Annotated in this window: 37 protein-coding genes and 8 tRNA genes (1 of these 45 only partly in view); 24 read left to right on the forward strand and 21 right to left on the reverse strand. The window is 49.0% G+C overall.

Translation table 11 applies throughout. The features are described 5' to 3' along the window. Positions 1–206 precede the first annotated feature (206 nt). Complete coding sequence (locus tag BGO59_RS00185; protein ID WP_293678943.1) at positions 207–980, forward strand: hypothetical protein; 774 nt, start codon at positions 207–209, stop codon at positions 978–980. 139 nt (positions 981–1119) lie between these two features. Here BGO59_RS00185 and BGO59_RS00190 read toward each other — a convergent pair whose 3' ends face one another. Continuing rightward, a complete protein-coding gene (locus BGO59_RS00190; protein ID WP_293678945.1) occupies positions 1120–2082 on the reverse strand; it encodes an alpha-E domain-containing protein in 963 nt (320 codons plus the stop codon). A gap of 810 nt (positions 2083–2892) precedes the next feature. On the opposite strand from BGO59_RS00190, the gene BGO59_RS00195 reads away from it, so the two are divergent. The 8 genes from BGO59_RS00195 to BGO59_RS00230 all read left to right on the forward strand — a co-directional run bounded on the left by BGO59_RS00195 (position 2893) and on the right by BGO59_RS00230 (position 4921). Then, positions 2893–2967 (forward strand) — tRNA-Arg (locus BGO59_RS00195). Between the two features lie 1387 nt (positions 2968–4354). Further along, a tRNA-Asp gene (locus tag BGO59_RS00200) sits at positions 4355–4433 on the forward strand. A 3-nt stretch (positions 4434–4436) separates the two neighbouring features. Then, positions 4437–4518 (forward strand) — tRNA-Tyr (locus BGO59_RS00205). Between the two features lie 6 nt (positions 4519–4524). Further along, positions 4525–4598: transfer RNA gene (locus BGO59_RS00210), tRNA-Ile, on the forward strand. 8 nt (positions 4599–4606) lie between these two features. Then, positions 4607–4680, forward strand: a tRNA-Ile gene (locus tag BGO59_RS00215). Between the two features lie 4 nt (positions 4681–4684). Then, positions 4685–4755: transfer RNA gene (locus BGO59_RS00220), tRNA-Lys, on the forward strand. A 10-nt stretch (positions 4756–4765) separates the two neighbouring features. Next, positions 4766–4839: transfer RNA gene (locus BGO59_RS00225), tRNA-Cys, on the forward strand. A gap of 9 nt (positions 4840–4848) precedes the next feature. Continuing rightward, positions 4849–4921 (forward strand) — tRNA-Phe (locus BGO59_RS00230). 180 nt (positions 4922–5101) lie between these two features. Here BGO59_RS00230 and BGO59_RS00235 read toward each other — a convergent pair. From BGO59_RS00235 to BGO59_RS00255, 5 genes are all read right to left on the reverse strand, one after another. After that, the gene (locus tag BGO59_RS00235) at positions 5102–7579 is read right to left on the reverse strand and encodes an outer membrane beta-barrel family protein (protein ID WP_293678947.1); all 2478 of its coding nucleotides are present in this window, start codon (positions 7577–7579) and stop codon (positions 5102–5104) included. A gap of 303 nt (positions 7580–7882) precedes the next feature. Beyond that, complete coding sequence (locus BGO59_RS00240) at positions 7883–8587, reverse strand: outer membrane beta-barrel protein (RefSeq protein ID WP_293678949.1); 705 nt, start codon at positions 8585–8587, stop codon at positions 7883–7885. A 362-nt stretch (positions 8588–8949) separates the two neighbouring features. Continuing rightward, entirely contained in the window at positions 8950–12480 is a 3531-nt protein-coding gene (locus tag BGO59_RS00245; protein WP_293678951.1) for a PAS domain S-box protein, read from the reverse strand. Positions 12481–12684: 204 nt separating this feature from the next. Continuing rightward, positions 12685–13041, reverse strand: a complete 357-nt coding sequence (locus BGO59_RS00250) for a VOC family protein (protein WP_293678953.1) — start codon at positions 13039–13041, stop codon at positions 12685–12687. A gap of 96 nt (positions 13042–13137) precedes the next feature. After that, complete coding sequence (locus BGO59_RS00255; RefSeq protein WP_293678955.1) at positions 13138–14175, reverse strand: aldo/keto reductase; 1038 nt, start codon at positions 14173–14175, stop codon at positions 13138–13140. A gap of 544 nt (positions 14176–14719) precedes the next feature. Between BGO59_RS00255 and BGO59_RS00260 the strand changes: the two genes are divergently transcribed. The 3 genes from BGO59_RS00260 to BGO59_RS00270 all read left to right on the forward strand — a co-directional run bounded on the left by BGO59_RS00260 (position 14720) and on the right by BGO59_RS00270 (position 16138). Then, entirely contained in the window at positions 14720–14896 is a 177-nt protein-coding gene (locus BGO59_RS00260) for a hypothetical protein (protein ID WP_293678957.1), read from the forward strand. 295 nt (positions 14897–15191) lie between these two features. Continuing rightward, positions 15192–15500: a hypothetical protein gene (locus BGO59_RS00265; protein ID WP_293678959.1), complete on the forward strand. Its 309-nt coding sequence runs from the start codon at positions 15192–15194 to the stop codon at positions 15498–15500. Between the two features lie 29 nt (positions 15501–15529). Beyond that, a complete protein-coding gene (locus tag BGO59_RS00270) occupies positions 15530–16138 on the forward strand; it encodes a hypothetical protein (protein ID WP_293678961.1) in 609 nt (202 codons plus the stop codon). A gap of 350 nt (positions 16139–16488) precedes the next feature. On the opposite strand, the gene BGO59_RS00275 is transcribed toward BGO59_RS00270, so the two are convergent. From BGO59_RS00275 to BGO59_RS00305, 7 genes are all read right to left on the reverse strand, one after another. Continuing rightward, the gene (locus tag BGO59_RS00275; protein WP_293678963.1) at positions 16489–17394 is read right to left on the reverse strand and encodes a carbohydrate kinase; all 906 of its coding nucleotides are present in this window, start codon (positions 17392–17394) and stop codon (positions 16489–16491) included. 12 nt (positions 17395–17406) lie between these two features. Next, a complete protein-coding gene (locus tag BGO59_RS00280; RefSeq protein WP_293678965.1) occupies positions 17407–18732 on the reverse strand; it encodes a sugar porter family MFS transporter in 1326 nt (441 codons plus the stop codon). Between the two features lie 234 nt (positions 18733–18966). Next, positions 18967–19869, reverse strand: a complete 903-nt coding sequence (locus BGO59_RS00285; protein WP_293678967.1) for a helix-turn-helix domain-containing protein — start codon at positions 19867–19869, stop codon at positions 18967–18969. A 77-nt stretch (positions 19870–19946) separates the two neighbouring features. Then, on the reverse strand, positions 19947–20396 hold the full coding sequence (locus BGO59_RS00290; protein ID WP_293678969.1) for a hypothetical protein: 450 nt from the start codon (positions 20394–20396) through the stop codon (positions 19947–19949). A 21-nt stretch (positions 20397–20417) separates the two neighbouring features. Beyond that, complete coding sequence (locus BGO59_RS00295; protein ID WP_293678971.1) at positions 20418–20822, reverse strand: hypothetical protein; 405 nt, start codon at positions 20820–20822, stop codon at positions 20418–20420. Positions 20823–21049: 227 nt separating this feature from the next. Next, entirely contained in the window at positions 21050–21442 is a 393-nt protein-coding gene (locus tag BGO59_RS00300; RefSeq protein ID WP_293678973.1) for a DUF983 domain-containing protein, read from the reverse strand. A gap of 128 nt (positions 21443–21570) precedes the next feature. Further along, positions 21571–22440 (reverse strand): AraC family transcriptional regulator, encoded by an 870-nt coding sequence (locus tag BGO59_RS00305; RefSeq protein WP_293678975.1) that lies wholly within the window; start codon positions 22438–22440, stop codon positions 21571–21573. Positions 22441–22604: 164 nt separating this feature from the next. Here BGO59_RS00305 and BGO59_RS00310 point away from each other — a divergent pair, with 164 nt between their 5' ends. Next, complete coding sequence (locus BGO59_RS00310) at positions 22605–26717, forward strand: two-component regulator propeller domain-containing protein (RefSeq protein WP_293680238.1); 4113 nt, start codon at positions 22605–22607, stop codon at positions 26715–26717. A 61-nt stretch (positions 26718–26778) separates the two neighbouring features. On the opposite strand, the gene BGO59_RS00315 is transcribed toward BGO59_RS00310, so the two are convergent. Together BGO59_RS00315 and BGO59_RS00320 are read right to left on the reverse strand one after the other, a co-directional pair. Next, a complete protein-coding gene (locus tag BGO59_RS00315; RefSeq protein WP_293678977.1) occupies positions 26779–27984 on the reverse strand; it encodes a glycoside hydrolase family 88 protein in 1206 nt (401 codons plus the stop codon). Then, positions 27984–29162: an alginate lyase family protein gene (locus BGO59_RS00320; RefSeq protein ID WP_293678979.1), complete on the reverse strand. Its 1179-nt coding sequence runs from the start codon at positions 29160–29162 to the stop codon at positions 27984–27986. The genes BGO59_RS00315 and BGO59_RS00320 overlap by 1 nt, the downstream gene beginning before the upstream one ends. Before the next feature lie 348 nt (positions 29163–29510). On the opposite strand from BGO59_RS00320, the gene BGO59_RS00325 reads away from it, so the two are divergent. The 7 genes from BGO59_RS00325 (at position 29511) to BGO59_RS00355 (ending at position 39464) form a co-directional block, all read left to right on the forward strand. Then, on the forward strand, positions 29511–32624 hold the full coding sequence (locus tag BGO59_RS00325; RefSeq protein WP_293678981.1) for a TonB-dependent receptor: 3114 nt from the start codon (positions 29511–29513) through the stop codon (positions 32622–32624). 9 nt (positions 32625–32633) lie between these two features. After that, on the forward strand, positions 32634–34361 hold the full coding sequence (locus BGO59_RS00330; protein ID WP_293678983.1) for a RagB/SusD family nutrient uptake outer membrane protein: 1728 nt from the start codon (positions 32634–32636) through the stop codon (positions 34359–34361). A 28-nt stretch (positions 34362–34389) separates the two neighbouring features. Next, positions 34390–34785, forward strand: coding sequence for a hypothetical protein (locus BGO59_RS00335; RefSeq protein WP_293678985.1), 396 nt, complete (start codon positions 34390–34392; stop codon positions 34783–34785). A gap of 17 nt (positions 34786–34802) precedes the next feature. Next, a complete protein-coding gene (locus BGO59_RS00340) occupies positions 34803–35798 on the forward strand; it encodes a DUF4466 family protein (RefSeq protein ID WP_293678987.1) in 996 nt (331 codons plus the stop codon). Between the two features lie 171 nt (positions 35799–35969). Further along, entirely contained in the window at positions 35970–37178 is a 1209-nt protein-coding gene (locus BGO59_RS00345) for an alginate lyase family protein (protein ID WP_293678989.1), read from the forward strand. Positions 37179–37190: 12 nt separating this feature from the next. Next, the gene (locus BGO59_RS00350; RefSeq protein ID WP_293678991.1) at positions 37191–39140 is read left to right on the forward strand and encodes a heparinase II/III family protein; all 1950 of its coding nucleotides are present in this window, start codon (positions 37191–37193) and stop codon (positions 39138–39140) included. Between the two features lie 24 nt (positions 39141–39164). Further along, a complete protein-coding gene (locus tag BGO59_RS00355) occupies positions 39165–39464 on the forward strand; it encodes a hypothetical protein (RefSeq protein ID WP_293678993.1) in 300 nt (99 codons plus the stop codon). 88 nt (positions 39465–39552) lie between these two features. Here the strand turns inward: BGO59_RS00355 and BGO59_RS00360 are convergent, their stop codons facing one another. After that, positions 39553–40293 (reverse strand): SDR family oxidoreductase, encoded by a 741-nt coding sequence (locus BGO59_RS00360; RefSeq protein ID WP_293678995.1) that lies wholly within the window; start codon positions 40291–40293, stop codon positions 39553–39555. Positions 40294–40359: 66 nt separating this feature from the next. Continuing rightward, entirely contained in the window at positions 40360–40962 is a 603-nt protein-coding gene (locus BGO59_RS00365; RefSeq protein WP_293678997.1) for a TetR/AcrR family transcriptional regulator, read from the reverse strand. A gap of 117 nt (positions 40963–41079) precedes the next feature. Between BGO59_RS00365 and fabF the strand changes: the two genes are divergently transcribed. Beyond that, entirely contained in the window at positions 41080–42324 is a 1245-nt protein-coding gene (gene fabF, locus BGO59_RS00370; protein ID WP_293678999.1) for a beta-ketoacyl-ACP synthase II, read from the forward strand. A 241-nt stretch (positions 42325–42565) separates the two neighbouring features. Next, positions 42566–43831: an Hsp70 family protein gene (locus tag BGO59_RS00375; RefSeq protein WP_293679001.1), complete on the forward strand. Its 1266-nt coding sequence runs from the start codon at positions 42566–42568 to the stop codon at positions 43829–43831. Positions 43832–43884: 53 nt separating this feature from the next. On the opposite strand, the gene BGO59_RS00380 is transcribed toward BGO59_RS00375, so the two are convergent. Further along, positions 43885–46215: a T9SS type A sorting domain-containing protein gene (locus BGO59_RS00380; RefSeq protein WP_293679003.1), complete on the reverse strand. Its 2331-nt coding sequence runs from the start codon at positions 46213–46215 to the stop codon at positions 43885–43887. A 335-nt stretch (positions 46216–46550) separates the two neighbouring features. Here BGO59_RS00380 and BGO59_RS00385 point away from each other — a divergent pair, with 335 nt between their 5' ends. Further along, a complete protein-coding gene (locus BGO59_RS00385; protein ID WP_293679005.1) occupies positions 46551–48599 on the forward strand; it encodes an alpha/beta hydrolase domain-containing protein in 2049 nt (682 codons plus the stop codon). A 7-nt stretch (positions 48600–48606) separates the two neighbouring features. Here BGO59_RS00385 and BGO59_RS00390 read toward each other — a convergent pair whose 3' ends face one another. Then, entirely contained in the window at positions 48607–51405 is a 2799-nt protein-coding gene (locus BGO59_RS00390; protein ID WP_293679007.1) for a substrate-binding domain-containing protein, read from the reverse strand. A 287-nt stretch (positions 51406–51692) separates the two neighbouring features. On the opposite strand from BGO59_RS00390, the gene BGO59_RS00395 reads away from it, so the two are divergent. Beyond that, positions 51693–53972, forward strand: coding sequence for an NADP-dependent malic enzyme (locus BGO59_RS00395; protein WP_293679009.1), 2280 nt, complete (start codon positions 51693–51695; stop codon positions 53970–53972). Positions 53973–54065: 93 nt separating this feature from the next. Here BGO59_RS00395 and BGO59_RS00400 read toward each other — a convergent pair whose 3' ends face one another. Beyond that, entirely contained in the window at positions 54066–54704 is a 639-nt protein-coding gene (locus tag BGO59_RS00400; protein ID WP_293679011.1) for a response regulator transcription factor, read from the reverse strand. A gap of 12 nt (positions 54705–54716) precedes the next feature. Then, positions 54717–57671, reverse strand: partial view of a two-component regulator propeller domain-containing protein gene (locus tag BGO59_RS00405; RefSeq protein ID WP_293679013.1) — the 3' portion only. Its footprint extends 189 nt past the window's final position; the window shows 2955 of its 3144 coding nt (coding positions 190–3144); the start codon falls outside the window, past its right edge; the stop codon is at positions 54717–54719.

The raw sequence follows: 57671 nt of genomic DNA on the forward strand, positions 1-57671 counted from the left end.
CCCTACTTCCCAATAAAGCGGATTTTATTCGCTCGTTTGCTCAAACGATATACGCGAAAAAACAACAGAGCCTTAAGTCGGGTTAATAAAAAACTACCGTTTGCCGTTACCGTATGGTATGTTTAGGAAGACCCGGACACGATCAGATTACCTGATAACGGCGAATCCATCTAACTTTGCCTGCTCGAACAGCCTGATTTGTCTGCATGAAGAAAGTTCTGATTCCGCTTTTACTGCTTATTTCTACCTATAGCTTCGCCCAATCGCCTGTAGCCGCTCGTCTGAGTAGCGGCTACGATGTGGGAATGGCTTACTCCACTAGTCATTACAATCCATCCATTGCCTACTACCAAATGCTTAATGTAGGCGAACGAAAACTGTTTTCGCTGGGCTGGAACCTGCGACTGGGTGCATTTTACGGTGATAACCTTGACTACTACACAGCCCCGGCCCGACTAACCCGCGAAAAAACAGGCTTTGCGGCATTGGGTGCTCCGCTTGTCGTTAAAAATATCGATACCATCCGGTACGACTATGTGACCATGACCTCGCTCAATGTGGGCGTTCGGGCGCAAATTAATCTGGGGAAAGTCGAAATAGGGGCCAGTGCCGATCTGTTGGGGTTGACAATCGGGAAATCACGTACAGGTCGTTACAAATCCTCGACGGGTCAATTTACGCTTCACTCGGCTTCGGGTGCCGACTCTGTAAACGTATACTTTCAGGGAAACAATGTTTTTCAAAAAGCATCGCCCAGTCGTTTCAATGTCCGGTTGTTAGGCGATAATGACATTGGCACACTTGCTACCGAAGTTTATGCCCGTCTTCATCTTACCCAGCGTTTAGCCGTCAAGGCAGGCTATCAATGGCTTGTTACCGAAACAAAAACATCCAATCGCGATGTCGTTGCCGACAATAACCGTTTTCGCCACCGGGCTGGCATGGCCTATCTGGCTTTAACGTTCCCCATATTTTATTAGAGGTCCTGGTTAACCCGTCGCGGACCCCAAATAAGCGGTTCTGTCATTCTGGCAAAGGAAGAATCTTAACGTAGCCCTGCTTGTGAGCTAGGGTATGGATAAGATTCTTCCTTATAGAACAATCACAAACGCGCTCGCTCTATACTTCAATCGGTTTTAAATCAAAATAGGTCTGAAAGATAGCGTCGCCGACGGTGTTGGTACGGGTCTGAAAGTTATCGAGATATTGGTGTAACCCTGTCTTAAAAATATCGGCCGTTTCGGTAAACTCAATATCGGTTCTTAGCTTAGACAGCATGCGTTCGGCAGAGTTCCCAAAACCTTGTGTAATGTTATTCCCCGAAATTTCGTAGAGCGATAACTCAGCCTGCCGAATACAATGAGCCACAGCACGGGGGAACATCTTATCTAAAATCAGAAATTCGACAATACTGGCTGGTGTCAGCGACCGATATTGCTGACGATGCATGTTATACGCGCTAACCGATTTAAGAACCGCTGACCAGATCATCAAATCGATGGTTGATCCAACCAGCTCTATTTCGGGCAGAAGTGTAAAATATTTCACATCCAGAAACCGGGATGTTTTATCGGCCCGCTCCAAAAAACGCCCCAGTCGGCCAAAGTGCCAGGCTTCATTGCGGGTAATCGTTGCGTCAATGATTCCGTAAAAAAGCTGTATACTGTTCCGAATTTCCGTGAAAAAGTTTTGCGTCTGGGTCTGCTCCCACTGTTGCTTGGGTGAGGTGTCGCGTACCATCAGGTAGAAGGTGTTTAGGTGCTCCCACATTTCCTTGGAGATTACCTCCCGAATGGTCCGGGCATTTTCGCGGGCATCGCTCAGGCACGACACGATTGAATTAGGATTCCGCTTATCGAATGTCATGAAATGAATAACATTCTCACGCGTAGGCTCCGAGTAATATTTCTTAAAGCTGTCTTTATCAGCTGTCGCCGTCAATAATGGCTCCCACTGCTGATCAACATTGGGTGGCAAATCGAGGGCCAGGTTGAAATTCACACTCATGAAACGGGCATAATTCTCGGCCCGTTCAATATAGCGGTGCATCCAATAAACTGAGTTAGCAACGCGACTTAGCATAACATATAAAGTTGGGGTAAAACCGGGTATTGCCAACAAAAATAGGGACCCTAACCGATTAATCAAGACACTGTTACCAATATACGACAATTTCGCCAAATTATCATCTATAAGTGGCAAACTTAAATTGGTTTGCACTTGAGTGTTTGATTAAGCCAGGCCAGAAAGTATGTTGCCCGATACTACCTACCGCAATCCATTAATTCATTGGCAAGTAGAAGTGTTTTGATTGGAATGAGTAGATATAGATTATGGATATGAGCTGCCGCCAAAAGGCCGCCAGAAACCAATGCATGGCCAGATTTGGCTTGTGTACGCGCTTAAAACTCGAAATTAAGGCCTGATGCTTTACTGGATTGGCCTGTTTTACGACGAAAGTCAGGCAAAAGTAAATAGCCTCTAATTCTGTCCGACTAAACTCGTTTTCAAAGTGCCGTGGAGTAATCCCTGGGAAAATAGCCTCTGGGGCTATTAACGTCTGAATGTACTGTTTAAGTAGATCAACGTTGGGTTGAGTAGCCATCTTACATTACCGAAACAGGGTGAGGTAAAAAGTAAAGATAACAGGCTTTACCTACACATACCAATTTGTTAGTATCCTGTAAATCAACTTATTTTCTTTTTGGCATCTTAGAGATATACTATGTTTATGTTTGCATACAAAGGAGTAAAAAGCTATTTTTTTAATGTAGATTAAAACAGAATGAAAGGTATTGGAACTACCCAGCTTATTTATTTTTCTAGTAAAATGGTAAACCCATAAAGGCTATATTTTTACATTTCCGCAGAAAAGCGTAGTTTTGTGCGCTTGGCTTTATGGTGTAATGGATAGCATCACAGTCTTCGGAACTGTTGGTTGGGGTTCGAGTCCCTATAAAGCCACCAAGCATTGATCTAATCCGCGTCTACAAGTTGTATACGCGGATTTTTCATTTCAACATCGCTTCAACATTGGCCCATTCGGTATTAAAGCGATCATTGCATCTCAAAGGGAATACGTTTCAACGTTACGTTTTAGAATTGAATTCTTCAGTATCTGCTTTATCTTCTACAAGAAATATAATACAAAACCGAATAGGTTCGTCTCCATTTTTACATAGAATACATTTATTGGATCAAATAAACGATGAGGAAATAAAGCGGGTAAAAAAGTAATAGAACAGTTGTTTGATGATTTCGAAGACTTTGAGACAGTCAATAAATCCAAAAATACAATTTCATTTAAATCCATAAAAACATACATAGGGACACTTTTCAAAATTGATTGGTAAATGAGAACTGCGGTCCTGTGATACTAGAAAGAACTATGATGTAACATAATGATCCAGATTTTGGCCGGACACTGCCTTTGTACTTTTCAAAAATGGCTCTTACTCCACTTGCTTTTGCAAAACCCTAACGTTTCTTAGAAATTTTTCTTAACATAAAACCGATTATCAATTTCTAGTTGGAAATTTCAAAACCATTCTATTATCTTTGAGGCATGAATAATTACTGTAAATACGGATCGATAGATTTTATCTGCTTACGGCAGGGGTCGGTTCCTATTGACTAAGTATTCAAGGCTTTAATCAATATACTAACCCCTTCCGAGCAGGTAGGGGTTTTTTATTGAGCTATCAGGCTGTCTTTAAAAGGCTTGCTGATCATATTCCTGCTATACTTCAGGGATAGAATTAGTATTATATCCATTAAGACGCAGGTTGATAGGTTATGGACATTCTAAGGCCTTCTTTAAAAAGCGTGATTATTATCACAAAAAAACGATTAACTAAAAATCAAAAAATTGATCACTGATTTTAGTTAGTTTATTGGCTTTGTTTCTACCGAAATACACAAAAAAATGACTGTATTTGGGCTGGGTGAATTATATATTTCCCAAAAAAATGGAAAAATATTTTACAGAATTTTCAAAAAAATATTATTATTTTATTTGGAAAATAAATAACCCTCGTCTAATATTGCAGCATCAAACAAGCAAGGATTTATAATCCTAAAAACTTAATAAAGGCAAACGTCAACAAGAAATCATGTTACTGAACATTAAAAATATCTCCAAGAAATTTATCTGCTATATAGATTGGCAGACAGGGGGATATTTGGACCATTCAGTAAGCTAGGCTTATAAAAGTTTTCAAAGTTTCCACCCCTGTCAGAATCAAATCCGGCAGGGGTTTTTCTTTTACTGTTGCTCAGTCTGTAGAGTAGGTAACTGTTAAATACTGGGTAGAATTTGAACAGTCGGCGCTCGAATTCGACCAACAATGCCAATGGCCTATTAGGGGAGTCTGGTCGTCCCTGCCTCACTGTCTATGAGGAGATCCTCGGTTCGAATCCGTGATAGGCCGCCATATTGAAGCGTAAACCGTAACTGGTAGCGGGCCGGATTGTAGCTCCGGTGCGAAAGCTCTGGGGGTTCGAGTCCCTCCGCTTCAACCCTATAGCCATATAGCTCAGCAGGTTAGAGCATCTCTCTGATACGGAGAAGGTCTCTGGTTCGAATCCAGATATGGCTACAAAATAGATGACAGTAGCTCAGGCGGTTAGAGCAGAACTCTTATAAGGTTCAGGTCGGCGGTCCGAACCCGTCCTGTCATACGCTGAGGTTATAGCTCAATGGTAGAGCTATCCCCTTTTAAGGGATAGACCAGGGTTCGATTCCCTGTAGCCTCACTAATACGTTGCTCCCTTAGCTAAGTGGTCTAAGGCACCAGTCTGCAAAACTGGCATTCCCCAGTTCGAATCTGGGAGGGAGCTCAATTAATTGGTACTGTGGCCGAGTTGGTCAAGGCACCGGACTGAAAATCCGGCTATGTCAGTTCGAATCTGACTGGTACCACTACTTCTATAGCGTATGCCTTCTAAGCAGCTAGTAGACACACAAAAAAGCCAGCCCTCAACGTGGGGCTGGCTTTCGCGTTTTCTTAACCTAAACTAAGTCCGTAATTATGTAGGATGTATGAGATAGGATGTGTCTACTGATCAACTACTGCATACATCGTATATCCTATATTCTCTATCAGTTCTGCCCGCCTACCCGGTTTTGTTCGGACGAGGTAGCGGAGTTGCGTTGACGAGCGTTTTTAACGTTTTGATTGCCGAAGCGGTACGAGAATGTCAGCATAATGCGACGGCTTTCCCAACGGGACAATACCCGGAAGTTAATGTCCTGAACGACCGCCCGACCATTGAACTGGTTGAGCCAGAACGGATCGCTCACGTTCAACTTCAAACTACCCTTGCCATCCATCATTTTCTTCTGCACGCCCACATTGAAAGCACCCATGGGTTGTGCCCGGTAGAAGCCATACTGCGATGCCGAGTTGTACCAGCCCGACACTTCGGCCGACACACTTTTGCTCAGGGTAAAGTTTTGCGAGGTATAGATATTGTAGGCCCCGATTTTCACTTCGTAAGGAGCGCCCGAATAGTAGGTCTGGTAGTGCTGGTAATAGGCATTGATGTTATTCTGCATCCGCCACCATCTCGTTACTGTCACAGGGAAGCTCAAATTAAGGCTCAGGTTGTCCATATTACCCAGGTTTTCGGGCGTTACGAACGTAATGTTCTCCGAAGCAATCTGCCGGGGCGTTTCGCGGTTGATGAAATCCGAGGTGCGGCTGAAGCTTACCGAGGTCGTAAAGGCGTTTTTGTATACGTGTGTTAGTTCAACGGCATTGGTGTACTGTGGCCGCAGGAACGGATTACCCTGCTGGTAGGTATACGGGTCCAGATAGAACACAAACGGGTTCAGATTCTGGTAATCGGGACGGTCGATCCGGCGGCTGTACGAAAAGTTCAGTACGTTGTTGGTGTCCAGTTGGCGCGACAGAAACAGGGTTGGAAACAGATTCAGGTAGTTCCGGTCAACGGTTTGATTCAGCGTTACCGACGTACCAATCGAGTGCGTATGTTCGGCCCGTAACCCTGCCTGCACCTTCGTTTTGCCTAGTTGGCCAGCGTAGTTAATATAACCAGCATTGATGTTTTCATCGTACTTAAACTGGTTTGAGCGACTGGCATCGGGTAACCATTTCTTGGTTTCCTGCTGCAACGTATCGTAAATACTGTTGTTGTCGGCCTGTACGTAGCTGCTTTTCAGCCCCATTTCCCATTTACCTATTTTCGTTGGCAGCACATAATCCGTTTTAAAAGCCATGATATTGATGGTCGATGGCATGTTGTTCCGAACATCCTGATTCAACCGAGTGGGCAGGTTAGCTGCGTTAGTATAGGCAGTGCTCAGGTTGTTGGTATTCATACCGCCATAATGCACATAATCAGCGTCGATAGTCCACTCACGACCTTTACCCATATCGTATTTATAGTTAAGGTTCGTGGTAATGTTCGACATTTTGTTGCCCATACTGGTTTGGGTAATGGCTTTGCTGGTCAACAGGCGGTTATCATCGCTGATCATGGTGTTATTCTGCCCAGCCGATTCCCAGTCGTTCGAGAAACCATTGACCAATACCCCAACAGTACTTTTCTGATTGATGAAATAGTCCATCCCTGCCTTATACGAATGCCCTTCAAACTGGTTCGGCCGAAACGATATCTGGTCGAAGTACGTATTCTTGCCTTCAAAGGGAATTACCCGGTTCAATTCGTTGCTTTGCGAACTTTGGCGATTTGTATAGCTATAGTTACCAAACAGGTTGACTTTTCCCTCGCGGTGGTTCAGATTGATCGAGGTATTGAATTTCGGCAGATCATCGCGGGCTCCGCTAAGGTTTTTCACCCAGCCATAACCCGTGCCTACGATCACGTTCCCATTGGTGCCGAAGTTCTTATTTTTCTTCATCTTGATGTTGATGATCCCTGAGTTACCGGCCGCATCGTATTTAGAACCAGGGTTCGTGATAATCTCAATCGACGCGATGTTGTCGCTGGGTGTATTTTTCAGCAGATTCGATACTTCCTGCTGAGAGAGATACGTCTGTTTGCCATCGATATAGACAATAACACCTGCCTTCCCTTTCAACTGAATCTGGTCATTCTGACGGTCGATGGTTACGCCGGGAGCTTTTTCCAGCACTTCCAGGGCGGTGTTGCCGCTGGCCACGATGCTGTTTTCAACGTTCATCACCGTCCGGTCGACCTGCTGTTCAATGAAAGGCTTTTGAGCCACCACTTTCACCTCGGTTAGATTTTTAGTTTCGTCAATCATGGTCAGCATCGGCAATTCGAGTGCTGGCGTAGCCTCATTGATTTCGAACGGTACACTATACGTTTTTCGATAACCGATCTGTTGAGCAGCTACTAGATACCGCCCAGCACCTACATTCTGGAAGGCATATTTCCCATCAACGTCACTGATCGATCCTTTTACCAGGGTAGAATCTTTCGCTTTCAGCAGCATCAGGGTTGTAAATTCGAGGGCTTTTCCAGCCGATGTACTCACCTGGCCATTGACGGTACCTCGCGTTAAGGCCTGCCCAAAGGTTGTTGCCAAGGTCAGAAGGCTAAGTAAGAGGAAGGAAAATATCGTTTTCATAGTATGTGTTGTTAGAAGGTCGCCTGTTTCTTGTGCTTCAGTACATTGCAAAGGTAGGTAGTGGGCATCACAAAGTACCTGTTCTTACACAAGCGGTCTTAACAGCAGGATGAGTGGAATTTTATTGGGGGTCGGTGTCTTGAAGAACGATATTCGGTGAAAAGACACCCGTAGGGAGGGAAAGTTGCACACTAGGAGCAGAATTTAACCGACTTATGAATTAATCTTGCTTTGTCCCTATTTTCTCTTGGAATAGGATTAAACTAATTCGTAAGTCGGTCAAATTTCTGTAGCAGAAACAGATTAGAATTTCAGGCCGACCGTCCAGACGCTGGCGTCAGGGCCTTCACCTGCTTTGAAAGGGCTGTTTGGCTCATAGCGGCCAAATAGTTTCGCATGTCCTCGATAGCCCAACTCGGCAGTCCATCCCCAACGAACCGGGTTCAGATTAAATGAATTGTGCGTACGTACGGATGAGCCACCTACGGGTCTCACTTTCGTATAGCTGTCGAGCCGAAGCCCTGCATACGCACCTGCGGCAATCGAAAAGCCCGATTTGAAGGACAGATTGAGCATCATCGGCAGATTGAGCTGGGTGGTTACCAGTTTCGAGCGGTGTAAATCAACATCCGACTGCTCGATAGCCAACTGATTGTTTTGCTTAACCAGCATATTCCGGCCTTCAAACATAAAGTTGTTCCAGGCTACCTCCGGGCCAGTTACCAGACGAAGCTTTGTCGCTCCTCCCACCGCCACCGGAATCCGCATCTGCCAGCCCAGGGCTATAAAGCGTGAACCAATCGGCCGGAATTCGTAGCCTGCAGGCAGTGTACCACCCAGGCCATTCAGACCAACATAGATACGCAAATCGGAACGCACCCGTTCGTAAGAGCGGTACGAGGTCGATTTGATAGTAGGTGTGTTTACAACTGTTGAATCGGTTTGTGCAAACGAGGCCGTTGACGTAGCGATCAGGGCAGTAGCGAGGAGGTGTTTGAACGTGTTCATAGTGGTTGTATTGTTAAAGGTTCAGGGTTTAGGAACAGAATTTGATTAAGGGTTCAGGCGGTGGTCCGCAGTTGGTTGTATTCGTTTTGTGGTATTTGACTGGTAGATGTAAGAAACCCGAAGGCAGGTTGCATGAGGCTCGAAAAATTTTAGAATTATTTTTCCACCCGGCCAATTTATCAATATAAAATACTGATAGTCAGATACTTAAATTGCATTATAAATTAAAGAGAATAAATGGGCTGGCTAACTTGATTGGTAAGACCAGCCAAATGCGCACACTTACCCAGCAAAAAAAGCCACCCGCTGCGTTGAGGCAAGGGGTGGCTTTTTCGGGCAAAACAAACTGTGCAATGTCTCGATCAAGGATGTTCCATTGGAACAATTGGCAGATAGATAATAAATGTGGCCCCCTGCCCAGGCTTACTGGTGGCCGTGATGGCTCCTCCGTGATTAGCGACAACTTTCTCACAAATTGCTAATCCGATACCAGTGCCTGCAAATTCATTCCGGGTGTGTAATCGCTGGAATACCTGGAAAATTCGGTCGATGTATTTCTCGTCAAAGCCAATTCCATTATCCGATACCTTAATTTGGTGGTAATTGGCAACCACGCGTCCTGGCCGAACCGATGCAGGCAATTCCTGCGCCTTCACTTGTCCAGCCTGAACCTGTATAACAGGAACCATCTCGGAGCGTTTGAATTTCAGCGAATTACTGAGCAGATTCTGAAAGAGTTGCCGTAACTGCGATTCGTCGCCCGGCACCTTGGGCAGTGTAGCCACCTGTATCTGCGCACCCGACTGCTCTACAGCGACTTCAAGTGTATCGAGCACTTCGGCAATTACATGGTTCAGATTGACCGACGCTGTCATTTCCTGACGAGTCGATATTCGCGAAAATGTCAGCAGGTCTTTTATCAGTAGCGACATACGGGCGGCAGCTGTCTGCATCCGTTCCAGATAATCGACCCCATCGCCCAGTTCATCGGCATACTGCGCCTTAAGAATATCCCCAAACGATTGTATTTTTCGAAGCGGCTCCTGCAGGTCATGACTAGCTATGTAGGCAAATTTCTCCAGGTTCTCGTTGGATCGGCGTAAGTCGTAATTGGACGCCATCAGTTGTTCGGTTCGAGCCTCTATTTGCTCTTCAAGACTAACAGCCAGTTGCTTCTGCTCATGAATGTCAGTAGCCGTCCCTACCCACAACAGTACATTTCCCTCTTCATCATGAATGGGGAGGGCGCGATTCAAATGCCAGCGATACATGCCATCGGCACCACGTCGATAGCGATTTTCAACCGCGAATATTGCGCCCGTAGCCAGTGACTGCCGAAACGTAGACTGGGTCAGTCCCCAATCGTCGGGATGTACAGCAGCCTGCCACCCATGGCTTTTAGACTGATCAAAATTGAGCCCCGTATACTCATACCATCGCTGGTTGAAAAAGGTAAACTCACCTTCGGATGTGTTGGTCCAGGTCATCTGCGAAATGGCCTCCAGGAGCGTTCTAAAGCGCAGTTCATTCGCTTCAATGAGCCGACGGGCCTCCACCTGCTCACTAACGTCGATAGCCATATCCATAATCGCATAGATTTCTCCGGCGGCATTACGTATGGGCTTATACGTAAAGTTGAAATAATAGGTACCCAACTTACCATCAACCAGCAACTCAGCTTTAGCTTCCTGGGAGCTGTATTCAACCCCTGTTGTATACACGTTATCCAGAATCTCCAGAAAAGGCTGTCCTTTCAGCTCCGGTAACGCTTCAGCCAGAGGCATACCTGTCACATCACCTTTTCCCCAGAACTTCAACATGGCTTCGTTGGGCATGTCGATAACCATATCTGGCCCAACAAATAAGCTGATGGCTACCGGAGCCTGAGCGATCAGATTACGAAAACGTTGCTCACTTTCCTGTAACGCAATCTTTGCTTTAACCTGCTCGGTTACCTCCGTGGCAACAACCATAATACCACCCACATCTCCCTCCGACTTATAGATAGGGGCATATACGAAATTGAAGTAGCCCTGTTCCATCTTGCCTTTTCGATGGAGTAAGGCCAACGTTTCTGTTCCGTAATGCGCAACGCCTGAATCGTACACCTCTTCGAGCAGTTCGATAAACCCCTGCCCTTCCAGCTCGGGAAGCGCCTTTATAAGCGGCAAACCAATAATACTATCATCTTTGCCCCAAATTTCAAGCATGGATTTGTTGGCCGTTTCAACAACCATTGTACGGTCATTCAAGATACCGATAGCGACTGGGGCATGCGTAATGATGTTCCGAATACGCGCTTCACTGGCCCGCAATTTCGCTTCGGCTTCTACGCGTTCGTTGATGTCGTGGGCAATAATGATAATACTCTGGGTTTCGTCCTGAGCATCGGCTACCCGTGTTACGTTCAATTGCACCCAGCGTATCGACGAATCTTTGTGAAAATACCGCTTCACCAGATTGAAATAAGGTCGTTTGCCCTGCACCACTTCTTCAAAAAGCTGACGATTCCAGGGCCGATCTTCGGGATGGGTAAGCTCAAAACTATTCAGCGCACATAACTCCTCGGCCGAATAGCCCAACAGCCTGGTATAGGCTTCATTGACCAGCGTAAAATTGGCCTGCGTATCCACGAAAGCAATGCCGGTGGAGGTATTGTTGAACGCGATTGAAAAGCGCTCTTCGGCTTCCCGGAGGGCTCTGGCCTTCTCGGTCTGTTCCGTAACATCGAGTATGATACCCGTAACAGCTGTTGGCTTCCGGTTTGTATCGAACTGATACTGACCAATGATTTTCACCCAATGAATAGACTTGTCGGTCCAGATGAAGCGGGCTTCGTAATTAATCGTTCCGGTCCGGAGCGCTAGTTGGTGCGCTTTGTCACGAATAGGCTTATCCTCAGGATGGATATGCTCGACAAAAACATTCCAGCGAATATTTTCGCTTTCATCACCCAACAGAATACGGGCAAAAGCCGGTGAGTAGCGAATCTCACTCGTCAGCAGGTTGACCATAAACGATCCAGAGCCCGACCCTTCCAGTGCAATCCGGGCCTGTTGCTCAGAAAGAGCCGCCTTTTCTTTTGCCAGCACTTCCTCAGTAATATCTTCGGCAACGCCCGAAAATCGATGCGGCTGACCTGCATCGGAGAAGTGGGTTTGTCCAATAAAACGTACCCATCGCAGTTTTTTGTCCTGAACCCCAATCGTCCGAAAGCTCATATCGTAACTTCCACCCGACTCCGGATTTAAAGCCCACTGCACTGCCTTTTCAACCCGTTCCCGATCGGCAGGATGAATGAAGTCCAGCGTTCGGTCGTAGCCAATAGCATTTTCGTCGGTAAGGCCACAAAGCTCCTGGCATCGGCGGTCCCACTTGACCACGCCCGTCTGAGGGTCTAGTTCCCAGGTACCCAACTGAGCCGATTGCAAGGCAAAACGAAGTCGTTCCTCACTTTCAATGCGTGCCTGCTGCAACATGACCTGCTCGGTCACGTCCTGCATAGAGCCCACCATGCGTATGGCTTTACCATCTCGCCAGAGTATATAGCCCCGATCAAGCACAATGGCATGTGAACCGTCGGCCCGCTGGAATCGGTATTCTGCCGACCAGTTTTTACCTCCCTGGTCAATGACCTGTTGAATACCCGATACAACGCCTTCCTTATCGTCAGGATGAACATGTTTCGACCAGGACTCAAACCCATCCGCATCTTCCCCTTTCAGATCATACCCGAATAGTTGCGTATAACCTTCATTCCACCAAATCGAGTTGGTTTCAAGGTCCCAGTGCCAGACAGCATCACGTGTGGCTTTAGTTAGTAGTTCGAACAGCTCACTGGTCGTTACTAAGTCGGTATTTAATGGTAAATTTCCCTCTAGCTTATTAAGCATCCCCGTACTAACTAATTAGCCAAACAGACTATCTGGCACGTTTATAGAGTTGAAATCGTAGTCAGACTTTGTTCATAGACAACCTTCTCATCCAAACAATTTCATTCTACCTAGTCAACCCAAAAGTCACTGCTTGTGTTCTCTCTACCTTATTGGTACATTATCTGTACTACGAGTGAATCTAACCGCAAACACGCAAATTACTCAACCGATAAATTGAAGCAGTTCAAATCGATTACCAAAGGGGTCACGGAAGAAAAACCGGTCTCGACCATCAATATCGGATGAATATTCGATCGCCAACCCTTTCTGCTGAAGTATTTCTTTCGCTTCACTGAGATTGCCAACTTCAAAAGCCGGATGTCGTTTGGAAAAGCTGGTTCCTGCTTCTTCACGAACATGTAGCTCGATGTCGCCCATCTGAAACCAGATAGCCCCGCCCGGATGGTTGCCCGGAATTTCGGCAAGCCCTAAACTATCTGTATAAAACGCGCGGGCTTCGGCCGTAGCGCCCTCTGGAATACAAACCAGTATGTGATCTAGTCGTTTAAATTGAATCATGGCTGTACGTAATTTATTGAGTGATTGAGCGAATGAGTGATTGAGTGAATTGCTAACGCAATCAATAATCATTCAATCACTCAATCACTCAATCGCTCAATAAAACTTGGGAAGCGGATTTAAGGTAAGATTTTGTCGCTGATGCCAGTATGGGTAAATGGGTGGCGTTTCGCTGGCTTTATCCAGTTTTTTCAGCTGCTCAACGGTCAGGTGCCAGCCAACCGCAGCAAGATTCTGTTTGAGCTGTTCTTCGTTTCGAGCCCCAATAATAATGCTCGATACCGTAGGGCGCTGCAATACCCAATTAATGGCTACCTGAGCTATTGACTTGCCGGTTTCGGCAGCAACCTCTTCCAACGCATCGGTTATCGTATAAAATGTCTCTTCCGGCACGACGGCCTGTGGTACTGGACTACCTCCTTCCACAACCCGACCTTCAGTTGGTTTGGGTTTGCTACGTCCATATTTACCACCTAAGCGGCCACCCGCCAGCGGGCTCCAAACCAGCGCACCAACCTGTTGGTTGATACCTAGCGGCATCAGCTCCCACTCATACTCGCGATTCACCAGCGAATAATATACCTGATGGGCCACATAGCGATTCCAGCCGTATTTCTCCGAAACGGCGAGTGATTTCATCAGATGCCACCCCGAAAAATTAGAGCAGGCAATGTACCGCACTTTTCCACTTTGAACGAGGTCGTCCAGGGTTCGTAGCGTTTCTTCAACGGGCGTGTTCCCATCGAATCCATGCATATGATAGATGTCGATATAGTCGGTTTTGAGCCGCCTGAGGCTACTTTCACACTGCCGGAGTAAATGGAAACGCGAGGATCCCTGGTTGTTTGGGCCCTTACCAAACGTGAAGGTTGCTTTACTCGAAATCAGCACTTTATCGCGCTGGCCGACGAGGGCTTCTCCTAAAATTTCTTCGGAAAGCCCCTGCGAATACACATCGGCTGTGTCGAACAGGTTTACGCCTGCATCCAGACAAAGACCGACCAATCGTTTGGCTTCATCAACCTGCGTACTTCCCCAGGCTTTAAAAAATTCGGTACCTCCGCCAAAGGTAGCCGTTCCGAAACTTAATACCGGCACATTCAGGCCCGATGCTCCTAATTGTCTGAATTCCATAGCTAGTGACTAAACTACGTTTGATTACTTATTCACTCTATTCGTACCCGCAAGTTGCAAACTGCTTATTGTTTATAAAGAGAAAGGTATTAAAATTTAACACATGGTTTTTTACAGCTAGCCTACTATACCATTTGCACTTTCTTTTTTGTGAACCTGGTACTATGCTTTTGATAGAGCTACAAGACAAATTAGTATTATTTCTATATACTTTTTCAATAGAATACTGATTATCAGACCGCTATCTCACATAACTATTTAAAGAATTGCTTACACAATTCACTTTTTCACTGCAAAAAGAAAGGCACTTTTTGTACTTTACCAATATTAGAAAACTATCTCAGGGTTTACTTTAGTTATTTAGCATAGAAACCAGATGCATTTTACGAGTCGAGTTTACTTTGCTTACCAATTAGTTTTAAGTCTTCATCTGTTTCGGGCAGCTCCTTTAGATTCTACTGGCTGTCAATTACTTACTCCGTACCTCAGGCTATTACAGGCCCATAGAGGCATCCTGACTACACGGACTTAACATACAGAAACCATGAAATCCCTATATACATCAGCCCATTCCAATACAACGACTTCATTCTTGACCAACCGCTGGATTGCCATCCGTTCGGTTCTCATTCGTTTTATTGATCGGTATGCGCCAACGTTTGTGGGCTTATCCCGCAGCGCTACACCTTTTGGCGGGAACTGGCTCACGACCAATCGTTAAACGTTCTTCAGCCTGAACAAGCCGTTTGTTAAAACTGCCTGTTCAGGCATAGCCAGAGCAAGCCAGAGGTTCGAAGGAATCGTCAATAGCCTTCCGGAACCAATATAGTTAACGACTTTAGCTTCCCGCTGTGGTATCCAAGGCGAACGTATAGCATCTGTGCTACGCTTGTCACTTTACCATTACCATGTGCTTAAGAGAGCGTACTTATTGGCTATTAAGTCGATACAAGTGCTCAGGTAGCCTTGGCCCGAGTAGACCCGAACGGCTACTCTCCCATTAAACTTCACAACACATGAATCGTTTTTCAGTCATTTATCTGCTTAAAAAGCAGTACCATCATATTGATTGCGTCACCCATGCCGAAGCCGATGCGTTATTAGCCCAGTTGCTTACGCAGGATGGCTACCGCCCTATTGGTATATACGACGCCAAAACCGAACTTTTTTTCTGGGAACCTACCCGCCAGCATCAGTACGACAAAGCCAGTATTGAGAAGCAGGGTAAACAGGGAAACCAGATGATTCGAATTGCTCAGACGCTGCGCCAGCGCACTGAAGCCCAGGAGCAACATCCTAATTCGATCCCCCAGTTACAGATATAGATGAATCGTCACACGTATTCCCATTCATCATGCCAACCAACTCACACGAAACATTGAATGCCCTGCCAACCTTACTGGCCTATCCAGGCTTACTGGCAGGTTACCGAACTATCGATGAAACGGTCAACGACCACTTATTCAGCAACTACCTTCGTGCGCTCATCCAGCAGGATATGCTGGCATCGGCTGGTATAACCGATCAGCCAGAAGAGTCGATCGAAGCGTTTATTCGTCAGTTTACAAGCAATGCCGATTCATTGGCCAGCTTATGCTCCGACGGTATTTCAAAACTACCTCTGCTGCTACTACCAACGCTACTGGATGCGCTGACCAAAAATGGCGATGTCCATCGGATGGCCTTCTTGCTGGCCGCTTATGGTCATTATCTGGCGTCAACCTGCGATAGTATAGAAGCTGACAAACCGACAACAGAGTCCGGTTTTCCGCAAGGCGACTGGGCCAAAATCACCAGCTCAGATGCGCTGGCCTTTTTACATATTTCAGCGTTCGCTTCAGCTCGTTTGCATAACTATCCTCATTTTGTAGCTATGTATAAATCGTACCGGACGCAAATTGATCAATACGGCGTTGTTTTCCTGCTGAAACAGATGGCCTATAATCAGATGGCGCTTCAGTAGTATGAGCCTAAACAAATCGAGCTATGATCAAAAACAAAAATCGGTACCGAAAACCTCAGTACCGATTTCAAAATACGTCTGAATCCCTCTAAAAAGGCTTTTCAGTGCTTTTCATCGTCTATCATAGGTTAGCATAAGCTTTACGGTCATTTCTGCTGTTTGTACAGAAATGTATAGGATTTATATCGTTTGCCGGAGGTAAAGTGGGGAGTCACCAAATCCAGGAGCGCTCCCCACAATAAACCATATTACCAACCTAAAAAGGTTCGGCAACGTGTGGCCGACTTCATTAAAATTCACTTAAAACTGATGCCCAATGGTAGTATGTCCGTTGAGCATTCGGTGCTGATTTAGATCAGTTCGGCAGGCCGTGTGGTTGACTGACGAATTCGCTTCAGAATTAGTTGCTCCGAAACGCTGGGCGTAGCTCCCTGCTGGGTAGCTACGTAAGCGCCTGTAGCACAAGCGAACTCGAGGGTTTTAGCTGCCGTTTCCCCCTGCAAGGTCTTGTACAGGAAAGCAGCTAGGAACGAATCGCCGGAACCGATCGTATCTTCCACTTGTACCGAAAACCCCGGATGCTCTGTAAACCCTTCTCCGTTTAACAGGATCGCTCCGTTTTCGCCACGCGTAACACAAACGGATTTCAGTTTGAAGCGATCGCGCAGAAACGTCATTGCTTCGCGTTCGGAAAGGGGCGATGTGAACCAGCCAATGATCTCTTCCAGCTCGTTATGGTTAATTTTCAGCATGTCGGCCTTTTGAAGCAGATACGAAACCTCCAGCGGATTGTAATGTGGTGCCCTGAGGTTTACGTCGAACACTCGCAGTGCGACCTGATCCAGTAACTGGTGCAGCGTGTTGCGTGAGGTCTGACTTCGAGCGGCCAAACTCCCATAGACCAGTATTGATTTCTGATAGAGCGAACTCAGCGAAGCATCGTACTGAATGTAATCCCAGGCGACAGGCTGCAATATTTTATACACGACTTCATTGCGGTCGGTCACATTGGCTTTGGCAATACCTGTCAGGTGGGTAGCCCCTAATTGCACATAGGCTGTTGGCAGGTGTTTTTCCCGCAAAAATTCCAGCAGTTCACGACCAAGATCGTCGTTGCCAACACGGCTGATGAGCTGGGCATTCATGCCAAAATTGCGCAGGTGAACGGCCACGTTCATGGGGGCACCACCCGGTTGTTTGCTGGTCGGTAAAACGTCCCAGAGGATTTCGCCGAAACAAAGAATAGGCTGATTCATGGATGAAAAGGTTTAGTGGACAACAAATGTTTTTTCAATCTGCTCCAGGCTCGTGCCTTTCGTTTCGGGCATCAGGCGTAGCACGAAAACTAGTTGCAATACCATCATAGCGGTAAAGAACAGGAATGTGTTACCACCGCCAACCTGTTCGGCAAGATACGGAAACGTAAACGTAATGATAGCTGCCATCAACCAATGTGTAAAACTGCCCAACGCCTGTCCGCTTGCCCGTACTTCATTCGGAAAAATTTCGGAAATAAATACCCAGATCACAGCGCCTTGTGAAAAACCGAAGAACGCAATGTAGCCAAACAGCAGGAACGGCACCGTCATTCCGTTGAAATCCTCCATGTAGAACGCTCTAGCCACCAACGCCAGGGTGATGATCAGGCCCACCGAACCAATTTTCATCAGAGTCCGCCGACCAAACCGATCAATTAAATTCATCGAGATCATGGTGAACAGGAGATTGATGAATCCAATACCCGCCGACGATAGTAAAGCCGAACTTTTACCCAGGCCCGTCATTTCAAAAATTCGGGGAGCATAATAAATAATGGCATTGATACCCGAAACCTGATTGAATACTGCAAATAGCACGGCGAGCATGATGGGGGTTTTGTGCGCGGTCGAAAACAACCGGGTCGACCCTTCAGTATGGTGATTGCTTTGCTGGATAGCTACCATTGTTTTTTCGGCAGTATCCGGATCGATCATTCGAAGAACCTCGAATGCCTGGGCAACATCCCCTTTCTTCAATAACAGCCAGCGTGGACTTTCGGGGATGTTTAAGACGGCAATCAGAAAGATCAGCGAAGGAATAGCCTGTATACCAAGCATCCAGCGCCATGAATCGGCCCCGATACCCTGTAACAAAAAGTTCGATAGATAGGCGATCAGAATACCCAGTACAACATTGAATTGAAATAAAGCAACCAATCGCCCACGCGATTTGGCTGGCGATATTTCGGTAATATACATGGGGGCTGCCACCGATGAAGCCCCAACACCCAACCCGCCCAGAAATCGAAATAGAAGAAAAACGCTCCAGCCGGTTGCCATGGCTGTACCGAGCGAAGCAGCCAGATAGAGAATAGCAATCCCGAGCAGCGTTTTTTTGCGGCCCGCTTGCTCCGCTGGAATACCACCCAGCATTGAACCGAGTACGGTACCGATTAGGGCAATGGAAACAGTAAGACCATGTTCCCAGACATTCAAGTGCCACAACGATTGCAGTGACTGTTCAACGCCTGAAATAACGGCGGTATCAAAACCGAAGAGAAAACCACCCAACGCAGCCGTGATTGACCAGAGAAAGATGCGCTGTTTTTGACTCATACTTACTGACACGAATCGGGTTTAGGAGCGATTCATGAGTCAAAGGTAGAGAGGGCAATCGCTACAGACTTTCAAAATCTGTTCAAATACTTACAATTTACAAGCCAGCAAACAACCAATTCATTATCAAAGCATTAGCAAAAAAAATAAAGAAGATTATTATAAATATGTTGCAGTCATTTTAACTTTTGTTTCGGCAACGGTTCACTGTCAACCAGTTCCTGAAAAGGCTGGCTATACCTGCACTTCAAACCGATACCCTACGCCATGAACGGCAACGATTCGAACCGCCGAATCCTCCTGAAGCAATTTTCGCAAGCGGGATACAAACACGTCGACACTACGGCCTACAAAAACCCCTTCATCCTCCCAAACCGATTTAAGAATGAAATCTCGCTCGGCTACCTGATTCGTATGCTCTACGAAAAACTGAAGCAATTTAGCTTCGCGGTAAGTCATAGTATGACGGTTAGTTCCCACCTGAAGCATAAGGGTTTTAGGATTGAAACTCGATGTACCGAATCGTAGTAACCCGTCCGAAACCGAATCTGGATTGGGTGATTCAGTTGATGTCTGTCTGGATGGCCACTTTTGCCACACTACATACCCTAGCCCAGTCAGGCAGGCCCCCAACGCTAGTAACCACCAGGCCATTACCGGCTGAGGAGATTCGTCCTGAACGGTATTGAAGGTAACCTGCAAGGTATAACAACCGGCTTTCTGACTCCGCCCTCTGCAAGGAACCTGCCCTGTTCCAACCAGGTCGTTGATGTTATAGCCAAGTTGTAATTCTCCACGAGCGCAATCCAGCACAGCTACATCGTAGTTTTCCCGAATAGCATGAACAGCAAACGACTCTTTTAATAACTGTGGAAGTTGATCATAATCGAATGTATGATCCAATCGAATCAAAAATGTTTGCGCATTCGGCTGTTGTACCGGAGCAATTCGTGACGTATCATCACCAGCTTTACGAAGTAAATGGTGCGCTGTGCGTCGGAGTGCCAGGTTAACTTTCCGGGCAAAACGCGTCTTTTCTGTTGCCGGATTAGATGGAGTCAACCCGGCAAACAGGACAATCAAAACACCCGAAAGCATCAAGGCTATGGTTGTAAATAGCCGGACTGACATACGCATCTGTTCACAGTGTATACAGTAGTTGCTTTTCGCTCATCTGCAAGAGTCATCGCAGATAAGCGAAAACCATTATCTCGTTAACATCCTAGCGACCAATTAAAAAACCAACTAACCCCTTGTAGTCGAATGGCTCGTCGAGCTGGTTTATCCATTGGTCGAACCGGATCAATCACCAAATCATCGCCAGGCCGAGCCAATTCCATCAATGGAGCAATATCATATACCTGCTGAGCCTTATCCGATTCCTCTTTGCGAATGAGGATTCCATTTCGATAAAGATACATACGAAACGGGATTTTGATGGCTTCTTCCGACTTTGGGTCACCTGAAACCAAAGCCAGACGCCCTCGGCTATGAATGGAAAAGACGGTCAAATTCAATGGTTTATTATTCAATACAAGCGGATTCGTGTAAAACTCTGGCTTTTCTTCAACTGCCGACGCATGGTCAGCGCCCAGCATAATCTTCCAGGAAGTAAGCCCTAGCACACAACCCAGTATAACGAATACGAATCTGTAAGTTTTCATGGCAATATGGAGTGAGGTGAATTAACGAACAAGGATTTCATTATGGGGTAATGCATATTGATTGCCAACCGTCAGCAACACAATATGGTCACCTTTTCGGCATTTGGCCAATACATTCCGGATGTTTACCCGTTTGACTTCCGCTTTCGAATACCTTGTCAGCGTCTGGCTATTCTTATCGCGTATCGCCACCATAAAAGGTATCGACTCAACAGCTTTACTTTTGGTAGATGATAGCTCGACCGTATTGACGGTCAATTCGCCCGTTGCCGTGGCAGGAACAATACATTTTCCTTTCGTTGTATACTGGTCAACAATCATTTTATTGCCCAGAAAAGCAGCGGAACAGTGGCTGAAGGTTTGCTGGCTCCAGCCGATAGCTGAGGAGGCACAAACCAGTAATGCGGTGATAAGTGTGTTTTTCATGCTGGCTAATTTTTTATCTGTACTAAAGCAAATCTAGAGCCACCACCCACACAGGCCGGTAAAGCCGTGTAAAAGCTTGTAAACGAATTGTAAAAGTTGCTTTTAAAACCGAAAACCTGCCTACCTACGGTGGTTACGCAGATAGACAGGTTTTACAATCACTGGTATAGTGAGGGCAGGTTATAAGAACCTGCTTCCACGAACGCAAACAGCTTCCTAGACGCTTTTTACTTTTGATGAGCCGACTTTACATAAAGTTGCGGCTTTGGTGTAATGCATAAGGTGAGCCAGGTACGGCGAGCCAGTCGGAAAAAATAAGGCGTTAACAAAACCAGCGACGGCAACATCCCCATCAGGTAATAATCCAGATCGACCTGAAAGCCCTGTACGACAATGAAAAATGTCAATAAAATATAGATGGTATAAAACGCATAGCTCACAAACATCGACGTCCAGTAGAACCCTGGCTCAGGCATGAAGTTTTCACCACAGTGTGGGCAGTGGTCATGCATTTTATCGAAGTTTTTGCTGAATGCACTGTTCGTGACGAAAAAATCGCCCTGATGGCAACGCGGGCATTTATTAAAGGCAATGCTGTAGAATCGGCTATTGGTAAACATGGTTCTGGAGCAAAAAAGCAGGCAATTTAATCCTGCTTAGTAGCTGTTGCTCAGGCAGTTTTTATGCTACAAAGGTAAAGCCCAATCCATTCGCCCCCCAATACAAACCATGCAACGTATGGTACAAATCAACGATCTACCAGGAGCATCTGTCGAAACTCAGCGGGAGTTTGCCCTGTGTGCTTTTTAAAAAAACGAACAAAGTACGAGGGGTCGTCGAAGCCTAACTGAAAACCAATCTCTTTTATTGACTGTGTCGTATGCGTCAACAATCGCTGGATTTCGATAACGATGCGTTCGTGGATGAGCTGGCTGGCCGTTTTTCCCACAACTTTTTTACAGATGTGGTTCAGGTAATTAGGGGTTAGGTGCATTTGATCGGCATAGGCACTTACCTCCCGAACCGTCAGAAACTGGTATTCAATTAACTCCTCATACGCCCGAATCCGGTCGTATAGATGAGCCTCCTGCCCTACCCATTGCTGGTTATAAAGCCGATTGGCCGTTTCGAGTACAATGTGCAGGTACGACAGAAAGACCTCCGACCGATTGGATCGACGTTGTTCATATTCGTCGTAGGCATACGTCAGCAGATTACTAAACACGGGCTGCTGTTCGGCAACTTCGAGTAAAGGCTGATGCTGGTGCGAATGATAGAACGGATATTGCTGCAACCGATTCCCGTATCGGCTCCGAAAGAAATTGGCATCGAAGAACAGGTTATAGCCCCGCGCATCGGCCGATAGGTTCCAGCTATGCACCTGTCCTGGCGTCAGAAAATAGAGTTGATTAGGCGCCACCGGATACGTCCGAAAATCGATGGTGTGCGTACCGCTGCCCTGAATAATCCACATCAGCAGGTAAAACGTATGCGAGTGCGACTTATCGATACCCTTCACCTCCTGCACCAGTTTTTCCAGACGGGCCATGTAAAAAAGTGCTTCGGGTTCATGGCGTGGAAACGAATGAAGCTTATAAACCGGAACCGATACAGACATAGTCTAAATTTTTTGGAGTAAAATACAGAAGTCTCAGCGTTTTAATCGTGTTTTAACCCCACTACACAGGCAGTCTTCTTAACGAGTGTTTTGGTAGTCTTATGCTATACCGTTACAAGTGCTCTTCCGCCCGCTGGCTCAACGCAATTATCTGTTCTTTACTGATATCGTCTGCATTTTGCCAATCTACCCAAAAAACATTCAGCCATCTTACGGTCGATGAAGGGCTGTCGCATAGCAGCGTTTACACGATTACGCAGGACAACCAGGGCTTTATGTGGTTTGGTACCCGCAACGGGTTAAACCGCTATGACTCCCGCAATGTAGTGGTTTACCAAAACCAGTCTACGCGTAAAAATAGTCTGGCATCCAATACCATCAACAGTTTGCTGGTCGATAAACAAGGGCGCTTATGGGTGGGCACCGCGAAAGGACTGGCCCTTTACCGACCCGAGCAGGATGATTTTCAACGCATGCTGACAGGTGGCCCGGCCAGCCACGGCCTCCCTGATTCGACTATTAACTGGCTGCTGGAAGATCATCAGCAATCGCTTTGGATCGGTACACAGGGGGGATTATACCGACTCAATCGTCAACAGCAATTCGAGTCTTTAGCCACCCTGCTTCAGCACCCTAAAACGTTGCGCAATCGATCCGTCCGCACGCTGTATGAAGATTCGCACCGGACTCTGTGGGTCGGCACAACGAATGGGCTACTGAAACTTCGACCAACCGCTTCCGGGAAATTCCAGCTTACCAGCTACTTTCTGGAACCAACCGATTCGGTGTATACCAATGCCCTCAACACCATCAATACCATTGCCGAAGATCGGGCCGGTCGACTGTGGATTGGCACCGAAGGAAACGGTATTGCCTTATTTGATAAGCAACGCGGGCGTGTGACATCCTGGAATCCGGTTGCCGGTTTAGACCTCAATACGCTGACCATTCGAACCATACAACCCAATGGTCGGTCAAATTTCTGGATTGGAACCATGTCAGGCCTGTACATTGTCGCGCAGGATGGCAGTCATTTTCAATCCCTTACGAATCACCCAACTGACCCGAATTCATTAGGCGACAATTCCGTACGCTCTATTTTCCGAGACCGAGATGGCTCATACTGGGTTGGCACCTACTATGGTGGAGTCGATATGTATAGCCCGTTGGCCCGGCAATTTGGCTCCTACCATCCGCTCGACAAACATGGCCGAACACCCTTCAAAATTGCTGGGCCAATCGTACCGGCTCATACACCAAAACAACTTTGGATCGGCACGGAAGATCACGGGCTTTTATTGATCAACGCCGATAAAACGATCCTCCGTCACTACACCCACGACGCAAGAAATACCCGCTCTCTGTCGAACGACAAAATCAAATGCCTGCTCGCTGATGGCGCCAACGGCCTGTGGATCGGCACGATCAAGGGCTTGAACTACCTTGATTTTCGGCGGCAAACCATTACCCGATACCTACATGATCCGCACAATCCTCACTCGTTGCCCAACGACCGAATTTACGACCTCAAACGCGACGCTCAGGGGGCGGTATGGGTCGTTACGAACCTAGGTGGTATTTGCCGATTCGTACCCAAAACGCAGTCGTTCGAGCGAATTGACGCTACCCTGCCGAACATGTTAACGAATGGAACAACCCTCTTGTTTGATAGTCAGGGGCAAATGTGGTTCAGTAATGCAGGTGGTCTATTGCGAAAGCGGCCGGGCGAGCCTAGAGTCGTTCGTTTCTTTCATGCCGATAATGATCCGAGCTCACTTAGCAACAACCATGTAATGTGCCTGCTCGAAGATCGCAAACACCGACTCTGGATCGGCACCCGCGACGGAGGATTGAACCTGCTCTTACCCAACAAACACGCTTTTCAGCATTTTACAACAGCCCAGGGATTACCCAGCAATACGATTTTCAGCATTCAGGAAGATCAGAAAGGCGGTTTGTGGGTCAGTACAGATAAAGGGCTGGCGCAACTGGTAGCCGGCCAATCGACCTTTACGGCTTATAATGTACACGATGGGCTGGTTTGCCGGGAGTTCACCTCCAATTCAGCCTACCAGGATGCAACGGGTCACTTGTATTTTGGCGGGTATAATGGCATTGTTTACTTCCATCCCGATAGCATCCGGCGGAATACCACGGTCCACCCACTGGCATTTACCGGCTTGCGCCTGTTCAATGAACCCGTTACCAGCCTTTCGGCCGACCAGTCGGGTATCGACTATCAGCAGGGTATTACGCTTACTCATCGACAGAATGTTTTCTCGCTCGACTTTGCCAGCTTTAATTATATCAATGCAGCAAAAAATCGGTATGCCTACAAACTCATTGGGTTCGATCAATCCTGGAACTACGTGAATGAACCGAGGGCGATGTACATGAACCTGCCTGCGGGCGAGTACCTGCTACAAGCCAAAGGCACTAACAACGATAGCGTCTGGAACAAGTATCCTTTAGAACTGAAAATTACGGTGTTACCCCCCCTCTGGAAAACGCCCTGGGCCTATGCCCTCTATGCGTTGACCTTTCTGGGGCTTTTACAACTTTGGTCACGATTCAACCGAAACCGGCTGCAACTGGCGCATGAACTGGAAGAGGAACATAAGGAGAAGGCCCGTCAGCAGGAATTACACCAGATTAAACTGAACTTCTTTACCGAGATTGCGCATGAAATCCGTACGCCACTTACGCTGGTAATGGCACCCATTGAGGTATTGAACGAACGATACGCCACCGATCCGTTCATTCGAAAACAGCTTTCCATCATGCGGGGTAGCACCGACCGATTGCTGCGGCTACTGAATCAGCTACTTGATTTCCGCAAACACGAAACCGGCAATATTCAACTGCAATGGCGACAAACTGATCTGGTCGCTTTCCTGAGTAATAGTACCGATTCGTTCCGCGAACATGCCCGTGCGCACCAGCTTACCCTCACCAACGAATCGGAGATTTCTACACTACCGGCCTGGTTCGATGCCGGAGAGCTGGAAAAAGTAGTGTATAATCTTCTTTTCAATGCAGTTAAGTTTACTCCGGCAGGCGGCACCGTTTCGGTTCGTTTACGGCGGGATTTTCCAATCGCACGAGCCAGTGAACAGGCTGTTATTACCATCGAAGATACAGGTGCGGGTATTCCGGCGGGTAATCTGGACTATATCTTCAACCAGTTTTATCAGGTTGGTCATACAACTACCCGCGATTCAGGCTTCGGCCTTGGCTTAGCGCTCAGCAAGCACATCGTTGAACAGCACCAGGGGCAGATTACGGTTGAGAGCCAGGAGGCCCAGCCCGGAAAAGCAGGTTTTACCCGGTTCATAATCCGCCTTCCGCTGACGCCCCCTGAATCGATCCAGCAAACGATAGCAGGCGCTGCAATACCCCAACTAATGGTATCGCCCCCACTACCTTCGTTAGTGCCGACTGACTCTACCAACCAGCTCATACCCACCATCGAAATTGCGGAAACGGGTCAGCCTCTGATTCTGGTGGTTGACGACCAGGAAGATATTCGGGCCTATATCCGCGATCTATTTTCGGCAACCTGTCAGGTGGTAGAGGCTGCTGATGGCGCCGAAGCACTGGAAAAGGCCACTCAACTACTGCCCGACCTGGTTATTGCCGACGTAGCCATGCCGATTATGGACGGTTTCTCTCTGACACACCGTATCAAAACCGATGTACGCACCAGCCACATCCCGGTCATTCTGTTAACTGCCAAAAATGCGGTCGACAATCAACTAACGGGTTTACAAACAGGTGCCGATGATTACGTAACGAAACCGTTCCACCCCATTCTGCTCCAGACACGGGTTCGTAATCTGCTTCTGCTGCGGGAACAGTTACGCGCTAAGTATCACCAGATTATCACACTCCAGCCCCAGGTGCAGGAACTGGATCATCCCGACGAGAAATTCCTGAATCAGTTGATGACTACCCTGGAAACCCACCTGAACGATGCCGAATTTAACGTAACACGATTGGTGAGCGAAATGGGCATGAGCCGCCCGGTACTGTTCCGCAAAGTGAAGATGCTCACAGGCCTCTCCGTCATTGACCTGATCCGAACCACACGCCTGAAAAAAGCTGAACTATTGCTCAAACAGCGAAAAGCATCCGTTGCCGAAATTGCATTTGCCGTTGGTTTCAGCGACCCCAAATATTTCAGCCGCGCCTTCCGCGCCCAGTTTGGTGTAACCCCCACCGAATACAGCCATCAGGTCACCGAAGAACTGGAAGAAGCCGTTGTTTTGAGTGAGTAACGCGGGTGGCAACCCGCGCTATCTAGACCAAAAATCGCGGGTTGCCACCCGCGTTACTCACTCAAAACAACGGCTTCTTTTCATTTAGCTTTTTAGACCGAAGCAATGCTTCCAGAAAATAATAGTCGGCATAGACCAGCGGCACATCGATCTCGCTGGTTTTCGAACCGGTGCTATGCGCCAGCAGAAAGCCGTGGTTCTGTGCTATTGGCGATCGATCCCCTTTTGCCAGACTGGTGATGACCTGATCTGCTTTGGCGCGATACAAAGCCTTCGGTACATACGTACTGAGTTCATACAAGGCCGAAGCCATAATGGCAGCCGCTGATACATCACGCGGTTCGGACGGAATACCCGGTGCATCGAAATCATAATAAGGCACCAGGTCGGCGGGCATGTGCGGATGGTTCAGCATGTAGTGGGCAATGGCTTCAGCCTGTTTCAGAAATTGCGGATCTTTCGTTTCGCGGTAGCACATCGTATAGCCGTACAATCCCCACGCTTGCCCCCTCGACCAGGCCGATTCGTCGCTATAGCCCTGGTGCGTATTTTTCTTGATCACTTTCCCGGTTAGTGTGTCATAATCAACCACATGGTACGAACTATTATCGGGCCGATAATGGTTTTTGATCGTTGTTTTGGCGTGGGTTACGGCGATTTTATAAAAGGTAGAATCGCCCGTAAGGCGTGTGGCCGCAAACAGCAGTTCCAGATTCATCATGTTGTCGATAATAACCGGACATTGCCAGACATCCTTATGATGATCCCAGGAACGGATGATTCCGGCCGTCGGCTTAAACCGTTTGATCAATGTCCGAGCACCCTGAATAATAATGGCTTTGTCGGTTGCATCGCCCGTCAGGCGGTAGCCATTGCCATAGCTGCAATAGAGCTTAAAGCCCATATCGTGGGTTCCAGCATTCATTTTTTCACTTTCCAGATTGGCCGTATACCGCCGGGCCAGTTCAGCCCATTCACGCTGTCCGGTGTATTCATAGAGATACCAGAGTTCGCCGGGGAAGAAACCGCTGGTCCAGTCGCGGGCGGGTACGAGTTGCAAAGCACCGGCTTTATCCAGCGTGCGGGGCGATACTAGAGCTGGTTTCTTACCGGAAGATTCCTGAGTCACTTTGGTAACCTCTGCCAGCATAAACCGAGTTTGTTGTTCAGCATCCCGAAACAGTGATTTGATGAGTGAATCGGGGACAAAGCCCGCTAGCAAAAGTGGGGCAAGGAGCAGAGGGAGTAATAGTCTATTTGTTTTCATTAGGGTTCGGTTAACCAGATAATCGGATTACGAATGGGCAGGTTACGAATTACTTCTTCAACCTGTGGGTTATGGTCCAGCTTTTTCCAGGTATCGAGCCAGTTTTTTTGATCAAATGCAACCGCGCCAAATACCAGAAACGGTTGCGCTACCGGCCAGTCGTTCCAGTACATCACATCGGGCTTTAACGGCCAGCTCGATTTATCCTGAACAAACGGATATAGGTACTCTATTCCTTTCCGAATACCCCGGCCATCGGGCGTTTGGTAGGTCCAGAGGTTGTCCGTAGATGTCGATAAAATCTGGCAGAGGGTGGTCATGGCATCCAGGTTGAAAATCGAATACCCATACGGTTTGGTCCGGCGAAGCTCCAGCGGGAAACTCCCATCGGCTGCCATCTGATCGGGAAGCAGCACGGTTTTGTACCGATTCCGACAGACGGCCATCAGCGAATCATTCCGGGTTAGTTTGGCAAAAGCCGCTACCTGCATCACCCAGCAGGTGCCATGATTGTTTTTGGCGTTCATCTCATCTTTCCCGTACGGATGCATGGTTAGCCAGGTCAGGTACTCCGCAAACCAGCGTCGGATAGCCGCAACGGTCACCTTATCCGCACTTTTGGCCTTTTCCAGCACTCGAACACCCTGCGCCACTTCCATCAGGTGAATGGTGTCGATAATGCCAATCCCTCGCCCTGTGAATCGCCCTTTAATTGCCTGCGCGTACAATAAGGATGGATTCATGCGCGTAGCCGAATCCACAAACCAGGCCGTCAAATGCCGGAATGCCTGCCGAACGTACGTTTCATCGTTTGTCATGACATAAGCCGATGCCAGTGCCCCGACAATCCGACTGAACCGAATCATCGCCTGCCGATGGGCCACAAAATTATCGGGGTTAGTCATACCGTCGCGCTGGATGTAAGGCCCTTGTAGATTGGTTGTATCGGGCCACCAGTAGTCCCCTTCCGAGAAGAAGTCATGCTTCCCGCCTGCACTTCGGGCCGACGTTTGCGCAGTTACGGTTATCGGTTGCTGCTGCATGGCCCACCGGGCTTCTGCCAACACAACAGGTTTCAGTATAGCCAGCACCAGCGCTCGCTTTGATGACTGAGCATTAACGGGCGGTATCAGGCACGACCAAGTAATTAGCGCAAAAAGCCAGATCAGCGTATTCATAGCTTCATAAACAATCTGATAAACCAATACTACTACAGCATCAGCGACAGCATATAAATAAGGAGACTGATGAGTAACATCAGCGATCCAGCCTCCGCTATCGTTATGGTAAACTTGTCTTTTTTCACCCGCCTTTACATCGCATCATTTTCCTGTTGCAAGTTTAGCATCACCCACTGGTTTACGAATTACGCTGAATGTTCAAAAAAGAGGACAAATCGTTCGGTAGGATTACAAAGCGTTCAAAGAGGTGGACAGACCGTTCGATTTAGATTATTCCCATATTTTTTATTCACATGCCGCCTAATATTGCCCCATCAAGCAATTTTTAAGCATCCTTTTATTGCTATGCGTAAACCTTTATCTTCCAAATTTCTGCATTTGGTAATGTATGGGTGGCTGCCTCTCCTGCTACTGTATGGAGACGTTTGGGGGCAGGCAACTCAAAGCTACCGATTCAATGGCCGCATTCTCGACGAAAAAGGAACGGGCCTGCCCGGTGCCACCGTCGTGCTGAAAGGCGATGCCAAGTCGGGAACCACCTCTGATGCCGACGGCAAATTCACGATCAATCTGCCGACCGGCGGAGGAACATTGGTGGTATCGGCCATCGGTTATCTGGGACAGGAAGTCGCCGTCACCAGTCAGACTACGCTCGATATTACGATGTCTCCCGACATCAAAACCCTGAACGAAGTGGTGGTGGTCGGATATGGTACCCAGAAGAAAGAGAACCTGACGGGGGCCGTTGCCGCTATTACCATCGACGACAAAATTTCGAGCCGGGCCGTAGCTAACGTATCATCTGGATTATCAGGTTTAGTACCGGGTTTATCGGTTCAACAATCGACGGGGCAGGCGGGTCGTAGTGGGGCTGCACTGATCATTCGGGGATTGGGTACGGTAAACAACTCGGGTCCGCTGATCGTGGTCGATGGAATGCCCGATGTCGACATCAACCGGATCGACATGAACGATGTGGCCAGCATTTCGGTCCTGAAAGATGCGGCTTCGGCATCGGTCTATGGGTCGCGGGCCTCGAATGGGGTTGTACTGATCACGACCAAAAACGGCTCTCAGAACAAGAAAGCACAGATCAACTACACAGGCACTTACGGTCTCTCGCAGCCAACTAATTTCTACAATTACTTTGCCGACTACCCCCGTTCGCTGACCATGCACCTGCGGGCATCGGGGGCCGGGGCCTCCTCGACCACCTACCGCTACGGAACCGTTGAAGAATGGCTCTCGAAAGGGCTGGTCGATCCCATCAAATACCCTAATACCGACTGGTGGAAAACCATTCTGCGCGACCACGGCCGGATTCAGACCCACAACATTTCGGCATCGGGCGGCAACGACAAGATGAACTTTTACCTGTCGGCTGGACTCTACGACGAACTGGGCGTCCTGATCAATCACGACTATAAACGGTTCAATACCCGCTTCAACCTGGACTACAAAATCCGCGATAACGTTAAAGTGGGTATCCGAACCGATGGCCAGTGGTCGAATCAGAAATATGCCAACTCGGAAGGATTTATTACCTACACCGGCACAGCAGGTTATGACATTCGCTACGCCATTGCGGGGATTCTGCCCTACAACTCGACAACTGGTCAGTACGGCGGCATCATGGCGTACGGCGAAGATGCCTTTGCCCGCAACATGCTTTCCCAGTTCGAGGTCAACCACAACTTCCGCGACCGGCAGGAATTCAACGGGAACCTCTATGGCGAATGGACACCCATTTCGGGCCTAACCGTCCGGGGCGATTATGGCCTTCGTTATTACAACCAGTTCACCAAAAGCTATTCCGACCCCACCGACGAGTGGAACTTCCAGACGGGTCAGCTAGCCCGAACGCTGGTAGCCGCCAGCGCGGGGATTAGCAATGCTGTTAACTCAGGCTATAAAACGCTGCTTCAGGGCCGGATCACCTACAACAAAACCCTGTTTGGCAACCATCAACTGAGCCTTTTGGGCGCTTATACGGAAGAATACTGGTTCAACCGGAACTTATCGGCCAGCCGTCAGGACCGAATCAACCCACTCCTGAGCGAAATCGATGCGGCCTTAACGACTACCCAATCAGCCGGGGGTAACTCCGACGCTGAAGGGCTTCGGTCAGGTATTGGCCGTATCAACTACGTAATCAACGACAAGTACCTGTTCGAAGTCAATGCCCGGTATGATGGGTCCAGTAAGTTCCTGCCCGGCTTCCAGTACGGTTTCTTCCCATCGGCATCGGCAGGCTGGCGTTTCTCCGACGAGTCTTTTTTCAAACGGTTCTCATCGGTGGTGTCGTCGGGTAAACTGCGGGCATCAATTGGTAAGCTGGGGAATAACTCCGGCGTAGGTCGTTACGAGCAACGGGACATTTTTAACCTGACCAACTACATCTTCAATGGTAAGATTGTGAAAGGCTTCAGTTCAGCGAAGATCATCAATGAAGATTTCTCCTGGGAAGAAACCAACGTGACCAACATCGGTCTGGACCTGGGCTTCTTCGGCGGTCGACTAACCAGCGAACTCGACCTATATCAGAAGTTGACTACGGGCATGATCCGGCCTTCGTCCTTATCGACTTTCCTGTCGGGCTACAATGCGCCACGGGTAAACATCGGCAAGCTCCAGAACCGTGGCATTGAACTGAACGTAACGTATCGCTCCAAAATCCGGGATGCCAACGTAGGCGCTACGCTGAACTTTGCTTATAACCGAAACCAACTGCTGGAGTGGAACGAGTTTCTGAGCAAGGGCTACACCTACCTGAACCTACCCTACCATTTTGCCTACAGCCGCGTATCGACGGGCATCGCCCAAAGTTGGGAAGACATCGCCAATGCGCCCTTTCAGGGGCAGTACTTCGCCCCCGGCGACATTCTTTACAAGGATCTGAACGGCGATGGACAGATCACCGACGAGGATCGGCAGGCACAACCAAAATTCAACCGCGATCAACCCGTATCGACCTATGGGCTGAACCTGTTCGGTAACTGGCGCGGCTTCGATGTCAGCATTCTGTGGCAGGCGGCTACGGGTCGGAAAGACTTCTGGCTGGAACCGTTCAATCAGGTCAATGTCCCTTCGGCCCGGAACGCGTTTCAGGATTACCACTGGTACGATACCTGGAGCCTGGACAATCGGGGGGCGACCCTTCCCCGACTCCTCACCGGATCGGGCGGTAACAACCAGGCGGAGTCGACGTTCTGGCTGGACGACTTCAGCTACCTGCGGTTGAAAAATATTCAGGCGGGTTATAACGTCCCCAGCAAATACGCGAGCCGCATTGGCATGAGCCGGATTCGGGTCTACGTCACGGCAGAAAATCTGCTTACGTTCACCCGGTATCGGGGTGTCGACCCGGAAAAAAGCACCAGCGTGACCGATGCCGACAACAACGACGACCCGTTCCCACTGCTCAAATCGTATTCGTTCGGCCTTAACCTCAGCTTTTAGCTTTCACGCATGAAACGACTGACTTCTTTATCTCTCCTGCTGGGTCTTGCTTTCCTGATAACGGCCTGTACCGAGGACTTGCTCGAGCAGGTTCCTACTACCCAGCTTTCGTCGGATTTATTCTGGAAAACCACCGACGATGCCATTTTCGCCGTCAACGGGGTCTACGAAGCCAACCGGACAACCTTCGACCGAGACTACTACTTCGATGGGGCCGGGGAGTTTGTTCACACACGCGGCACCAGCAACAACCAGGGTACGTTTAACCCCGGTGCGATTGGCTCCAGCGGCAACTTTGGCTTTTTGTGGAGCGACTGCTACCGGGCTATCAACCGGGCCAATTACGTGCTGGGCAACATCAATACCTTACGGGCCAACCTGAAATCGCAGTCTGATCTGGCGCTGATGAACCGCCTTGTTGGTGAAGTACGATTTATCCGGGCCCTGAATTATTTTCGACTTATCGACCTCTGGGGGGATGTACCGTTTTTCAATAAGAAGCTGGACGGAAATACCGAAGCCTACTCACTTACCCGAACCCCGCGTGCGGTGGTGAAAGATTCGGTTCTGGCCGATCTCAGCTTTGCGGCCAATGTGCTCCCTGAAAGCTACACGGGCGACAACCTCGGCCGGGCAACCAAACTGGCGGCCTGGGCTTTCAGTGGCAAAGTCAATCTGTTCTGGGCCTGCTGGATGAAAACCGCTGGAAACAACGCCGATGCCCAAAAGCATTACACAGCCGCGGCCGCTGATTTCAAGAAAATCATCGACAAGAACATCCCGCTCTTCCGGGGTGGCGATCCCGGTCCGATTGACAACCCAAACTACTGGCACCTGTTTCAATATTTCAACGAGTACGACCCCGAAATCATCTTTTCGGTACAGTTTGGTGGTCCACTGCTAAGCCAGGGCGAGGAACTGATGCGCGACTTTGGCACCCGCAACACCGGGAATGCGCAATGCTGGGTAGCCCCTACCTATCGACTGGCCAACCGTTATCAACTCATCAGTACTGGCGATTTTGCCCCACCGCTGGTTCTGTCGAAAAATACGACGCAAACCAACAGTGCAACCAATCCGAAATCATACGTTGGGCGCGACTACCGCATGCGAGCCACCATGCTCTGGGATGAACAAAAAATGCTCCGGCTCTCGACCGATGGGCTGACAGTACAGGATAGCATTCCGTTCCGCTTCGGTAGCCGCGATGGGGTCACCTATATCAACTACGATGGCGCTCCGGCCGGGTATATTTTCCGCAAGTGGGTACGGCAAACAGGTGGCATTGGCCGTAGCGACGGTCCGCAGGATATTTACATGATGCGCCTGCCCGACGTTTGGCTGATGTATGCTGAAGCCGTCAACGAAGTCAATGGAGGTCCAACGGCAGAACTGTTTACGTTGCTCGACCGAATCCGTCGTCGGGGAAATTTACCGGCGCTGAATCAGGCCAAGTTTGCGACGAAGGCCGACTTCTTCAAAGCCATCGAACAGGAGCGCATTGTGGAACTGGTTGGTGAAGGCCACCGCTTCTTCGACATCCGTCGCTGGCGCAAAGCCGAAGAAATCTGGCCCGCTCCCAACGGACAGGTTCTTTATGATTCGCAGGGCACCCGTATTCGCGACGAGTTTGTGAACTCCCCCGACCGGAACTACCAGCGGTATTACATTTTCCAGATTCCAACCGGCGAGATCGAAGTCAACTCGAAAATAGTCCAGAATGAGCCGTGGCTTTAATGAGCCTTAAGCCGACAACCTTACGATTATGAAATCAATAGCTGTCTATAAATTCTTTGGTATCCTGGCCCTGATTGGGCTGCTCTCCTGCGGCAAAGAACCCATCGACGAATCAGGTTTGCTGATCACGGGTCGTAACCAGTGTTTCATGACCTTTTTTGACCTGCTAGGCTCCGATCACCGGACGGTACTGGTCAGTGGTCAGACCGTTATCGACACCACCGCCCTAACGGTTACGGCCGTGGCCCGGTTTGGTACCAACATACAGCGGGTAAAGCCTTATTGCAGTGTTGTTACCGATGCGATTGTCGAACCAACGATGGGAATCTGGACCGATTACACCCAGCCACAAAAGTATACGGTCGTATCGGGCAACCGGCAGGTTCGGAAGACCTACACCGTGACAGTCACCCTCCAGAAATAACCCCTTCCTCACTGACTATGAAAAACATAACATACTCTGTTTTAGCGGTTTTGGGAATCTGGATTAGTACGACAGGCTGTCAGACCAAAGACGTAACACCGGATTCGTTTCGCAATGACCTTCTGAAGAAAACCACCGGCCCAGCCGTTGTGGGCGACCGAATTGAATTTGCGTATGCGCTGGGCACCACCGAAGGCGACCTCCAGAATGTGAAAGCCGAAGCGACCATCGCAGGGGCCAAAGGGACAGGCTTCAGTGGTTATTCCTGGTATACCAACCGCAATACGGGCGTCGATCAACCCGTTCAAACGGCTACAGACACCGTAACGAATGGAACGGTATCGAGTGCCAAAATCATTGATGTAGCGACTAACAAGGCCGTTACACTTCGCTACTATTATTATCCGGGCGAAGATGCCAAAGGCAAAGATGTGTCCTTCCGGTTTAGTGGTACTTCCTCGACTGGGAAGGAAGTCAGCTATCAGTCGCCAACGTATCGGATCAGTCGGATGGATATGAAACGATCCCTGGCCTTAGTCGATGGTGCGAAAGCCTACGTTTCGATTGCCGACATGGCCGTATACACTAAAGCCGAAGTCGAGCAGAACAATCTGGCGAATAAAATCGACTTCGTGTATATCTACCGAGCCACACTCGGCACGGGTAACTATGCCTTTGGGCATGCGATTGTTGCCCCGTCCAACGCCGATTACCTCAAAGACGTGACCCTGCCAACCGGCCTGACCAAATCCCGTACGGCCATCGATAAACGCGTGGATGTAAAAGATGCCCAACTCCGGGGCACTACCGGCTTCGACGTGTACATTGATGATCTGGATTTGCAACAAACAACGTTCCCCAACGCGGCCGATTATGCCTATGGCTTTGCTGCCGACCAGGGGGCATTCGTCAAAACCGCCGACGGAGCTTACGCGGCCTATGTGTACGTCAACTCGGTCAATAACGGCAGCAAGTCCATGACGATCAGCATCAAGCGCTTAAAATTAAATTAGTTGTAGGTTTAGAACGGGCAACTTCCTGAGAGTGGAATCTTTCAGGAAGTTCTGATTTTTATCCAAACCGTATCTCTCTTTTTCGACAGGATTTACAAGATTAACAGGATTAGTTTTAAGAAAATCAATCCTGTTAATCTTGTAAATCCTGTCGAAAAACTAATCTTCGTTATGAACCGCTTCTCTTTCCTTGCTGGCTGCATCCTCTTTGTTTTGACAGGGATTAATGCCATTGCCCAATCAATTCCGCAACCGCCTACATTCCTGAATGCCAGTCTATTAAAAACCAATAAAGAATTAATTCAGAAAGGAGATCAATCACTGATCGCTGCCCGGAACAAACTGCTCAAACTGGCCGATCAGGTACTATCTGAGAAAGCGCATTCGGTGGTTGAAAAAAGTAAAACGCCCCCCAGTGGCGATAAGCACGACTACATGAGTGTAGGGCCTTACTGGTGGCCCGATTCCACCAAGCCCAATGGCCTGCCTTATATTCGGAAAGACGGTCGGATCAACCCTGAACGGTTTGCCATTCAGGATGCCGAATACCTGAAAGACCTGTGTCGTAACGTGGAGATACTGGCCGCTGCCTATTATTTCTCAGGCAATGAAACCTATGCCAGTCGGGCTGCGGAATTGCTGCGAATCTGGTTTCTGAATCCTGATACCAGAATGAATCCCAATTTGAACTACGGGCAGTCGATTCCGGGCATTACCGAGGGGCGGGGTATTGGCTTGATTGATACGAGGGCTCTGGCCAAACTTGTCGATTCCGTTCAACTGCTGAAAGACTCAAAAGCCTGGCCATCAGTTGATCATGCTGCTTTACAAAACTGGTTTCGGCAATTTCTGGACTGGATGCTGCATAGTCCGATTGGTAAAGACGAAGAAGACGAGCATAACAACCACGGCACCTACTACGACGTTCAGGCCATTGCTTTTGCGCTGTTTCTGGATGATAAAAAGCTGGCTAAAGAAATCATCGAACAGAAAACGATGAAGCGTATCCAGAGCCAGTTGAAAGATGATGGTAGTCAGCCGCATGAGCTGGCACGGACGCTTTCCTGGGGCTATTCGGTCATGAATCTGAAAGGGTTTTTTATCCTTGCCCAACTGGCCGATGCCGTACCAGTCGACCTGTGGCGATACGAAACGCCCGACGGCAAGAGTATCAAAAAAGCTTTTCTGTGGATGCTCCCCTATGCCGAAGGGAAAAAAGCCTGGACGCACCCGCAAATTAAAACGCTGCATCCCGAAGAATTCCGGCCTCTCATGGTCGTAGCCTCGTCGGCATATTCGCTCAGTGAATTACCTCCCCTACCCAGTCAGGTAAACAAACCCGATGATAGTCTTTTTCAGCTAACGCATTCTCTGTTTTAAAATCGGTTCGCTATGCCCATCAAACTCTTCATCGCGCTGCTCATCACGTTAGCAGGCAACGCCTATGCGCAAAATCAGAACCTGTTGAGCGGCAAATACACGGCCGACGATCTCAAAAAAGTTCTGATTCCACAGGCTCAGTGGGCGCCCTTTCCAAAACGGGATTATCGGGCAGGCTGGGCCAAAGCCGATCAGGCGATGCTGAACGCGTATGTCAAAAAAGCCGAATCATACCTCACGTATCAGTGGCCGAGCATTCCCGCCACCAAATCCCTGCTGATTGAACGAACAGGCAACCGAACCGACTACGAAGCCATTAGTTTCAAAAAACGGGAAGTGCTGGGCACGCTGCTCCTGGCCGAAATCGCTGAAAATAAGGGACGTTTCATCGACCCGATTGTGGATGGCGTCTGGTCCATTTGTGAAGAATCGTTCTGGGGAGCGTCGGCTCATTTGCCCAAAGGCAAGGCGTATTTAGGATTGGTCGATGTGTCGCAGCCATTTGTCGATCTGTTTGCGGCCGAAACCGCTACGTATCTGGCCTGGGTCGATTATTACCTGGGCGATAAACTCGATGCCGTTTCACCACAGATTCGCAAACGCATCTATAACGAAACCAATTACCGGGTTTTTCAGCCCCTGATGACCAAACCTCACGGCTGGATGACCAAAACCTCGGCTGGTCGGCCACCCAATAACTGGAACCCCTGGATTTGCTCTAACTGGCTCAACGCCGTTTTATTGCTTGAAAAAGACGATAATAAACGGGCCGCGTCGGTGGCGAAACTCCTGCATGTACTCGATGAATTTGTAAATCCATACCCGCAGGATGGGGGCTGCGACGAAGGACCAAGTTACTGGGGTGCCGCAGCCGCTTCGCTCTTCGACAATATTGCGATGCTGAATACAGCCAGCAACGATGCCTTTCAGTACGTGTATGCCGACGAGAAGTTTCGGAATATGGGCAGGTTTATCTACCGCGCCCAAATCAGTGAAAAATACTTCCTGAATTTTGCCGATGCCGACCCTCAACCGGGTATGGCCGCTACCATGATTTATCGGTATGGGAAAGCGATCAATGACCCCGACATGATGCGCTTTGGCGCCTATTATCGGCAACCCGAAGACAGTAGCATCGGACGGTTTCACTTCTTCCGCAACTTCTATGCGCTGTTCATGCAGGATGAGTTCCAGAAAGCTCCCCAGGGATTACCGCTTCCTAAAGATGTCTGGTTACCTAACCTTCAGGTATTTGCGGCCCGCGATCAGGCTGGCACAACCAACGGATTTTATGTAGCGGCCAAAGGGGGTCATAATGATGAAAGCCATAACCACAACGACATCGGCAATTATGTGGTCTACTACGATGGGCAACCGCTGTTGATCGATGTAGGCCGGGGAACCTACACGGCTAAAACGTTCAGCAGCAAACGATACGACATCTGGTACAACTGCTCCGACTACCATAACCTACCCACCATCAATGGGCAGAATCAACCACCCGGTATGTCGTTTAAGGCCACCAATGTGTCGTACAAAACGGATAAGACAGGTACCCAATTTGGCGTCGATATTTCGAAGGCCTATCCGAAAGAATCGGGGGTTAATCGCTGGCAGCGGAGCATCCGTCTAAACCGGGGAAAAAGTGTACAGATAGACGACGAGTTTACGCTCCAGCAGGCTACTCAACTCACTCAACACCTGATGACCTGCTACCCAGCCGAAGCTGGAAAACCCGGCGAACTCATCATTCACTACGCTCCTAAGCAGGGCACCCCACACGACTTCGTGGTGAAATACAACCCAAAACAGTTGCAGCCATCGGTCGAAAAAGTAAAGCTGGAAGCGCCCGAAGATCAGGGTATTATTACGAAATGGGGCGATACCATTTACCGGATTAACTTCACCGCACTCGCCCCCAAAACCTCGGACAAGCTTAACTTTGTGATTGTACCGAAGTAAAGCCCAAACAATTGAGTATTTTATATGAACTCAAGGAAAAAAAGTGATTGGTTTTCAATTGTCGCCTTAACTACACAAACTCCAAATGAACATGGATTTGTAATATACAACGAGGAAAAGTTCAATTTTCAGTATGTAGGATATTCCCAAAACCGGATGGGCTATCTGACAATATGGAATGCTAGTAACAAGAAGGCAACGAGAGTACTTAATTGTCGAATTCCTGACAGCGTTAGCTTTATAGAATTTGACGAAGCAGAAGCATTTGAGCACTCTTTACCTAAAGAGTTGAATTATGAGTTAGATTGGTTAGTGAATAACTGAATAATACAAACTCCCTCCTCCCCATGTTGTTTCTCGTGTCTGTGAGGACACAGACACGAGAAACAACATGGGGAATCTTGATAAGCCTCTACGCGTTCATAGCGGCCAGCGCATCGGCGGGCGATTTTCGGGCTAACTCATATATCTGAGCCGTGAGCCCGACGTGAATTTCATACGCGTTGTTCTCAAGGGCATGGAGCAGATCAGCCGCTACCACCGATGGAGCGATACCATTGGTAGCTCCGCCAATTTCCTGCGAAAAATCAGTATCGACCAGCGGGGGCATCAATTCAAAAACTTTGGTGGTTGAGCTCCGCTCCAGCGTAATCCGTAACGACTGAGAATAGGAGTGTAAGGCTGCTTTACTGGCCCCATAGGTCGCCATCCGATGACTGGGAGCCAATGCTACAATCGACGTTACATTGACAATGGCGGCTTCTTCCTGCCTATTCAACAGATCGACCAGTTTTTCCGTCAGCCGAATAACCGACAGGTAGTTGGTCAGCATCTCATCACCCGCCTTTTCAAACGCATTGGCCTGAGCTGCCTGTTGGTAATAGAACGCTTTACCCGCATTGTTAATCAGAATATTTAGGTTCGGAAAGTCGGCATACAATTGGTCAACCAGACGGTTTACATCGGCCTCATTCGTTACGTCACTCACAATCGCCGTTACATTCTGGAGTTGAGCAGCCGCTTTTTTCAGACGATTTTCATCCCGACCAGTGATAATTACATGGTTGCCTTTCTGATCGAACAGTTTAGCGATTTCAAAGCCGATACCGGCGCTTCCTCCTGTAATCAGGACTGTATTCTGAGTCGTTTTCATGTCATTTATTTTTCAGTGTCAATTTTCAATAAAAATACCAATCGGTATTTTTTAGTTCAAAAATTTTCAACTTTTTAATTGATCAACAAGAAACTCCACAGTTTTCAGAACTTTCGCCAGGCTAGACGGATTATTCGTTGCTTTGGCAATCATAATACCTCCTTCGATCAAAGCAATCATCGACAGGGCCGTTTGTTCCGGTGCTATATCTGGTTTAAACTCACCCGCGTCAATACCGCCCCGAATCAGATCAACCAGGCGTTTTTTCCAGGCTTCGATAGCCTTGGCGGCTTTATCTTTCAGCAGATTATTCGTATCGTCGGCATCAATGGCAGTATTCAAAATAGGGCATCCCCCTTCAGGAAATGGCATCCCAGAGTACTTATGGTAGATTTGAGCATAGACCAGTAGTTTCCGATGAAATGTCGTTTCCTGAGCCAGGCGTTGCTGAATCACCTGATTGATTTTAGACAGGTTGTAGTCAAAACAGGCCAGGGCAACTTCTTCTTTACTCCCAAAGTTGCCATAAATACTACCTTTCGTCAGGCCAGTTGCTTCGGTCAGGTCCGACAGCGATGTTCCCGCATAGCCTTTCGTATTGAAAATACCGGCGGTCGTTTCGATAATAAACTGCCGGGTTCGTTCTGCTTTTGACAATTCATTTTTCATAGAACAAATATACCAATTGGTATTTATATTTCCTACATTTGTGCAAACTTTATGCGCCAGCCACAAGGACGCTCTTCATCAGGGCCAATACCGACCTGGCTGACAACTATAACTACTATGTTACACCGAGTTGTTATTACCGGATTAGGTGCATTGACTCCCGTAGGCAACGACATTCCAATGTTCTGGGCGAATGTTCTTGCTGGTCGCAGTGGAGCCGCACCCATTACCCATTTCGACGCTTCGTTGTTCCGAACGCAATTTGCGTCTGAACTGAAACAATACAATGCTTCTGATTACTTATCCCATGCCGACGGCAAACGAACCGATCGGTTTACCCAATACGCCTTGATTGCTGCCGATCAGGCAATAAAAGACTCCGGCTTTGAGCTATCTCGACTGGACCCGTTCGATGTGGGTGTTATTTGGGGAAATGGACAGGGGGGTATGGATGTATTTGAAGAGCAGGTGACGGAATATGTCAAGGGCAACGGCCAGCCACGTTTTAGTCCTTTTTTTGTACCGAAACTCATTGCCAATATGGCGTCGGGTATGATCTCGATTCGTCATGGTTTTATGGGCATCAATTACACCACCGTTTCGGCCTGCGCCACCTCCAATACCGCCATCATGGATGCGTTCAATTACATCCGGCTGGGAAAAGCGAAAATCATCGTCACCGGCGGATCGGAAGCACCCATCACCCCAGCCTCGTTCGGCGGGTTTAGCGCCATAAAAGCCATGTCGACGCGCAATGATGACCCTACTACCGCTTCCCGTCCGTTCGATGTCGAACGCGACGGCTTTGTGATGGGTGAAGGAGCAGGCGCTCTGGTGCTGGAAGAGTACGAACATGCCGTCAGACGGGGAGCTACAATCTATGGTGAAATCACCGGGGCAGCCATGACGGCCGACGCCTATCATATGACGGCGACGCACCCCGAAGGACTGGGTGCCGCCAAAGCGATGCAACTAGCCCTGGCCGAAGCAGGTTTAGCTATTCAGGATGTGGATTATCTGAATCCGCATGCAACGTCTACGCCCGTCGGTGATTTATCCGAAATCAAAGCTATTCTTCAACTGGCCGGAACGCCCCCATCCTCCCTACACATCAGTGCGACCAAATCAATTACGGGCCATTTGATGGGGGCTGCAGGGGCAATCGAAGCGATTATTTGCCTGTTGTCGATGCGCGACAATGTGATTCCACCGACTATTAATACGACAGAATTAGACCCGGCTATTCCTAAGGATGTATCCATTGTGCTGGGAGAAGCAAGGCCTGCCCGTGTCAATACAACCCTAAGCAACGCCTTTGGATTCGGTGGGCATAACGCAACGGTTGTATTCCAGAAAGTGTGAAGGAGAAAAATATAGTGCGGGCGGGTTCTTAAACCCGCCCAGCGAGGTTTCTCAAAACCTATTGGTTCGGTTTTGAGAAACCTCACGCTGTCGGATGTCAGCATCCGCCCGCACATAGCACAGGACTACACACTATACCGTAAATCGCTTGTTAATAACGCAGCTGGCTACACGATAATACGCTTGTAACGTCGACAGATTGCCGTGTTTGTAGTAACTTTGTGCCCTTTTTCCACAAAAAATGGCATCTATTTCCTGCGGCATTGATTTTGGCACATCGAACACAAGTGTAGCGATTGCCCACAACGGCACGATTAACCTTGTTCCTGTTGAGCAGACACACGTTACGATTCCCAGTGCATTGTTTTTTCAGCGCGTCGATAACCGTCCATTCTATGGACGAGCGGCTGTCCGTATGTTCTTCGACCGGGAGGACGGGCGTTTCATGCGAAGTTTGAAGCGGGTGCTGGGTACATCGCTCATGAAACAGGGAACCCTGGTGAACGGTGCATCCATGAATTTCTCGATCATCATCAGCTCATTTCTGCGGCATATAAAAGCTAAGGCAGATGCCGAAGCCGGGCAGGAAATCGAGCATGTCGTTATGGGGCGGCCCGTTCATTTTGTTGATAACGACCCGGATGCGGATGTCCGCGCTCAGGCCGAATTACAAGCTATTGCGCAGCGAATCGGGTTCAAACACATTGAATTTCAGTTCGAGCCGATCGCGGCTGCTTTTGCGCATGAAGTTCGGATCAAGGGCGAAAAGCTGGCCATTGTGGCCGACTTAGGGGGTGGTACGTCCGATTTTACGGTTATCAAACTATCAGATCAATATATCCATAAACCAGATCGCTCGTCGGATATTCTGGCGAATACGGGCGTTCGGATCGGCGGTAACGACTTCGATAAAGAGCTTAGTCTGACAGCCATCATGCCCGAAATTGGGTATCGGACTACGTATGGGCCTAAAAATCTGGAAGTACCTCTAAAACCATTCTATGACCTGGCCGAGTGGAGTAAGGTCAACTTTTTGTATACCCCGAAAACCATCATGCAGGTTCGGCAATTGCTTCACCAATCGCACGATAAAAAGCGATACCGAAGGCTGTTGCAGGTTCTCGAAGATGAAACCGGCCACTCACTGCTGGCAACCTCCGAAAGTGCCAAAATCGCTCTATCAGCTCAGCCCATTCATACGGCTACCTTCGATTTTATAGAAGAAGACTTTTTCATCCCGATCAAACGAGAACTTTTTGAAGAGTCTATTCAGAACGATGTCGACAAGATAGCTGCTTCGGCCCGGCAGTGTCTTCAGGATGCCGGTGTGCGTAACGAAGACATCGATTTAGTGATTCTGACGGGAGGCTCCACCGAAGTTCATTCCGTACAGGTTGCGTTTAAACAGCTCTTTCCGAATGCGGCTATTGCCGATCAGAACAAACTATCCAGCGTCGGGCTGGGCTTAGCCTACGATAGCCAGTATAAGTTTGGGAGCGACCAATAAGCCTGTCCGGCTCCGGCTCGTCCGCGACACAATCACGGATGAGCAGCGGTCCGCTACTGTTTCAAAATCCGTTTGGAGACTGCACGGCCATCCAGCTGAATCTGGAGAATATATGTGCCCGTCGGAAAAGCGCTGAGCTGGAGTGTCGACGTATCGTTTTTGAATTCCTGCTGCATCAGGGATTGTCCGCTCATATCTGTCAGTGCTACAGATGCCTTGCTTTTCAGAACAGGATACCGAATACGAGCCGTTACAGCGGTAGTTGCAGGCACCGGAAATACATCGATAAAGCCATCCAGCGATGCCTCGTCAACAGCCAGCAACGGCATTACCGTTACAACAGCGGCAGTTGATGAAACACTTCCCTTACACCCGTTACTGACCGATACCAGTCGATAGACTGATGTTTTTAAAGGCTTCACGCTTATCGTGTAAGGGCTTGTAGCCGCTTGTACCGTTTGCACAGCCCCTACCCCTGTAGCGGTACTATCACGGTACGAAAACGCCCAGGGGCTATCGGCAGTAAGTGTTACAGATAGCGAAGCCGACTGTCCTTCCAGAATGGTCTGACTTCCGGCCAGGGTAGCCGTTGGAGCCGCAAGCACATTGACAGGCAGCGTTGCTGTAGGCCCTTCACAACCAAAGAGAGTCTGACTGACCAGAACGGAAAACGACCCAGCTTTATCCGTATTAACCGTAGGTACAGTGGTCAGTACTGAACCGCTCTGGTCATACCACTTCAGATTTACGCCCGTAGCGGTCAGCGACGGAGGTGTCGTAAACTGACAGACATCTTTTCGGCTGACCGTTGGAGCTGCAGGCAGAGCCTGTATGGTAACGGACAACATCGACCGTGGACTTTCGCAGCCGTCAAGTGTCTGACTGACAAAGCAATTCGTTTGGACCGCCTGCGTTGTACTAATCGTGGGGGCAACCGAAGAGCCTGTTCCTCCTCCCGAATTCTCATACCACAACAGGTTATAGCCGCTAGCCTGAAGTGTGGGTGCCGATGCATTCTGACAAACCATAATGGGCTGTACGGTCGGGCTGTTGGGCACCCGCTTTAGGGTAATAGGCAGCACGTCGCTTTCTGCATAGGGCGAACTACTGACCACCTTAACCCTAAAACTCCCCACCAAAGGCCCGCTTACGGATACAGCTCCTGATATAGCGGTTAAACTTGTTCCCTCCTGAATGGCAATACGGGTTCCACGGGTAAAATCTCCTGTTACGTCCGATAGCCACAACGTGAATGTATTATCCGCGTGCATGGTGCCATAGGTCGTAAAGGGAACCGTAATCACTTCGCCTGAGCAAAAGCTGGTTTCAGGAACATTGCCCAATCGAATAGTCGCCACATCCACATCCGTTGTAACAATAAATTCGGTCGTATACACGGCATTCGGCCCTGCTTTGAAATACAGGTTCTGCACATCATAGAGCGGCATCCATTTGTAGAGAACCTGGGAGCCATAGGTCACTTTGATCAGGAAATTGCAATAGCGCATCGTCCAGGGGTAACCGTTCGTTGCAGGCTGGAACGGGTTCGATGGGAACGTATACGTTCCCGAAGCATTCGTAGTCGCATTCAGGATTGACACCGAAGATACTGAATCGGAAGACCAGTTAACCGGATAGACTTCGATAGCTGCATTTCTCAGCGGAGTTCCCTGTTGATTAGTCACCTTTACGCCGATGGTATTCGGAAATGGGCGTATAATCCATTGGTCTCCATTGATTGGTCCGTCGGCTGTCGAGTTCAATAAATTCGTGGTGTATTCGTCCCAGGTTATGTTGCCATAAGGGTAGTTCATGATCGAACTGACCGGCTCGAAGGTTTGTGCGTTTACCGGATTTTTAGCTCCTTCTACGCGTAAACCGTAGATATCAATGGCACCACGGGCATGGCCAAACTCATGCGTCAGGCCATCGGTAGCCGTAGACGCAAATGGGCCATCCCAATCCTTCCAGCCCCAACTATGATAAATCGTCTGGTAACTCCCATACCAGCCTCCTCCAACCGTGGGTTCTGTAAACTTACCATCGACAACAACGCAGTACTGAAAGCGAGGATGGCTACGGAAAACTTCATTTTGCGCAGGCCCCTCAAACACATACACCGAATCGACACGGAAATTATAGACTCCATTAAAATTGGGTGAGCTATTGAAATTGGCGGTAACGGTCGCTAGTTGAGCCTTCACAATAGCATCAATCGACTTGCCATAAGCTTTCTGATAATAGTCGGCCGTTTGTTTTTCGACAGCAATGACCACACTAAACGCCCAGGTTGGCTTTGCGTAGGCATAACTGATTGAACAGGTCGCCCATAGACACATTAGCAGGCCGATCAGGCGAAAACGAGTGCGGGTTGATACGTACATAAAACGTACTGGCTTTAACGAAACAGGAATAAATGACTCTACACGCTGACAAATCCGGCCGAAAATTACGATCAAACCGGACAACTGCCTGCGCATCAGGCATCCGGGCGACAGACGGTACCCGAATCAGCTGTTCAAAGATGGAAGAGGCTACCGTATGACTTACTGATACCGATCAAACAATGAACTGATTATCATCAGAGTATAGTCAGAAGTCTGCTCAGCAGGGTTACCTGGGCTTCCTTCGCAACGTTATCCGTCTGTCATCTTAAAATTCGACAATAAGCATGAGTAGGTTAGAGCCATCCCCGATTTTTCTCTCAAAGAACAACCTCATGACCAGCCTGCACTCTCCCCTTTTCCGTTCTTTTTTTACCGCTTGCCTTTCCATCGCTACACTGCTTGCAAATCCTGTTTATGCCCGCATCACCCGTATCGAGATCACAACCCGCCAAACGCCAACGTTCGACGGAAAGGTGTTTGGGAACGTGGGGGCCTATGAAAAACTTCGGGGAAAAGCCTACGGCGAACTTGACCCGACCAGTCCGCAAAATGCACTGATTACTGACCTCCGATTAGCACCGCGCAATGCCAGAGGGATGGTCGAGTATGCAATGGATATTTATATTCTGAAACCAATTGATCTGTCGAAGGGAGCGCACAAGTTATTTCTGGAAGTAAACAACCGAGGAGGCAAATTAGTCGGTGGGTTCAACAGGAGTGGTGGCGGTAATGACCCAACGACAGCCGCCGATGCGGGGGAAGGCTTCCTGATGAATCGAGGCTACACGCTGGTCTGGAATGGCTGGGACCCATCGGCCGCACCCACGAATAACAACCTAACCCTGACCGTACCCATTGCAAAACAGGCCGATGGCTCCCCAATCTCGGGCCCCTCCTACGAATACATTGTGTACGACAATGCGACCACTACAGGCTATACCCTGGCGTATCCAACCGCCACGCAGGCTAAAAATCAGGCTACGCTTACGGTTCGCCAGCATTTGTCAGATTCGCCAACCGTAGTTCCGGCTGAAGGCTGGGAGTTTGTGGACGACCGAACGATTCGACTTTTACCCGCAGGAACGCCATTCCGACAAAGTGCCATTTATGAGTTCAGCTATACCGCCCGCGACCCTATCGTTGCTGGCATTGGCTTTGCTGCTACCCGCGATTTTATCTCGTTTCTACGCTACGCCACTACCGACGATGCTGGAAACCCTAATCCACTCGCCCGCGACGTACAATTTACTTACTCGTTCGCTATTTCGCAGCCCGCTCGCTATCTGAATGACTTTCAAACCCTTGGGTTTAACGCCGATGAACAAGGACGACGGGTTCTGGACGGTATCGAAAACTGGTTGGGTGGAGGCAGTGGCATTGGCCTGAATGTTCGCTTTGCGCAACCTTCCCGAACGGAACGAAACCGGCAGAATCATCTGTATCCCGAAGCCCCGTTCCCATTTGCCTATCCTGTACTCACTGACCCATTCACAGGTAAAACCGCTGGTCGGCTGGGAGCCTGTACCACCAGCCATACGTGCCCTAAAGTCTTCGAAGTCAACTCGGCTAACGAATACTGGGTGAAAGCCGCATCACTACTGCATACCGACCCGAAAGGCAATGACTTACCCGATCCCGACAATGTTCGATTCTTTCTGGTATCGGGCGCGCAACATGGCGCTGGAAACGGGGCTTCGCGGGGGATATGCCAGCAATTTCAGAATCCGACCAATGCCGAACCACTGCTCCGGGCTTTATTTGTGGCTCTCGACGAATGGGTTACGAAAGGTATTGCCCCTCCTCCAAGTGCTGTACCGCGGCAATTGGCCGGAACGGCGGTAGTAGCCGTTCCTCAGCCTGGTTCTCAAACGGGACTGATTCCGCAAGCTACTCTAGGCTGGCCAACCATTCCAGGTGTTACGTATACCGGCCTGATAACCAGCCGATATCAACTCGATTTTGGCCAGACAACCGAGCAGGGCATTCTCGCTATCAATCCTCCGACAGTAGACGGGCGACCTGTTTACACCAATTTTGTGTCGAAAGTCGATGCCGATGGGAACGAGATCGCTGGCATACGTTTACCACCCGTTGCGGCTCCAATAGCGACCACAACGGGCTGGGCACTCCGCCGGGCCGAGTATGGCGAGAATGAAGGCTGTGAAGGAGCCGGGCAGCAGATTCCATTCAAAGCCACGAAAGCTGAACGAATAGCCACCAACGACCCTCGATTATCGCTGGAAGAACGATACCATTCTCATGAAGGTTACGTGAAAGCAGTCACTACGTCGGTACAACGCCTGCAGCAACAGCGACTACTGTTACCGGAAGATGCTCAGCAATACATCCATGATGCGGAAGTCAGTGCAGTGCTAAAGTAGGCCGTCACTAGGCCTCCACGGGCGACTTTCGATACTCAGAAGGGGTTTTCTTCGTATGCTGTTTAAAGAACGTAGTAAAATAGGCTGCCGAATTAAAGCCCGTTTCAGTAGCAATATCGGCCATGGTTCTGGTTGTTTCACGCAACAGGTATTTGGCCCGTTTCAGTCGGATATCGTTGATGTAGTCAATCACGTTCCTATCCAGTTGCGCCTGTACTTTCCGGTATAACTGCACCCGCGAAATACCCATTTCACGGCTTAATTTCTCGACACCAAAGCCAGGATCGCCCAGATTCTGTTCGATTAGCCGGGTCAATTCGTTCAGGAATTTCTTTTCTTCCCGACTTCCCCCAGCCTGGGGAACAAAATCAGAGGCAAACCGCTGTTGCCCTTTCTGCCGATTGGCCAGCAGCGTGCGGATGGTTTCGATCAGGTAGGTTGCATTGAAGGGCTTTGTCAGATACATATCGGCTCCGGCCCGAACACCCTCAATCTGGTGTTCCATCTGTTTATTCGCCGTCAGCAGGATAACCGGGATATGGGATGTGCGCAGATCCGCTTTAATTCGCTGGGTCAGCTGTAAACCATCCATACCAGACAACATCACATCGCTGATAATCAGGTCGGGAATTATCTCCAGGGCCCGTTCCCAACCTTTTTCGGCTGTACTATCGGCAATCACATCGAACTCATTTCCCAGCCGTGTTGTCAGAAACGTCCGCAGATCGTCGTTATCTTCGATCACAAGCAGCGTTCCCGTTTGTTTCGACCCAGCAAGGGAAGCGGGCTGTAATGCCTCATCAACATCTTCCTCAACGGGCAAACGAGGCAACGTGCGCTGGCTGCTCGTAGGTACGATTTCGTCGGGCTGGAGATGACTGTTGCCCAAGGGAAGCAAAATCGTAAACGTTGTTCCTTCACCCTGCACCGACTCCACACTGATGTCGCCCCGATGCAGTTGAATAAACTCCATCGACAACGCCAGACCGATCCCCTTGGATAGACTAAACGGCTGGCTACCACTATAGAACAGATCAAACGCATGGTCACGCTCCTCGGGCGACATTCCCTGTCCATTGTCCTCTATCTGGATACGTACCTGATCGGCTAACAGCTCCAGCCGAACGTGTATCAATCCTCCTTTAGGTGTGTATTTGAACGCATTCGACAGCAGGTTAAACAGCACCTTGTCCAGTTTTTCGGCATCGAACCAACTGGGCAGTTTACTCAGGCTGGTTATCAGTTGCAGGTCGATTCGCTGCTTCTCGGCTTTCCGCCGAAAGTCGAATACAATGTCGCGCACAAACGCAATCAGATCCTGCTCGCTGGCTCTCAGGTGCTGTTTACCCACATCCGATTTCCGCAGATCGAGCATCTGATCGACCAGCCGGAGCAGCCTATACGCATTTTTCTGCACCAGCGACAGCCCGTTTTTTAGCTCATGAGGAGCCACCGTTTTTTTGCCAAGTAAGTCTTCCGTTGGGGTCAGAATCAGACTCAGCGGGGTGTTAAACTCATGGGAGATGTAGGAATAAAAGCGCAGTTTTTCTTCGGTAGCCAGCCGTGCCTGTTGCGATACCCGTTCGATTTCGTCTTTCTGATCGAGTATTTCCTGATTTTGCTTTTCCAGTGTCTGATACGCAGTCTGCTTGGATCGGTACAAATACAGCGCCCATCCTCCGAGCAGCAGCGCCACAAGCAGTATCGCCAGAATCAGATACAACGTGTTCTTCTGCGAGGTGTATGTTTGTGTTAACGCATCGATCCGATGACTCTGTTTCTCAATATCGGCCTGTTGCGCCAGCAATTTATCGCTCTGGGCTTTCAACGCGTACACATTCGATGCATCGACCTGGATGGAGTTTAAGATCTGTTCCCGATTGACCGATTTACCATCCAGAATCCGAACGGCCGTTTTGATCGCTTCTTCGCCACCCGTTGGATATAAAAAGCTAGCCTTCAGAACCCCATCCGTCACGGCCTGCATTCCAGCACTCGGCCCAGGCAAGGCATCGATACCCACAAAGTTTAGTTGTTTCTGCAATCCGGCTTTTCGGTAAATGTCGTAAGCGCCCATCGCCATCACATCATTATGCGCCAAAAGCAGATCCACGTTTTTTAGCCCATCCAATTCCGAAGCAATCACCCGTCGAACGGTATCACGCTCCCACTGACCATTCAACTCTTTGACAACCTCAATACCGGGGTATTTCGTCAAAATCTCCTGTAAGCCTTTATGCCGTTCCTGGGCGGGCGACGAACTGGGTAAACCCCATACCTCAACGATACGTCCTTTCCCATTCAACTGATTGGCAATGAACGTACCCGCCATTCGCCCCAATTGCAGATTGTCGCCACCGATGTAGGCATTGTACGACTCAGAGTCAATCTTACGATCCAACAGAATAACGGGAATACCTCGTTTGAAAACCGCTTCGATAACCTTGGTAAAAGGCTTGCTTTCGTTGGGTGAGATAATCAGCAAGTCGATTCCGCGCTCGACCAGCGATTGCACCTGGCTGATTTGCCGACTGGTGCTATTGCCCGCGTCTTCGTAGAGTAACGTGTAGTTCGGATGGAATCCCAGCTCCCGCTTCATATCGGTCAGCATGGTTTTCCGCCACTCATCGCCCCCGGTACACTGCGAAAAGCCAATCCGGTAGGTGCGCGTTTCGGGTTTCGACTGACATCCACTGCTGAAAAGCGCGGTCATGAAAATCAGTAGCCCAACCAACAGCCTCATCGGCACACGATTGCCCGTCGCAGACGCACAACAATTGGCAGACCACCAGGGAGAATCATGCATAAGGAAACACTTTACGGTACTGACCAAATATAATGTATAAGAATTTGAATGCAAAAGGCGAAACATACCCACGCTCGATAGGCTACGCTCCACTGACCTTCTGCCAGGATGCGATCCGGCATTAAAAAATTTTAATGCCCTGGCTATTATTTATTGTACTTTTGAAAACAGCCTTTCGTGAACCGGATAGCCCGTATAACGTATCAAATACCCGTCCACCTTCTTATTCGAGTCGCGAAAATACCATCTTAAACCCTTGATAATAAGCCCAATAACCGTATTTAGTTATGCAACAAAAGATTCGCCGGGAAGACGCCCTCGCCTACCATGCCAAAGGGCGGCCGGGTAAGCTTGAAGTTATTCCGACCAAAGAATACAGCACCCAGACCGATTTGTCGCTGGCCTATTCACCAGGTGTAGCCGAGCCTTGTCTGGCCATCGCCGAAAACCGCGAAGACGTTTATAAATACACCGCCAAAGGCAATCTGGTGGCCGTTATCAGCAACGGAACCGCCGTACTGGGTCTGGGCGATATTGGTCCCGAAGCCAGCAAACCCGTTATGGAAGGAAAGGGGCTACTGTTTAAAATCTATGCCGACATCGATGTGTTCGATATTGAGCTGGACACCAAAAACGTCGATGAGTTTGTACGAATGGTGAAAATTCTGGAACCGACCTTCGGCGGAGTCAATCTGGAAGACATTAAAGCCCCGGAATGTTTCGCCATCGAAGAGCGGCTCAAAGCCGAGCTGAACATCCCGATTATGCACGACGACCAGCACGGAACAGCCATTATCTCGGCGGCTGCCCTGCTGAATGCCCTGGAATTAGTTGGCAAACGGATCGACGAGGCTAAAATTCTGGTCAATGGAGCGGGAGCCTCGGCTATTTCGTGTACCAAGCTATACATCGCACTCGGTGCCAAGGTCGAAAATGTGGTCATGTGCGACAGCAAAGGCGTTATTCGGGCCGACCGTACCGACCTCGATGAGCGCAAAAGCCTGTTTGCTACCACCCGCGATCTGCACACCCTCGAAGAAGCCTTCGTAGGAGCTGACGTGTTTATCGGTTTATCGAAAGGCAACACGGTTAGTCAGGATATGGTACGCTCGATGGCATCCGATCCGATTGTGTTTGCGATGGCTAACCCAACGCCCGAAATTAGTTACGAGGAGGCACTGGCCGCCCGACCCGATGTAATTATGGCGACTGGGCGCTCCGATTATCCCAATCAGGTCAACAACGTGTTGGGGTTCCCATACATTTTCCGAGGTGCGCTCGACGTGCGCGCTACCGAAATCAACGAAGCCATGAAATTAGCGGCTGTTCATGCGCTGGCCGATATGGCGAAAAAGCCCGTTCCTGACCTGGTCAACATGGCTTATGGCACCGACAATCTGATGTTTGGCCGTGGGTATATCATCCCCAAGCCCGTCGATCCGCGTCTGCTCGAAACTGTGGCACCGGCCGTAGCCAAAGCTGCTATGGAGTCGGGGGTTGCCAAAGAACCTATTACAGACTGGGAAGCCTATGGTAGTCAACTCGCCCGGCGGCTGGGCCAGGATACGCGCATATCCAGGGTCATCAACAATAAAGCGCGTACCAACCCAAAGCGGGTTGTTTTTGCCGATGCCGAAAACCTGAAAGTACTGAAAGCCGCTCAGCAAGTGAAAGATGGTGGCATTGCGTATCCTATTTTACTGGGTGAAAAAGCGGTTATTGAGGAGATGATCGCCCAAAATCATCTGGACCTGGGCGATGTACCCATTATTACCCCCCGCAAAGAACAGGAACTGGTCGAGCAATTTGGCGATCTGCTTTATAAAAAGCGCCACCGGAAAGGCCTTACGGCTGTCGATGCCCGCAAACGCATGCTGTCGCGAACCCATTTTGGGGCCATGATGGTCGAAACGGGGCAAGCCGACGCACTAATTTCGGGGCTTACGCACAACTACCCCGATACTATTCGTCCGGCGCTGCAAGTGATCGGGAAAGAGCCAGGTGTCCGGAAGGTAGCGGGTATGTACATTCTGCTGACGAATCGGGGGCCGTTGTTCTTCTCCGATACAACGGTGAATATGAATCCCACCGCCGAAGAAATCGTGGAAATTACTGAACTAACGGCGCGGGCTGTAGAGCGATTCAATATCAAACCCCGCATTGCGCTGGTTACCTATGCTAATTTCGGTAGTGCCAAAGGCGAAGATGCCGATAAAATGCAACTAGCAGCCGATATGCTCCACCGCAAACACCCCGACATGGTTGTGGATGGAGCGATGCAGGCGCACCTGGCTTTTAACGTCGATCTGCTTCGGCAAAACTACCCACTCAGCAAGCTGGTCGATGAAGGGGCTAACACCCTGATTTTCCCGAACCTGTCGGCTGCCAATATTGCTTACAACCTGATGCGCGAAGCCGCCGGGCCACGTTCTGTTGGTTTCGATGCAATTGGCCCTATTCTGCTTGGAATGCGCAAACCTGTGTATGTACTGCAATTGGGTTCGTCGGAGCGGGAAATCGCCAATATGGTCGCCATTGCCGTCGTCGAAGCACAGAGCATTAGCTGACTTTCATACCTATCCCCCCTCCCGAAACGAGTTCATTTTTGGGAGGGGTTCTTTTTAACTTGAGGTAAACCAGACGAACTTATGTATAAGCTCTTACAACCCCTGCTCGTTCGCAAACTGAATGAGCTCGGCTACATTCGTAATATCGAGCTTATAATAGATGTTCTTTCGGTGCGTCTTTACCGTGTCTTCGGCTAAAAAGAGCCGCCGGGCAATATCGGGAGTTGCCAGCCCCTGTTTGATCAGAACGATAATTTCCAGTTCTCTGGGCGATAGTTTAAAACGCCGGATAAATTCGTCTTCCTGGTGTGGACTGGCCACTTTCAGCTTCGGATCGAAGTAGGTCATTCCGTTGCTAACCTGATGCAAACAGTGCACAAGTTCTTGCTGCGAGGCACTCTTTAGCAAATAACCAGATATACCAATTTCCTGTAGTTCATCGACAAACTTCTGGTAGCTGTACATGGAAATGATTACAATCCGAACCGAGGGAAACTCGCGAACGATCTGCCGGGAAAGGTCGATTCCATTGCGATTAGGCAGGTTTATATCCATCAGAACGATGGCCGGGTTTAACTTGTGGATGGCCGGGATCACATCATTACCCTGGTAAACCTGCCCTACTACCCTGAACAGGGAGCCTTCAAACGTCAGCAAAGTTCGTAGCCCTTCATTGAATAGCTGATGGTCGTCAGCAATCAGAATCGTACTAAACTGAACATCTGGAAGCATACAAAACACGCATCAAAGTAGAATATCCAGCGTAACAGTCGTTCCCCGCTCACCGGAATCTATTTGTAATTTCGATTTCAGGTAAGCCACGCGGGAGCGAATATTTCGCAATCCAATGCCAGGTTCCCCACCCGATGTGCCAGCCGGATAGCCCCGCCCATCGTCTTCGACGGATAAAAATACGTGTTTCGGGTAAAAAATCAATTGAACCGTAATATTCCGCGCTTTAGCGTGCTTGATGGCGTTATTGATCAGTTCAACAGCAATACGATAAATGGTTAACTCGGCTTCGTTGCCCAACGAACGTTCTTCTCCGTACTTGATAAACAGAAAACGAATATCAGACCGGGTCTCAACCCGCCGAATAATTTCCTGAATAGACTCAGCCAGGCCAAGCCTACTGAACTCGGGTGGCATCAGGTGATGGGAGATGTGGCGTAGATCGACGATGGCTTTATCCATTAACCGAACCGGCGTTGCCAAACTCCCTGAGGGTTCATGGATCGACTGTAACTGCCCTTTGATAACCGACAAGGTGGCCCCTAAATCATCGTGAAGATCCGCAGCCAGACGCTGACGTTCTTCTTCCTGGGCTTGCAACACCCGTTTTAACTCCTGACGTTGCCGACGGAGCCTCGTCTGGGTGTAGATCCGTATAGCCAGTAATACCAGCAGCAGCAACCCAATAGTGGCTACTAACCGAAACCAGGTAGTTTGCCACCAGGGTGGGTGAATGATTATCTTGATAAACGTTCCCTTCTGATTCCATACACCATCGTTGTTCGACCCTTTGACCTGAAATGTATAGGTGCCTGGTTCCAGATTGGTGTAACTAATGTATCGCCTTCCTTCACTGTAAATCCATTGTCGGTCCAATCCTACCAACTGATACGCATACTGGTTTTTAGCCGGATTGGTATAATCCAGCGCGGCAAATTCAAACGAAAGAAAATTCTCGTTGTAATCAAGCTCAATTATTGACCTTCGTTCGGCTCCAGACAACGGATTGTCGAAGAGTTTTATCTGCGTAATAACAATCGGAGGAATGTGCGTATTGCTGGTCAGTTTTCGGGGATCGAAGGCCGTAAACCCATCGTCGCCCCCAAAATAGAGCATCCCATCCTTGCCTTTACAATGCGGCCGTCGGAAGGCGTTGTTTTGTACTCCATCGTTCACTTCGTAGTTACGGAATGTTCGGGTTTTATACGAAAACCGCGACAGCCCTTTATACGTCCCCAGCCATAATTGTCCCTCATCATCTTCATCAATGGAAAAAACAGAATTATCGGCCAGGCCATCGGCTTTGGTAAATACCTGAAACGTCTCCGTTGCATAGTCAAATCGACACAGCCCTCCGCCTATGGTTCCAAACCACAGGTTACCTTTTGAATCCTGAAAAATACTCGACACACCATCGGATGAAATCGTACCTGGTTTAAGTCGATTGGGACGATAATGCGTAAAGCGACCTGTTTTCCGATCCAGTCGATTCAAGGCCCGGCTGTCTGTACCAATCCAGATGTTTCCCCGGTTATCTTCCAGGAGAGCCATCGCATACGCTTCGCTGATGCCGGTCGTATCTTTCGGATTGTAGGCATAATGAACAACCTGCCCCGTCTTCGGATTAAATACCTTGACACCATTCGTAGTCCCTAGCCACAATAAGCCCTGCCGATCCTGATACATGGTAAGGATCTGAATGTTATCTCCCAATCCCGGATAACGTAGTGGATTGCAGGTAAAGCAGTCGAATGTACCCGTTTGCCGATCAAAACGAGTAAACTCACCATTACTGGACACCCACACATTTCCTTCCCGATCTTCGAGCATGGCTTCGGCATTACGCTTCGGCAGGCTTCTGGGGTTCCCAGGTTCGTGCCGATAATGGGTAAACTCACCAGTCTGCCTGTTCATTCGATTCAGCCCATCCCCTGTCCCAACCCAAATCGTTCCGTATCGGTCCTCAACGATGAAACTGACGAATTTATAGCTTAACGAATGGGGGCGGTATGGTAGAGGACGATAAAACGCAAACGACTGGCTTCCCGTATTGGCTTTATTGATTCCTTCGCCCCAGGTGCCAACCCATAATAAACCCGATCGGTCGATAAGCACTGATCGGATATGGTCGCTGCTCAAACTAGCCGGATCAGCCGGATCGGGCAACCATTGGGTATAGTATTCTGTTTTCGGGTCGAATTTAATGAGGCCATGATCGGGCGTGCCCATCCATAGGTTCCCCTGCCGATCATCGACCATGTAGATTGGCTTCTCTGTGATAGCGGCCTTGATCGCCGAGGATGGCTCAGTGGGGTATTTATAATAAGTGAACATTCCCGTTTTGGGATCGAATCGATTCAGGCCATTATGGGCATTTACCCAAAAGCGTCCAGTACGATCTTCATAGATACGCCATACCTGATCGTGGCTCAAGCTGTGCGGATTGGCCGGATTGTGGCGGTAAGTGGTAAAGCGAACCTGTGGCGATTTACCAGCCCCAGCAGACTTCAGATTCATCCGGTGCAACCCCCGTTCGCTGCAAACCCAGATTGTTTTTCGTCTATCGCTATACACGGCTATAACAACTGGCGTCACGAGCTTGCCTTCTCTGCGTTCGGCCAGAAGGCTGGCATAGTTGATCGAAGAAAAGGTACCGCTTTTCTTATCGAACCGCCGTAGTTCATCCCGCCAGTTCGATACCCAGATACCCCCTTCCTGATCTTCTCCCATTGTAAAAATCGTGCCTTGGCTAAGGGTATGCGGATTAGGGCCATAAGCCGTGAATTTTCCAGTACGAGGGTCCAGTTTACAGAGGCCCTGTCCTGCCATACCCAGCCAGATATAGCCTTCTTTGTCTTCCATCAATTGGTATATGACATTACTCACAAGTGATGTGGTATCGCCCGGTATTTTCTGATACGTTGTAATCGTGTAGCCATCGTATTTATTAAGCCCATTGTCGGTAGC

The organism is Spirosoma sp. 48-14, from assembly GCF_001898575.1.
GTDB lineage: Bacteria > Bacteroidota > Bacteroidia > Cytophagales > Spirosomataceae > Spirosoma.

Excerpts from the sequence above, each read along its gene's own strand:
- BGO59_RS00280 (WP_293678965.1), bottom strand. The coding sequence starts at position 18,732 with ATGAGTCAAAAACAGCGCATCTTTCTCTGGTCAATCACGGCTGCGTTG.
- BGO59_RS00345 (WP_293678989.1), top strand. The coding sequence starts at position 35,970 with ATGAACCGCTTCTCTTTCCTTGCTGGCTGCATCCTCTTTGTTTTGACA.
- BGO59_RS00400 (WP_293679011.1), bottom strand. The coding sequence starts at position 54,704 with ATGCTTCCAGATGTTCAGTTTAGTACGATTCTGATTGCTGACGACCAT.
- BGO59_RS00285 (WP_293678967.1), bottom strand. The coding sequence starts at position 19,869 with ATGCGTATGTCAGTCCGGCTATTTACAACCATAGCCTTGATGCTTTCG.
- BGO59_RS00240 (WP_293678949.1), bottom strand. The coding sequence starts at position 8,587 with ATGAACACGTTCAAACACCTCCTCGCTACTGCCCTGATCGCTACGTCA.
- BGO59_RS00390 (WP_293679007.1), bottom strand. The coding sequence starts at position 51,405 with ATGCATGATTCTCCCTGGTGGTCTGCCAATTGTTGTGCGTCTGCGACG.
- BGO59_RS00380 (WP_293679003.1), bottom strand. The coding sequence starts at position 46,215 with ATGTACGTATCAACCCGCACTCGTTTTCGCCTGATCGGCCTGCTAATG.
- BGO59_RS00250 (WP_293678953.1), bottom strand. The coding sequence starts at position 13,041 with ATGATTCAATTTAAACGACTAGATCACATACTGGTTTGTATTCCAGAG.
- BGO59_RS00300 (WP_293678973.1), bottom strand. The coding sequence starts at position 21,442 with ATGTTTACCAATAGCCGATTCTACAGCATTGCCTTTAATAAATGCCCG.
- BGO59_RS00235 (WP_293678947.1), bottom strand. The coding sequence starts at position 7,579 with ATGAAAACGATATTTTCCTTCCTCTTACTTAGCCTTCTGACCTTGGCA.
- BGO59_RS00320 (WP_293678979.1), bottom strand. The coding sequence starts at position 29,162 with ATGAATACGCTGATCTGGCTTTTTGCGCTAATTACTTGGTCGTGCCTG.
- BGO59_RS00375 (WP_293679001.1), top strand. The coding sequence starts at position 42,566 with ATGGCATCTATTTCCTGCGGCATTGATTTTGGCACATCGAACACAAGT.
- BGO59_RS00315 (WP_293678977.1), bottom strand. The coding sequence starts at position 27,984 with ATGAAAACAAATAGACTATTACTCCCTCTGCTCCTTGCCCCACTTTTG.
- BGO59_RS00365 (WP_293678997.1), bottom strand. The coding sequence starts at position 40,962 with ATGAAAAATGAATTGTCAAAAGCAGAACGAACCCGGCAGTTTATTATC.
- BGO59_RS00255 (WP_293678955.1), bottom strand. The coding sequence starts at position 14,175 with ATGGAATTCAGACAATTAGGAGCATCGGGCCTGAATGTGCCGGTATTA.
- BGO59_RS00275 (WP_293678963.1), bottom strand. The coding sequence starts at position 17,394 with ATGAATCAGCCTATTCTTTGTTTCGGCGAAATCCTCTGGGACGTTTTA.
- BGO59_RS00295 (WP_293678971.1), bottom strand. The coding sequence starts at position 20,822 with ATGAAAAACACACTTATCACCGCATTACTGGTTTGTGCCTCCTCAGCT.
- BGO59_RS00330 (WP_293678983.1), top strand. The coding sequence starts at position 32,634 with ATGAAACGACTGACTTCTTTATCTCTCCTGCTGGGTCTTGCTTTCCTG.
- BGO59_RS00305 (WP_293678975.1), bottom strand. The coding sequence starts at position 22,440 with ATGTCTGTATCGGTTCCGGTTTATAAGCTTCATTCGTTTCCACGCCAT.
- BGO59_RS00360 (WP_293678995.1), bottom strand. The coding sequence starts at position 40,293 with ATGAAAACGACTCAGAATACAGTCCTGATTACAGGAGGAAGCGCCGGT.
- BGO59_RS00290 (WP_293678969.1), bottom strand. The coding sequence starts at position 20,396 with ATGAAAACTTACAGATTCGTATTCGTTATACTGGGTTGTGTGCTAGGG.
- fabF (WP_293678999.1), top strand. The coding sequence starts at position 41,080 with ATGTTACACCGAGTTGTTATTACCGGATTAGGTGCATTGACTCCCGTA.
- BGO59_RS00335 (WP_293678985.1), top strand. The coding sequence starts at position 34,390 with ATGAAATCAATAGCTGTCTATAAATTCTTTGGTATCCTGGCCCTGATT.
- BGO59_RS00185 (WP_293678943.1), top strand. The coding sequence starts at position 207 with ATGAAGAAAGTTCTGATTCCGCTTTTACTGCTTATTTCTACCTATAGC.
- BGO59_RS00265 (WP_293678959.1), top strand. The coding sequence starts at position 15,192 with ATGAATCGTTTTTCAGTCATTTATCTGCTTAAAAAGCAGTACCATCAT.
- BGO59_RS00270 (WP_293678961.1), top strand. The coding sequence starts at position 15,530 with ATGCCAACCAACTCACACGAAACATTGAATGCCCTGCCAACCTTACTG.
- BGO59_RS00245 (WP_293678951.1), bottom strand. The coding sequence starts at position 12,480 with ATGCTTAATAAGCTAGAGGGAAATTTACCATTAAATACCGACTTAGTA.
- BGO59_RS00340 (WP_293678987.1), top strand. The coding sequence starts at position 34,803 with ATGAAAAACATAACATACTCTGTTTTAGCGGTTTTGGGAATCTGGATT.
- BGO59_RS00355 (WP_293678993.1), top strand. The coding sequence starts at position 39,165 with ATGAACTCAAGGAAAAAAAGTGATTGGTTTTCAATTGTCGCCTTAACT.
- BGO59_RS00395 (WP_293679009.1), top strand. The coding sequence starts at position 51,693 with ATGCAACAAAAGATTCGCCGGGAAGACGCCCTCGCCTACCATGCCAAA.
- BGO59_RS00190 (WP_293678945.1), bottom strand. The coding sequence starts at position 2,082 with ATGCTAAGTCGCGTTGCTAACTCAGTTTATTGGATGCACCGCTATATT.
- BGO59_RS00260 (WP_293678957.1), top strand. The coding sequence starts at position 14,720 with ATGAAATCCCTATATACATCAGCCCATTCCAATACAACGACTTCATTC.
- BGO59_RS00350 (WP_293678991.1), top strand. The coding sequence starts at position 37,191 with ATGCCCATCAAACTCTTCATCGCGCTGCTCATCACGTTAGCAGGCAAC.
- BGO59_RS00325 (WP_293678981.1), top strand. The coding sequence starts at position 29,511 with ATGCGTAAACCTTTATCTTCCAAATTTCTGCATTTGGTAATGTATGGG.
- BGO59_RS00385 (WP_293679005.1), top strand. The coding sequence starts at position 46,551 with ATGACCAGCCTGCACTCTCCCCTTTTCCGTTCTTTTTTTACCGCTTGC.